Source organism: Parasphingorhabdus sp. (assembly GCF_036963805.1).
GTDB lineage: Bacteria > Pseudomonadota > Alphaproteobacteria > Sphingomonadales > Sphingomonadaceae > Parasphingorhabdus.
In genome coordinates this window covers 113,585-171,255 of the sequence record NZ_JBALUN010000005.1, presented here as the reverse complement: position 1 = coordinate 171,255, position 57,671 = coordinate 113,585, and the positions used below count along the sequence as shown (strand labels likewise).

56 protein-coding genes (2 of these 56 running past the window's edge) are annotated in these 57,671 nt (G+C 51.3%); 35 read left to right on the top strand and 21 right to left on the bottom strand.

What is annotated here, in order from left to right; genetic code table 11:
- Window positions 1-253, bottom strand: the beginning of a protein-coding gene (locus tag V7676_RS13680) for a polysaccharide biosynthesis protein (RefSeq protein WP_335660260.1). 1,655 nt of this gene lie to the left of the window's left edge; the window shows 253 of its 1,908 coding nt (coding positions 1-253); the start codon lies at window positions 251-253; its stop codon lies beyond the left edge, outside the window.
- 305 nt (window positions 254-558) lie between these two features.
- On the opposite strand from V7676_RS13680, the gene V7676_RS13675 reads away from it, so the two are divergent.
- Genes V7676_RS13675 through V7676_RS13665 form a run of 3 tightly spaced genes read left to right on the top strand, consistent with a single transcriptional unit; the run spans window position 559 to window position 3,762 of the window.
- Window positions 559-1,863, top strand: a complete 1,305-nt coding sequence (locus V7676_RS13675; RefSeq protein WP_335660259.1) for a UDP-glucose dehydrogenase family protein — start codon at window positions 559-561, stop codon at window positions 1,861-1,863.
- 17 nt (window positions 1,864-1,880) lie between these two features.
- Entirely contained in the window at window positions 1,881-2,684 is an 804-nt protein-coding gene (locus V7676_RS13670) for a class I mannose-6-phosphate isomerase (protein WP_335660258.1), read from the top strand.
- 10 nt (window positions 2,685-2,694) lie between these two features.
- Entirely contained in the window at window positions 2,695-3,762 is a 1,068-nt protein-coding gene (locus tag V7676_RS13665) for a mannose-1-phosphate guanylyltransferase/mannose-6-phosphate isomerase (protein WP_335660257.1), read from the top strand.
- On the opposite strand, the gene V7676_RS13660 is transcribed toward V7676_RS13665, so the two are convergent.
- The 4 genes from V7676_RS13660 to V7676_RS13645 form a co-directional block, all read right to left on the bottom strand.
- Window positions 3,759-4,151, bottom strand: a complete 393-nt coding sequence (locus tag V7676_RS13660; RefSeq protein WP_335660256.1) for a hypothetical protein — start codon at window positions 4,149-4,151, stop codon at window positions 3,759-3,761. The genes V7676_RS13665 and V7676_RS13660 overlap by 4 nt on opposite strands.
- A gap of 158 nt (window positions 4,152-4,309) precedes the next feature.
- Window positions 4,310-6,298 (bottom strand): GtrA family protein, encoded by a 1,989-nt coding sequence (locus V7676_RS13655; protein WP_335660255.1) that lies wholly within the window; start codon window positions 6,296-6,298, stop codon window positions 4,310-4,312.
- Entirely contained in the window at window positions 6,295-6,987 is a 693-nt protein-coding gene (locus V7676_RS13650) for a class I SAM-dependent methyltransferase (RefSeq protein WP_335660254.1), read from the bottom strand. The genes V7676_RS13655 and V7676_RS13650 overlap by 4 nt, the downstream gene beginning before the upstream one ends.
- Window positions 6,980-7,993 (bottom strand): glycosyltransferase family 2 protein, encoded by a 1,014-nt coding sequence (locus tag V7676_RS13645; RefSeq protein WP_335660253.1) that lies wholly within the window; start codon window positions 7,991-7,993, stop codon window positions 6,980-6,982. The genes V7676_RS13650 and V7676_RS13645 overlap by 8 nt, the downstream gene beginning before the upstream one ends.
- Before the next feature lie 123 nt (window positions 7,994-8,116).
- Here V7676_RS13645 and V7676_RS13640 point away from each other — a divergent pair, with 123 nt between their 5' ends.
- Both V7676_RS13640 and V7676_RS13635 read left to right on the top strand, forming a co-directional pair.
- Window positions 8,117-9,001: an HpcH/HpaI aldolase/citrate lyase family protein gene (locus V7676_RS13640; RefSeq protein WP_335660252.1), complete on the top strand. Its 885-nt coding sequence runs from the start codon at window positions 8,117-8,119 to the stop codon at window positions 8,999-9,001.
- A 95-nt stretch (window positions 9,002-9,096) separates the two neighbouring features.
- The gene (locus V7676_RS13635; protein ID WP_335660251.1) at window positions 9,097-10,551 is read left to right on the top strand and encodes a coniferyl aldehyde dehydrogenase; all 1,455 of its coding nucleotides are present in this window, start codon (window positions 9,097-9,099) and stop codon (window positions 10,549-10,551) included.
- A 136-nt stretch (window positions 10,552-10,687) separates the two neighbouring features.
- On the opposite strand, the gene V7676_RS13630 is transcribed toward V7676_RS13635, so the two are convergent.
- The 5 genes from V7676_RS13630 to V7676_RS13610 all read right to left on the bottom strand — a co-directional run bounded on the left by V7676_RS13630 (window position 10,688) and on the right by V7676_RS13610 (window position 15,762).
- Window positions 10,688-12,073, bottom strand: coding sequence for a DEAD/DEAH box helicase (locus V7676_RS13630; protein ID WP_335660250.1), 1,386 nt, complete (start codon window positions 12,071-12,073; stop codon window positions 10,688-10,690).
- Window positions 12,074-12,335: 262 nt separating this feature from the next.
- Window positions 12,336-12,950 carry a uridine kinase gene (gene udk / locus V7676_RS13625; protein ID WP_335660249.1) on the bottom strand — a complete coding sequence of 205 codons (615 nt, stop codon included), beginning with the start codon at window positions 12,948-12,950 and terminating at the stop codon, window positions 12,336-12,338.
- Entirely contained in the window at window positions 12,947-13,891 is a 945-nt protein-coding gene (locus V7676_RS13620; RefSeq protein WP_335660248.1) for an isopenicillin N synthase family dioxygenase, read from the bottom strand. Before V7676_RS13620 ends, udk begins: the two co-directional genes overlap by 4 nt.
- Window positions 13,892-13,934: 43 nt before the next feature.
- Window positions 13,935-15,170 carry a NupC/NupG family nucleoside CNT transporter gene (locus tag V7676_RS13615; RefSeq protein ID WP_335660247.1) on the bottom strand — a complete coding sequence of 412 codons (1,236 nt, stop codon included), beginning with the start codon at window positions 15,168-15,170 and terminating at the stop codon, window positions 13,935-13,937.
- A 22-nt stretch (window positions 15,171-15,192) separates the two neighbouring features.
- A complete protein-coding gene (locus V7676_RS13610) occupies window positions 15,193-15,762 on the bottom strand; it encodes a TIGR00730 family Rossman fold protein (protein WP_335660246.1) in 570 nt (189 codons plus the stop codon).
- A 163-nt stretch (window positions 15,763-15,925) separates the two neighbouring features.
- On the opposite strand from V7676_RS13610, the gene V7676_RS13605 reads away from it, so the two are divergent.
- Window positions 15,926-16,567 carry a queuosine precursor transporter gene (locus V7676_RS13605; protein ID WP_335660245.1) on the top strand — a complete coding sequence of 214 codons (642 nt, stop codon included), beginning with the start codon at window positions 15,926-15,928 and terminating at the stop codon, window positions 16,565-16,567.
- Entirely contained in the window at window positions 16,564-17,337 is a 774-nt protein-coding gene (locus V7676_RS13600) for a hypothetical protein (protein WP_335660244.1), read from the top strand. The genes V7676_RS13605 and V7676_RS13600 overlap by 4 nt, the downstream gene beginning before the upstream one ends.
- A 13-nt stretch (window positions 17,338-17,350) precedes the next feature.
- On the opposite strand, the gene V7676_RS13595 is transcribed toward V7676_RS13600, so the two are convergent.
- Together V7676_RS13595 and V7676_RS13590 are read right to left on the bottom strand one after the other, a co-directional pair.
- Entirely contained in the window at window positions 17,351-17,830 is a 480-nt protein-coding gene (locus V7676_RS13595) for a c-type cytochrome (protein ID WP_335660243.1), read from the bottom strand.
- A 34-nt stretch (window positions 17,831-17,864) separates the two neighbouring features.
- Window positions 17,865-18,605 (bottom strand): hypothetical protein, encoded by a 741-nt coding sequence (locus tag V7676_RS13590; protein WP_335660242.1) that lies wholly within the window; start codon window positions 18,603-18,605, stop codon window positions 17,865-17,867.
- A gap of 118 nt (window positions 18,606-18,723) precedes the next feature.
- On the opposite strand from V7676_RS13590, the gene V7676_RS13585 reads away from it, so the two are divergent.
- From V7676_RS13585 to V7676_RS13545, 9 genes are all read left to right on the top strand, one after another.
- Window positions 18,724-19,401, top strand: coding sequence for a hypothetical protein (locus V7676_RS13585; RefSeq protein ID WP_335660241.1), 678 nt, complete (start codon window positions 18,724-18,726; stop codon window positions 19,399-19,401).
- Entirely contained in the window at window positions 19,398-20,696 is a 1,299-nt protein-coding gene (locus V7676_RS13580) for a DUF4350 domain-containing protein (RefSeq protein WP_335660240.1), read from the top strand. Before V7676_RS13585 ends, V7676_RS13580 begins: the two co-directional genes overlap by 4 nt.
- Entirely contained in the window at window positions 20,693-21,649 is a 957-nt protein-coding gene (locus tag V7676_RS13575; RefSeq protein WP_335660239.1) for an AAA family ATPase, read from the top strand. The genes V7676_RS13580 and V7676_RS13575 overlap by 4 nt, the downstream gene beginning before the upstream one ends.
- Window positions 21,646-22,965 (top strand): DUF58 domain-containing protein, encoded by a 1,320-nt coding sequence (locus V7676_RS13570; protein WP_335660238.1) that lies wholly within the window; start codon window positions 21,646-21,648, stop codon window positions 22,963-22,965. Before V7676_RS13575 ends, V7676_RS13570 begins: the two co-directional genes overlap by 4 nt.
- Window positions 22,965-24,008 (top strand): stage II sporulation protein M, encoded by a 1,044-nt coding sequence (locus V7676_RS13565; protein ID WP_335660237.1) that lies wholly within the window; start codon window positions 22,965-22,967, stop codon window positions 24,006-24,008. Before V7676_RS13570 ends, V7676_RS13565 begins: the two co-directional genes overlap by 1 nt.
- Window positions 24,005-24,955: an RDD family protein gene (locus tag V7676_RS13560; RefSeq protein WP_335660236.1), complete on the top strand. Its 951-nt coding sequence runs from the start codon at window positions 24,005-24,007 to the stop codon at window positions 24,953-24,955. Before V7676_RS13565 ends, V7676_RS13560 begins: the two co-directional genes overlap by 4 nt.
- A gap of 152 nt (window positions 24,956-25,107) precedes the next feature.
- The gene (locus tag V7676_RS13555; RefSeq protein WP_335660235.1) at window positions 25,108-26,304 is read left to right on the top strand and encodes an acyl-CoA dehydrogenase family protein; all 1,197 of its coding nucleotides are present in this window, start codon (window positions 25,108-25,110) and stop codon (window positions 26,302-26,304) included.
- A 41-nt stretch (window positions 26,305-26,345) separates the two neighbouring features.
- On the top strand, window positions 26,346-27,485 hold the full coding sequence (locus V7676_RS13550) for an acyl-CoA dehydrogenase family protein (RefSeq protein ID WP_335660234.1): 1,140 nt from the start codon (window positions 26,346-26,348) through the stop codon (window positions 27,483-27,485).
- A 193-nt stretch (window positions 27,486-27,678) separates the two neighbouring features.
- Window positions 27,679-28,449, top strand: a complete 771-nt coding sequence (locus V7676_RS13545) for an SDR family NAD(P)-dependent oxidoreductase (RefSeq protein ID WP_335660233.1) — start codon at window positions 27,679-27,681, stop codon at window positions 28,447-28,449.
- A gap of 129 nt (window positions 28,450-28,578) precedes the next feature.
- Here the strand turns inward: V7676_RS13545 and V7676_RS13540 are convergent, their stop codons facing one another.
- Window positions 28,579-29,940 carry an alkaline phosphatase PhoX gene (locus V7676_RS13540; protein ID WP_335660232.1) on the bottom strand — a complete coding sequence of 454 codons (1,362 nt, stop codon included), beginning with the start codon at window positions 29,938-29,940 and terminating at the stop codon, window positions 28,579-28,581.
- Window positions 29,941-30,157: 217 nt separating this feature from the next.
- On the opposite strand from V7676_RS13540, the gene V7676_RS13535 reads away from it, so the two are divergent.
- Together V7676_RS13535 and V7676_RS13530 are read left to right on the top strand one after the other, a co-directional pair.
- Window positions 30,158-31,426 (top strand): NupC/NupG family nucleoside CNT transporter, encoded by a 1,269-nt coding sequence (locus V7676_RS13535; RefSeq protein ID WP_335660231.1) that lies wholly within the window; start codon window positions 30,158-30,160, stop codon window positions 31,424-31,426.
- 12 nt (window positions 31,427-31,438) lie between these two features.
- Window positions 31,439-32,044 carry a CDP-alcohol phosphatidyltransferase family protein gene (locus tag V7676_RS13530; protein ID WP_335660230.1) on the top strand — a complete coding sequence of 202 codons (606 nt, stop codon included), beginning with the start codon at window positions 31,439-31,441 and terminating at the stop codon, window positions 32,042-32,044.
- A gap of 197 nt (window positions 32,045-32,241) precedes the next feature.
- On the opposite strand, the gene V7676_RS13525 is transcribed toward V7676_RS13530, so the two are convergent.
- Complete coding sequence (locus tag V7676_RS13525; protein ID WP_335660229.1) at window positions 32,242-34,395, bottom strand: FAD-dependent oxidoreductase; 2,154 nt, start codon at window positions 34,393-34,395, stop codon at window positions 32,242-32,244.
- A gap of 241 nt (window positions 34,396-34,636) precedes the next feature.
- Here V7676_RS13525 and V7676_RS13520 point away from each other — a divergent pair, with 241 nt between their 5' ends.
- From V7676_RS13520 to V7676_RS13480, 9 genes are all read left to right on the top strand, one after another.
- Entirely contained in the window at window positions 34,637-35,665 is a 1,029-nt protein-coding gene (locus V7676_RS13520) for a LacI family DNA-binding transcriptional regulator (RefSeq protein ID WP_335660228.1), read from the top strand.
- A 140-nt stretch (window positions 35,666-35,805) separates the two neighbouring features.
- The gene (gene zwf / locus V7676_RS13515; RefSeq protein ID WP_335660227.1) at window positions 35,806-37,254 is read left to right on the top strand and encodes a glucose-6-phosphate dehydrogenase; all 1,449 of its coding nucleotides are present in this window, start codon (window positions 35,806-35,808) and stop codon (window positions 37,252-37,254) included.
- Window positions 37,247-37,888, top strand: coding sequence for a 6-phosphogluconolactonase (locus V7676_RS13510; protein ID WP_335660226.1), 642 nt, complete (start codon window positions 37,247-37,249; stop codon window positions 37,886-37,888). The genes zwf and V7676_RS13510 overlap by 8 nt, the downstream gene beginning before the upstream one ends.
- A complete protein-coding gene (gene edd, locus V7676_RS13505) occupies window positions 37,885-39,705 on the top strand; it encodes a phosphogluconate dehydratase (protein WP_335660225.1) in 1,821 nt (606 codons plus the stop codon). Before V7676_RS13510 ends, edd begins: the two co-directional genes overlap by 4 nt.
- Before the next feature lie 51 nt (window positions 39,706-39,756).
- Entirely contained in the window at window positions 39,757-40,374 is a 618-nt protein-coding gene (gene eda / locus V7676_RS13500) for a bifunctional 4-hydroxy-2-oxoglutarate aldolase/2-dehydro-3-deoxy-phosphogluconate aldolase (protein ID WP_335660224.1), read from the top strand.
- Window positions 40,375-40,593: 219 nt separating this feature from the next.
- Window positions 40,594-41,106: a hypothetical protein gene (locus tag V7676_RS13495; protein WP_335660223.1), complete on the top strand. Its 513-nt coding sequence runs from the start codon at window positions 40,594-40,596 to the stop codon at window positions 41,104-41,106.
- Between the two features lie 92 nt (window positions 41,107-41,198).
- Entirely contained in the window at window positions 41,199-41,570 is a 372-nt protein-coding gene (locus V7676_RS13490) for a hypothetical protein (RefSeq protein WP_335660222.1), read from the top strand.
- A 13-nt stretch (window positions 41,571-41,583) separates the two neighbouring features.
- The gene (locus V7676_RS13485; protein WP_335660221.1) at window positions 41,584-42,390 is read left to right on the top strand and encodes a C39 family peptidase; all 807 of its coding nucleotides are present in this window, start codon (window positions 41,584-41,586) and stop codon (window positions 42,388-42,390) included.
- Between the two features lie 10 nt (window positions 42,391-42,400).
- Window positions 42,401-42,994 (top strand): hypothetical protein, encoded by a 594-nt coding sequence (locus V7676_RS13480; RefSeq protein WP_335660220.1) that lies wholly within the window; start codon window positions 42,401-42,403, stop codon window positions 42,992-42,994.
- 99 nt (window positions 42,995-43,093) lie between these two features.
- Here the strand turns inward: V7676_RS13480 and V7676_RS13475 are convergent, their stop codons facing one another.
- The gene (locus tag V7676_RS13475; RefSeq protein ID WP_335660219.1) at window positions 43,094-44,260 is read right to left on the bottom strand and encodes a glycosyltransferase; all 1,167 of its coding nucleotides are present in this window, start codon (window positions 44,258-44,260) and stop codon (window positions 43,094-43,096) included.
- 9 nt (window positions 44,261-44,269) lie between these two features.
- A complete protein-coding gene (locus V7676_RS13470; RefSeq protein ID WP_335660218.1) occupies window positions 44,270-45,031 on the bottom strand; it encodes a COG4705 family protein in 762 nt (253 codons plus the stop codon).
- A 154-nt stretch (window positions 45,032-45,185) separates the two neighbouring features.
- Here V7676_RS13470 and V7676_RS13465 point away from each other — a divergent pair, with 154 nt between their 5' ends.
- On the top strand, window positions 45,186-45,659 hold the full coding sequence (locus tag V7676_RS13465; RefSeq protein WP_335660217.1) for a helix-turn-helix transcriptional regulator: 474 nt from the start codon (window positions 45,186-45,188) through the stop codon (window positions 45,657-45,659).
- A 227-nt stretch (window positions 45,660-45,886) separates the two neighbouring features.
- Here the strand turns inward: V7676_RS13465 and V7676_RS13460 are convergent, their stop codons facing one another.
- Both V7676_RS13460 and V7676_RS13455 read right to left on the bottom strand, forming a co-directional pair.
- Window positions 45,887-47,425 carry a transporter gene (locus V7676_RS13460; RefSeq protein ID WP_335660216.1) on the bottom strand — a complete coding sequence of 513 codons (1,539 nt, stop codon included), beginning with the start codon at window positions 47,423-47,425 and terminating at the stop codon, window positions 45,887-45,889.
- Window positions 47,426-47,461: 36 nt separating this feature from the next.
- Entirely contained in the window at window positions 47,462-48,217 is a 756-nt protein-coding gene (locus V7676_RS13455; protein ID WP_335660215.1) for a helix-turn-helix domain-containing protein, read from the bottom strand.
- 494 nt (window positions 48,218-48,711) lie between these two features.
- On the opposite strand from V7676_RS13455, the gene V7676_RS13450 reads away from it, so the two are divergent.
- Complete coding sequence (locus tag V7676_RS13450; RefSeq protein ID WP_335660214.1) at window positions 48,712-49,008, top strand: helix-turn-helix domain-containing protein; 297 nt, start codon at window positions 48,712-48,714, stop codon at window positions 49,006-49,008.
- A gap of 168 nt (window positions 49,009-49,176) precedes the next feature.
- Here V7676_RS13450 and V7676_RS13445 read toward each other — a convergent pair whose 3' ends face one another.
- From V7676_RS13445 to V7676_RS13435, 3 genes are all read right to left on the bottom strand, one after another.
- On the bottom strand, window positions 49,177-49,938 hold the full coding sequence (locus V7676_RS13445; RefSeq protein WP_335660213.1) for an NRDE family protein: 762 nt from the start codon (window positions 49,936-49,938) through the stop codon (window positions 49,177-49,179).
- Between the two features lie 164 nt (window positions 49,939-50,102).
- The gene (locus tag V7676_RS13440) at window positions 50,103-50,258 is read right to left on the bottom strand and encodes a hypothetical protein (protein WP_335660212.1); all 156 of its coding nucleotides are present in this window, start codon (window positions 50,256-50,258) and stop codon (window positions 50,103-50,105) included.
- Window positions 50,259-52,202 (bottom strand): S9 family peptidase, encoded by a 1,944-nt coding sequence (locus V7676_RS13435; RefSeq protein WP_335660211.1) that lies wholly within the window; start codon window positions 52,200-52,202, stop codon window positions 50,259-50,261.
- A 72-nt stretch (window positions 52,203-52,274) separates the two neighbouring features.
- Between V7676_RS13435 and pabB the strand changes: the two genes are divergently transcribed.
- The 6 genes from pabB to msrA form a co-directional block, all read left to right on the top strand.
- On the top strand, window positions 52,275-54,041 hold the full coding sequence (gene pabB, locus V7676_RS13430) for an aminodeoxychorismate synthase component I (RefSeq protein ID WP_335660210.1): 1,767 nt from the start codon (window positions 52,275-52,277) through the stop codon (window positions 54,039-54,041).
- A 30-nt stretch (window positions 54,042-54,071) separates the two neighbouring features.
- Complete coding sequence (locus V7676_RS13425) at window positions 54,072-55,346, top strand: O-acetylhomoserine aminocarboxypropyltransferase (RefSeq protein ID WP_335660209.1); 1,275 nt, start codon at window positions 54,072-54,074, stop codon at window positions 55,344-55,346.
- A 30-nt stretch (window positions 55,347-55,376) separates the two neighbouring features.
- On the top strand, window positions 55,377-55,679 hold the full coding sequence (locus V7676_RS13420; protein ID WP_335660208.1) for an alkylphosphonate utilization protein: 303 nt from the start codon (window positions 55,377-55,379) through the stop codon (window positions 55,677-55,679).
- Between the two features lie 76 nt (window positions 55,680-55,755).
- Complete coding sequence (locus tag V7676_RS13415; protein ID WP_335660207.1) at window positions 55,756-56,958, top strand: pyridoxal phosphate-dependent aminotransferase; 1,203 nt, start codon at window positions 55,756-55,758, stop codon at window positions 56,956-56,958.
- A 152-nt stretch (window positions 56,959-57,110) separates the two neighbouring features.
- Window positions 57,111-57,269 (top strand): hypothetical protein, encoded by a 159-nt coding sequence (locus V7676_RS13410; RefSeq protein WP_335660206.1) that lies wholly within the window; start codon window positions 57,111-57,113, stop codon window positions 57,267-57,269.
- 28 nt (window positions 57,270-57,297) lie between these two features.
- Window positions 57,298-57,671: the 5' portion of a peptide-methionine (S)-S-oxide reductase MsrA gene (msrA, locus tag V7676_RS13405; protein WP_335660205.1), read on the top strand. Its footprint extends 352 nt past the window's final position; the window shows 374 of its 726 coding nt (coding positions 1-374); the start codon lies at window positions 57,298-57,300; the stop codon falls past the right edge of the window.

Sequence of the window (57,671 nt, the reverse complement as noted above, 5' to 3'; positions counted from 1 at the left end):
CGGTGCCTGCGTAGCGAAAAATCGCATTGTAAACGCCGAGGAAGTAGAACATCGGTAACATTGTCAACAACGCAGCTAATACGACCTTCTGGATTGCCAAATCCCAATAGATCCAGACGCCGATGCGCAAGGAATAGGCAATCCAAATTGATTGGACACACAGGATAATATCCACGATCAATACGATCGCCTGCTTCATCCAGCGCGGAAAATTGGCAATTTTTTCTAGAATAGCAGTGACTAAAATGGTCATGGCTTTGATTGTGTAAGTCCTTGGTTGGTCAAACCACGCTTTGGTAGTTGATCAGGCGATCATAACCAATTTTATAGCATTTACCAAATAATTCAAATTCATTGGTCATTTTAATATGTAGAAAAATGGAAGTTGTATATTGGGCTAACACAATACATTTTCCCGTTTCCGTTAACAAAAGCTGGAACGGGCTGTATAGTAGCCGGATTAAGTGACTAAGCTTGACCGAGAATTTTGATCAGGCCACAGATACTCGGAATCTGGTGATGGTCACCGTATAGTTTATAGTGGGATAAAGGATATTTATGAAAATTGCGATGATTGGTTCCGGCTACGTGGGTTTGGTATCTGGCGCATGTTTTGCTGATTTTGGCCATGAAGTCATTTGTGTAGACAAAGACCCCGCTAAAATTGACAAGCTTGAACAGAATATCATGCCAATTTTCGAGCCTGGTCTGGCAAGTCTGGTCGAACGCAATGTGGATGGTGGCCGCCTATCTTTTTCCGGCAACCTGAAGGCATCGGTAAAAGACTGCGATGCGGTGTTTATCGCGGTTGGTACTCCATCACGGCGGGGCGATGGTCATGCTGATCTAAGCTATGTTTATGCGGCCAGTGAAGAAATTGCAGATGCAATCGTCAAGCCAACCGTAATCGTGACCAAATCTACGGTGCCCGTAGGGACAGGCGATGATGTCGAATTGATATTATCCAAAAAACTTGATGCCAATCAATTTGCAGTTGTATCCAATCCTGAATTTCTGCGGGAAGGCGCTGCTATTAACGATTTTAAACGACCAGATCGGATTGTTATCGGCGCTGAGGTCGAATGGGCAAAAGATATAATGAGTGAAATTTACCGCCCACTATTTCTCAATGAATCGCCGATCCTTTTCACGGGTCGGCGGACGGCTGAACTGATCAAATATGCCGCCAATGCATTTTTGGCGACCAAGATAACATTCATCAACGAAATTGCTGATTTGTGTGAGAAAGTCGGCGCTGATGTACAAGAAGTTTCGCGCGGAATTGGCTTGGACAACCGCATTGGATCCAAATTCCTCCATGCAGGCCCCGGTTATGGCGGTAGCTGTTTTCCAAAAGATACTTTGGCACTGCTAAAAACTGCTCAAGATTATGAAAGTCCTGTGCGGATCGTGGAAGCGGTCGTGCAGGTCAATGATCAGCGCAAACGGGCCATGGGACGCAAGGTCATCCAGGCTTTGGGTGGAGAGGCCCGGGGCAAAAAAGTGGCGCTGCTTGGCCTGACATTTAAACCGAACACAGATGATATGCGCGATGCGCCATCTATCGCTATCGCGCAGACTCTTATTGATGCGGGTGCCGAAGTGAGCGCCTATGACCCCGAGGGCATGGAAATAGCAGCCGAAATCATGCCCAACGTCACGATGACAGAAAGCAGCTATGATGCGGCGACAAATGCAGATGCTGTTGTGATCGTGACGGAATGGGACGCGTTCCGTGCGCTTGATTTCGATAAGCTATCTGCTGCTATGGCGGGGAAAGCGTTGGTGGACTTGAGAAATATATATCATCCAGCAGATGTTGCGAAAAGCGGACTGGAATATACGAGTATCGGCCGAGGCTAAGGGTCAATGGACGGAACATGAAACTGAAACAAAAAAAAGTTCCAAAACCATGGGGGCAATTGACCTTGCCGAAGATATTCGGCGGCAAGCAAAAGGAGAAAATCGGCGAAATCTGGTTTGCTCCGCCCAAAGCCATTGCGCCTGCGTTATTGGTCAAATATTTGTTCACCAGCGAAAAGCTGTCTATTCAGGTTCATCCCAATGATCGTCAGGCGCGCCGGCAAGGTTTGGCCAACGGTAAGGAGGAATGCTGGTATATATTGGATGCGGAACCGGACGCCGTTATCGGCATCGGACTGACCAAAGAGGTTAGTACGGCCAAATTACGCGCTGCCGTTGTCTGCGACCAAATCGAGCAACTTGTCGATTGGAAACCGGTTAAACAGGGCGATATTTTTTATATTCCGGCTGGTACAATACACGCCATAGGGTCTGGGATAAGCCTTATCGAAGTGCAGCAGAATGCGGACGTAACCTATAGGCTGTTCGACTATGGGCGGCCCCGCGAATTGCATTTGGATGATGCCCTGGCTGTCGCTACGCCTGCTCCTTATGACATGCAATATTATGTCGAGGCCGAGGCAGATCAATCCGCACGATTGATCGATGGCCCCCATTTCCGTTTGTTTCAGGTTATGGGCGACGATAATGCTATATTAAGGGGCGTTGTTGCAGGGGAATGGCAAATCATTCCCCTGGAAGGTCAAATCACCACGAGGGGGGAGGCTATTGGTCCCGGCGAATGCGGGCTTTGTACCAATGTTTCAGAACTTGATTTATCCGCTAATGTAAAATCCCTGATTGTGTGCAGTATGAAATGAGGCAAAAAATATGAGTGGCAATAACCTCATTACCCCTGTGATTCTGTCGGGTGGCTCTGGAACGCGTTTGTGGCCTGTATCAACCGATGAGCGGCCCAAGCAATTTCTGAACCTTACAGGCCCGCTCAGCATGTTCCAGATGACATTAGAAAGATGTCAGAGCAGTGATCTGTTTGAACTTCCGATCATCGTCGGCAGCGCTAGACATGCGGCTCTTACCGAGGAACAAATGGATGAGATAGGAACACGCGCTGCGGCCCATATATTGGAACCATGTGCGAGAAATACTGCGCCGGCAATAGCATTGGCTGCTTTGGCCTGTGCGGACCCGCAAGCGTTGATGCTGGTAATGCCCAGCGATCATGTCATTAAAAATGTACCAGAATTTCAAAATGCTGTCCGAGATTCGATCCCATTAGCAAGAGCGCGATGGTTGGTAACTTTTGGCATTGCGCCGAATGGACCGGAAACCGGATATGGTTACATACAGCAAGGCAGTCCGATTGTTGGCAGCGTGAACAGCTTTTCTGCAAAACGCTTTGTGGAAAAGCCCAATCGAGAAAATGCCGAGAAAATGCTGGATGATGGTGGATATCATTGGAATGCCGGTATTTTCTTGTTTAGGGCGGATAACTATTTGCAGGCTTTGGGCGAGCACGCGCCAGAAATGCTGGAAGCGGCAAAATCTGCCATGAATCACGGCCATAAAGAAGGACATCAAATCATTCCACAGGAAGCAGCATTTGCTTGCGCTCCGTCAGATTCGATCGACTATGCTGTGATGGAAAAGGCGGAAAAGGTCGCTGTAACACCGATTGATCCGGGTTGGTCAGATGTCGGTAGCTGGGACTCTCTGTTTGAAATTAGTACGGAGGATGATCAATCCAATGTCACTTCCGGAAAGGTATTAGCGATTAATGCCAAAGATAATCTGATTCATGCCGATGGATTTGAAATCGCGGCATTTGGTGTTCATGATCTAATTATCGTCGCTAGCGGAAATAAGGTCATGATAATGCCAAGGGGCCAATCGCAAAACGTCAAAAAAATCGTGACCGAATTACAAAAAGGCGACTAATTTACTGTTTTGGGATGCAGTTTGGCATCAGGCCCGGCACTTACATCCACCGTCTTTGCATTTAGGACCTTTCCGGTCATCCATCTCGGCCAGAACCGTGCTATGACCATAAGAACTGTCGGCATAATCATAGTATTCCACATATCATGATAAGACGCAGCTCGCCCGATGGCGATAGCCGCTTCACTGGAGCCACCATGTTGTAGATCAACATATTCATTGGCCAGTTCCGCGACAAGCACAGCAATCCATGGCCAAGGGCTTCCAAGTGCTCTGCGAAAAAACAAGGAAAATGAAAGCTGAATAGCCAATGCGCTATATATGTGGAGCGCATCGCGATCCAGCCCACTGGAGCTTTCCAGCCAAATTTTTATGTCGATCCATTGCATATTAGCCCTGTGCCGAAGCTAATCCTAACCGTCAATGAACAATGGTTGGTTTAGCTTGATTTTAAGATTTTTGGTATCGATAGTTAATGAGTGAGCTATTGTAGTATATAAAAAACGCGCCTGCCACAGACATGTTATGAAAACTTGTAGAAGGTTTCTTATATTATAGAATAGCAAGTTGTTGCAGGTTGTTGTTCAACCTTAGAAACTGCTTCATAAATTTCGAAATTTTGGTCTCTTAAAGATAGATGATAGTGGCTGGACAATATTTCCTCGAATTTAGCATTTCGCTTAAAAAAATCAGTCATTCGAAACATGTCTGGAGAAATTCCGTATTGAGTTTGTCGAACATTGATAAAAATATATTTTGGAGAATGGCAGGATATGTCTTCCACCAATTGCTGCCGGATTTCAAAGCCGACTTGATCGAGTTGCTTATTTGATGCTCCGGCATTTTCTGCCTTAGCTATCGCGGATAACATCCAATGTGCAAAATGCCGTGAAACCCATTTGACATGGTGCTGTTCTACATGCGGAAATACAAGGCGGGGATCGGCTGTCACGATCATTACCGAATCTCCAGCGGATAAACGCGAATAGTATTTTTCTATTCCGTTACGATCATTCTCATAAGGACCATAGATCAAGCCGACTAAAATATAGGAGATTGCAACAAAGGATGCAAATGGCTGATGAGCGAATTTCCGGAAGATCGTTCCCTCTGTTAAGCGGGGCTGATTCGCCAAACAAATAAACAGAGCGATTGAAAGGCCAACTGTTGCTGGGATGGTATGATATTGCCAGCCCTTCTGTTGTGCAAAATATGCAACTATAAAACCCAATGATGCTGTGATTAGAGCTCTCATTAGAGGTAGTTTTGGAAGCTTTGGTTGACGAAATTTTGTCCAAGCGATGAAGTATAAAATACAAACCCATATAATCACTTCTTCTCGAAGAACTTGTGCAAGAAATGGGTGTTCGTAACCTTCATACGCGGTGTTAACCAAGGGGACAATTTTCGTTAGAAAATCTGGAGTAAACACGAATATAGAAGTTATATAAGCTACAGCGCAAACAGCCATAGCGCTCGTTTCCCAACGAACAGGCCTCCAATTTTTCCGAAGCTCAAACAGTAGCCAAAGCTCTAAGCCAACAGGGACTAGAACAAAATAGTGTTTCATAGCAAAGCCGACGGCAGCAAAAAGCCCAACTGCTAAAGAAAACCACTGCGAAACGTCATTCTGACGTGACCTTTGTGCGATCAGCGCAATATAGGGCAACGAGAAAATCGCGGCCAATTGCTCGCGCTGCCCGAAGTTATAAATTGGGGCTAGCAACATTAGTATAAGTAGAAATATTGAACTAATTAATTCACTATTTCGATCTGGCAGATCGGCTAGCCTTATAAAGGCCGTGACCGAGAAAACTGCTGAAGCGATAATGAATATAACGTAAAGAGTATGTGGCTGAGCAGATATGGCCTCGCCGACCATATCCAATACCGCGCCCATCCAAAACCAAAGTGGTGGATTTATCTCCATAATATGACTGTATAATGGAGTTCCTCCATTAATCTGTCGAGCTATCCAAAACTGCCAGGAAACATCATGTGTTAATGGAATGTTGATGAGAAAAGGCAAAAGCATTAAAGCAAATATGATTGTAGCCAGCTCGTTTCGAAAGCGGGACGCAAGGCGCAGTAGCTCACTTTTTATATGGGGAAAGTCACTATTTTTTGGTTCGGCATCTGCGAAGGGAAAAATCACATATCGCGAAAGTAAGTAGAATGTTATCGAATAGGCCAGCATCGCGATCAAGTGGACGAATGGATTATTCACAAACCCCATTTTTTGGCTCATCATTAGAATAATTATATTGACCAGATAGCTAATCAAAAATGATGCAATGAATTTGAACAGTTCAGATGGGTTACTTCTTGTTTGTACACTGAATGACCAACGTCGATTGAGGATGTATGAAAAGCTTAACCCGGCAGCATATCCCACGGCGTTTGAGGTATAGTCCCCTACGCTCCACCATAGAAAAAATAGGATTATGGAATAGCCAAATATGGTATTAAACATACCCGTCAGGGCAAAGCGAACCACAGGTTGTTTTGAGAGTAATGTTAACGCAGCCGATTTCATGGCTGCGCATCAAGCAGATACTGCCCCCCTAGAGGTAGCCATCGCAAGAACGCTTCCAATGGACGAAAAATAGCCAATTGTTGCGGGAAGAAAATGTGGTATTGACCTTTAATATTTTTAAATCCAGCGGCCTTCAAACGACGCTTCATCTCCGGCTCGCTGATTAAAACGGCGTGTTCATCAAACGGACACCTTTTTACCGCCAGACGGGTCAATGGATTATAAGGATTATGCTCAAACAAAACGAACCGGCCACCGGGAGTTAAGCATCTGCGAATTTCGGACAGAAGCTGGATATGATTCTGCTCTGGAATATGATGAAATACACATGCGGTAAACGCAAGGTCCAGCGAGTTGTCGGAAAAGGGCAAATGTTGGCCATCATAAACATGGGTGCTCATGTTTGTGACGTTCTGATATTTACAAAGTTTCAGGGATTCTGCGGAAACATCCAAGCATTTTATTGCAGTATCTGGGAACGCTTTGCGAAGTGGTTTGAGAGAATTACCGATCCCGGCACCAAAATCCAAAATCGAAAGAGGGCTGAGTTTTCCGGTATGAGAAATTTTTGCTAATTCATCTATCTTGTAGCTCGCGAAATAATCCAGATCATCTCCCGCAAAACTAACCGATTGAGCATGCTGCCGGCGATAGTCGGCAACAACTGCATCAAATTCAGCTTCAGCCATTGACGGATTTCCTTATATTTTTTTGGTATTGATGGACGGTGTTTTCTGCCACATCTCGCCTATAGACTTGATCTATTATGTATAATGGCCGCTGCTTGGTCTCCATGTACATCCGGCCGAGATATTCTCCAAAAATACCAAGAACTAAAAGCTGCACTCCACCTATCAGTAGGACAATTGAAGCCAAGCTGGTCCAGCCCGCAATTGTATTGCCTATCAAATAGTTGATAGCGACCCATGCAAAGAGTCCCAGGGCCGCAAACGAACAAACAAACCCCAAATGCGAAGCCAGCCGCAAAGGAATTGTCGAAAAACTGGTAACTGCATCAAGGGCAAAACCAACCATTTTCCGAAGTGGATAATGGGTTTCTCCCGCGAACCTCTCGTCACGATTATAAGGGACTGCGATTTGACTAAAACCAATCCAACTGATCATCCCGCGAACAAAGCGGTATCGTTCTGGCATAGCAACCAGTTGATCAAGTACGCGGCGTGTGATGAGACGAAAGTCTCCTGTATCGCGAGGAATCTTAACATCAGATAATTTGTCTAGGACGCGATAAAAAATCGACGCGGTTCTCCGTTTAAACCATGTCTCTCCCGCACGTTGAACGCGTGTTCCATAGGCCACATCGTGACCTTCCGACAGCATTCTACGCATCTCGGTCAGTAGTTCTGGTGGATCCTGTAGATCTGCATCTAGAATAAAAATCTGTTCCCCACGGCATATTTCTAGGCCTGCGGAAAGTGCCAATTGATGGCCGCAGTTTCTTGATAGGTTAACACCCACCACTGACGAATTTTGTTGCGCCGCTTCAGTGATGGTTGACCAAGTCCGGTCACTTGATCCGTCATTGATAAGTACAATCTCAAAGTCCTGCGAGACTTCATGTTCACAAACTTGGTAGAGGCGTTCGAGCAGCGTATCGATGCTGCCTTCTTCGTTATAGCAAGGCACGACAACAGATAGAGCTGGACGATTCCGATCCGCAGGACTGTCGTTCAAAGTTATTCTCCTTTGCAAAGTCAAAACCTTAAGAATGCCTTACTGCTTTGATGGTTAACAAAGCGTATAGAAATGGCGAATTTCATGCTTTCCTAACCAATATCGAGGTGATACTTGCCCATTATGACCAACACAAACTCCCGTCCTCGCCGGTCCTCTCTCTATATGCCGGCGTCTAACGCGCGGGCTTTGGAAAAGGCTAAAACGCTGGCCGCAGATACGATCATCCTTGATCTCGAAGATGCAGTTGCTCCTGAATTTAAGGATAGCGCCAGAGATCAGGCGTGTGAGGCACTGGCGCTGGGTGATTATGGAGCCCGTGAGATGGTCATTCGGGTGAATGCTGTGGATACGCCCTGGTTCGCGCAGGATATGAAGAGCGTTTGTGCTAGTAAGGCCGATGCCATATTGGTCCCGAAAGTCTGCAGTGCTGCTGATATTATCGAGATTAACGCCATTATGGATCGCGAAAATAGCGGCGGCCCCATGAAACTATGGGCCATGATTGAAATGCCCCTCGCAATACTGAATATCGCAGAAATCGCGGGAATGGCGCATTCGACACGTCTGTCGGGCTTCATATTGGGGTTTAATGATCTGGCCAAAGAGATGCGGGCCGAACCGGACGCTTCTCGCGCGATTTTTCTGCCAGCAATGGCCCAAACGATTATGGCTGCACGGGCGCATGGCCTGATTGCGCTCGACAGCGTTTATAATGACTTTAACGATCCGGCAGGACTGGCGCAGGAATGCCAGCAAGCCAAAGCTTTTGGATTTGACGGAAAGTCTCTTATCCATCCGGCGCAGATTGATATTGCAAACCGCGAATTTGCGCCTGATGACAATAAAATCGCAGAGGCAAAGGCCATTATCGCGGCGTTCAGCGATCCGGAAAACGCGGGCAAAGGCGCTATTAGTATCAATGGTAAGTTGACCGAGTTATTGCATCTCGAACAGGCCAAAGAGACCTTGGCGCTGGCAGGCGCTATTGAAGGTGCTTCCGAATAAGCCGTTCCACCTCGACAAACTGCAAAAATATGGTTTAAGTAGTCAATTGAAACTAAAACCATAAGCGCAATAAAGCGCTTTGCAGGAGACGAACCATGGAAGCATTGGAAGCAGTTGCTGGCGAAGTAAGCAAAGACGAAATCATGGCTGCGTTTCAGGCGCAACGCGATGCTTTTCATGCGGAACTGCCCGTCAGTTATGAATCCCGAATGGACCGGATTAACCGGACGGCGCAGATGATTATCGATAATAAGGATGCGCTTTGCGAGGCGGTATCGAATGATTTCGGCCATCGCAGCAGCGTGCAAACCGTTATGACCGATTTAATGTCGGTCGTTGGTCATGCCAAGGATCACAAAAAGAATTTGAGAAAATGGATGCGTCCCGAAAAGCGCAAAATGGATTTTCCATTGGGTCTGTTGGGGGCCAGTGGAGCCGTGGAATATCAACCCAAAGGGGTTGTTGGCGTTATTGCGCCTTGGAACTTCCCGATAAACCTTGCCTTTGACCCGGCCATCGGCGCTTTTGGGGCTGGTAACCGGGTGATTATCAAATTTTCTGAATACTGTCCGGAAACCGGCGAATTAGTGAAGCAACTGGTTGCCAAATATTTTGCTCCAGAAGAGATGACGGTCATCACCGGCGGTCCGGAAACCGGTAAGGCTTTCTCTGAAATCCCTTGGGATCATCTGCTGTTTACCGGCGGCGGCGGGATTGCCAAGCATGTCATGGCAGCGGCAGCCAAAAATTTGACACCTGTGACCCTCGAACTAGGGGGCAAGTCGCCAACGATCATCGGACCGGACGCTGATATTCAAAAGGCGACACAGCGTATCGCCATGGGTAAAATGATGAATGCCGGCCAAATCTGCCTTGCGCCGGATTATCTTTTGGTTCCGGCGGATAAAGAAGATGCCGTTGTCGAAGGTATTGCTGCCAGCGTTGCGGAACAATATCCGACGATGATCTCGAATGATGATTATACCTCTGTGATTAATGGACGGCATAAAGAGCGCCTGCAGGGCTTGATCGACGATGCAGTTGCCAAGGGCGCAAAACAGACGGTGGTGAATCCGGGCGACGAAGATTTCTCGAACACTAACAGCAATAAAATGCCGCTGACGGTTTTACAGAACGTCAATGACGATATGCGGGTGATGCAGGAGGAAATTTTCGGCCCTGTTCTGCCGGTTAAAAGCTATCGCAATCTTGATGAAGTGGTCGATTACGTAAATGATCATGATCGCCCGCTTGGATTGTATTATTTTGGGGAAACCGAAGCCGACAAGCGCAAGATTCTCGATCGCACTATTTCAGGCGGGGTTACGGTTAACGATGTGATTTTCCACATTGCTCAACATGATCTGCCGTTCGGCGGCGTTGGTCCTTCGGGCATGGGCGCCTATACCGGCCCGGATGGCTTCAAAGAGTTCAGCCATGCAAAGGCAGTTTATCGCCAACCTAAAGTCAATATTGCGAAAATTGCTGGCTTTCTTCCACCCTATGGCGCGACGACTGAGAAGACTATGAAGCAGCAGATGAAGCTCTGATACCAGGCAAAGACGAGCGTTCTCCCGAAAAACCGCGCGTAAACTTAAGTGCCTAAAACGACAAAACGCGGCGAATATGATGTCGCCGCGTTTTGCGTTTTAGTGAAGTGGGCCGATGCCCGATCAGGCTGACCGATTAAGCGTCGGCTTTGCGTGTTTGACGGCGCTTGAATGATTTCGCGCCGTTGTTCCAGTGCTTGGGACCATCGGAGCTGGCACCGGCATTGGAACCCGGTCCACCGCGACCGCTTCCGCCACCACCGCCGCTAGGACGGCCTTTGCGGGAGCTATGCTTATTTTTCGATGGGCCGCTACGTGTTGGTGTTGCACCGAATTTCTTAGGCTTCTGGCCATAGATACGGGAAGGTACTTCTTCGCGCATAGGCTCGTCATAGCCTTCCGGTAGCGCAATCACATCCGGTTTTACACCGGTTAGCTTGACAACATCGCGGAGGAACTGGCGTTCATCCGGTGCAACGAGTGAGTAGGAAATGCCCGAAGCGCCGGCACGCGCCGTCCGGCCGATACGGTGAACATATTGTTCAGACACATTGGGCATATCGAAATTGATGACATGGGTGATGCCATCAACATCAATCCCGCGTGCCGCAATATCAGTGGCGACGAGAATGTTGATCTTGCCCTTTTTAAAGTCACCCAAAGCGCGTTCGCGCTGTGGTTGGCTCTTATTACCATGAATGGCTGCACTATGAATGCCAACTGCCATCAGGTTTTTGACGACCTTGTCCGCACCATGTTTGGTCTGGGTAAAGACCAGCATGTGATCCGGATTTTCCTTGTTCACAAAATCTTTTAACAGGCGCTGTTTGTCATCCTGATTGATAAAGGTAACGCGTTGGTCAACCCGTTCGGCAGTGGTCGATTGCGGGGCAACCGACACCTGAACCGGATTGGTCAGGAACTGATCGGCGAGTTGGGAAATCGTCTTGGGCATCGTGGCCGAGAAGAACAGGCTCTGGCGCTGTTTTGGCAGCAAGGGCACGATCTTCTTCAGCGGAACGATAAAGCCAAGGTCCAGCATCTGGTCGGCTTCGTCGAGAACCAATATCTCGACCTTGCTCAGATTGAGGCAGCGTTGGTCCACCAGATCAAGCAGACGGCCCGGTGTTGCCACCAGCACATCGACACCGCGCTCCAATATGCGTTTTTGCCGGTTAATCGGAACGCCGCCAAAAGCAGAGGTAATGAACATGCCAAGGCCTTTAGAATAGCCGGTCATGCTGTCGGCAATTTGTCGTGCGAGTTCGCGTGTTGGTGCAAGCACCAGCATCCGGCATTCATAACGGCCGGCCTTGCGCTTGTCGGTCAGCAGGTGATGGAGAGATGGCAGCGAGAAAGCAGCGGTCTTGCCGGTGCCGGTTTGGGCAATACCCAAAATGTCTTTGCCTTCGAGCGCTGGCGGAATCGCCTGCTGCTGAATGGGAGAGGGGGTGGTGTAGCCGCCTTCGGCCACGCGTTTTTGGATAGGTTCCGCAAGAGCGAAATCAGAAAAATTAGTCAAAAATAATACCTTAATATAAGCAGCCAGTGGGCGCAGCACGAGAATAACTCATGTGCGCGTTCGCCGTCGGTTAAGACGACCCGCGTGATCAGGCTGCCGGAAAAATGAGAAGCAATGAAGGCGATAGGTTCGAGATGGGTTTGCATCTCTCACGCAGAACTTTCGCCAGACAGTGTCTGCCTTTGCTGCGATGCAACATAGAGGCAATCGATATGAAGTCAAGCTATTTGATTATTGCGCTGCCATGATCATAACTTGCGGCCTATATCTCACGCAGCGCGGCGAGTATCGGTTCGATATTATATAAGTGCGCTGCGTCAGAGCTACCATTTTCTATGATTATATCTGCATATATCTTCGATGGCTCGACAAATTTATTGTGCATCGGGTTAACTTGATCTGCGAATATCCTTCGAACGGATTCGGCCGTTCTGCCACGTTCACGAACATCACGTTCCAATCGCCGCTCAAATCGTTTCTGGCTCTCACATTTCACGAAGATCGACAAATCAAAAAGGTGGCGCAGGGGTTCATGATGCAGAATTAAAATGCCGTCTACCAATATGATCGGGCGCGGTTCGGTCAGCTCCGTTTCCGCTTTGGGCATATGGGTGGCGAAATTATAGAGTGGCCGTTCGATAGACTGGCCCTTTTTCAAAAGCTCCAACTGCGTACACATTGTATCAAAATCAACCGCATCGGGATGATCGAAATTGGGACCGCCTTTGCCTTGCGGCGCATCGCCAAGGCCAAAGAAATAATCATCCTGCGGCAGTACAACACATATACCCGGGCCCAATGCTTTATAGATGTGATGGGTTAGCGTTGTTTTACCGGAACAGCTTCCACCGCAAATGCCAACGATTTTGGGGCTCATGCCAACCCAATTTCGCGCAAGCGTTCCATCAGATAGTCATCGGCGGTGATCGGGTTCGGATAGAGATTGGGATGATCCGCATCGATACATTGCGGCAATGTTTCAATTAGATAATCGGGCCGGAAATGCAGGAAAAACGGCATGGAATAGCGGGAATGCACCCGCCGTTCCGGTGCAGGATTGACAACGCGGTGAGTCGTCGATGGCAGACGACCATTGGTCAGCCGTTGCAACATGTCCCCAATATTGACGGCAAGCTCACCCGGTTTTGGCGTGACGGGCCGCCAATTGCCCTTTTTGTCGAGCAGTTCGAGTCCGGCCTCTTCGGCACCGATGAGCAAGGTAATCGCATTTATATCTTCATGCGCGGCGGCGCGCACAGCGGGCGAATTTTCTGGCACGGGTGGATAATGGATCAGGCGCAAGATGCTGTTCCCATCGCGCACGGTGTCGTCAAAAAATCCTGATTCTAATTCCAGAAAGCGCGCAATTGCTTCCAATATGCGCTGACCCGCTGTGTCAAAGGCGGCGAAGAGTTTCAGATAGCAATCGCGAAAGCCGTCCACTTCCTCGGGCCAGATATTCGCGCTCATAATCCGTTCAAAATCATGGCCGCTCGGCAACTCCCGGCCGATATGCCAAAATTCCTTCAGATCGGAAATGTTGGAATCCTTCGCAGCTTCCGTCCCGAAAGGCGTATAGCCCCGCGCTCCGCCGCCGCCGGGAATATGATATTTGCGCTTCACATCTTCGGGCAATGCGAAAAAGGCGCGGGACATTTGTTCCGCTTTTTCGATTAGGCTATCCGATATGCCGTGGTCCGAGATAACCGCAAAACCCCAGTCGGAAAACGACTGACCGACCCGAGCAGCAAACGCATCTTTGTCCTTATCGGCTAGAGCGAGCGAGATGGATGATAATGTGTCATAGGGGATAGACATGACGCTATGATGCTCCGCTAAACGGGTTTGTCAATCTATCGGTTCAACCGATGGATAATAATAAGCCAGCCAATGCCGCGCTCATCAGATTGGCGAGCGAACCTGCCGCCAATGCTCTGAGGCCAAGACGTGCAATGACGGGCCGCTGGTTGGGGGCCAGTCCGCCAGTGACGGCCAGTTGAATGGCGATGGACAGGAAATTGGCAAAACCGCACAGAGCAAAGGTCACGATCGCAATGGTAATCGGGGACAATGCATCTCCCATGTCGCCTAGATCGTTAAAGGCGACAAATTCATTCAAAACCACTTTGGTGCCGAACAGGCCGCCAGCGGCAAATGCTTCGTCCCACGGCACACCCAATAGAAACATGATCGGGGCGAATACATAGCCGATAAGTTGCTGGAAGCTCAGGTCGGGTTGACCAAACCATCCGCCAACACCGCCCAATATTCCGTTAGCTAAAGCCACCAAGGCTACAAATGCCAAAACCATCGCGCCAACAGCCACTGCAATTTTTACGCCCGTCTGCGCGCCCATGGATGCGGCCATGATGATATTGGCTGGCTTTTCTTCCTCAAAATCAACCGCAACGACCAATTCTTCGGGCGCTGTGGCATCGGGATCATCCGGCATGATGATTTTTGCCATTAATATGCCGCCGGGAGCCGACATGAAAGCGGCTGCCAGCAGATAGTCGATACGGATACCCATGGAAGCATAAGCGGCCAATATTGTTCCGGCTACACCGGCCATGCCAACGCTCATTACTGTAAATAGTTGCGATTCCGTGAGGTTCGCTAAATAGGGCCGGATAACCAATGGCGATTCCGATTGGCCGACGAAGATATTCGCAGCGGCGCATAAGGATTCCACTTTGGATATGCCGGTTACTTTCTGGATTCCGCCGCCAACCCATTTGATGATGAATTGCATGACACCCAGGTAATAGAGGATTGAGATGAGCGCAGAGAAAAAGATAATTACGGGCAGCGCAGCAATAGCAAAGCTGGTTCCGCCCATTTCCGGGCTGGCCAGCGGTCCGAATATGAAATTGGTTCCATCAGCCGCATAGCCCAAAAGATTGGAAACACCCGTGGACATGGCCTGTATGATATTTTTTCCGGCGGGGACATATAATACCAGCACGGCAATGCTGGCCTGTAGCGCGAAAGCGGCACCGACCACGCGAAGTCGGATATTACGCCGACCAGTCGATAGCGCGAATGCAAGAAGAAGGATGACGGCCATGCCAGCCAAGCTGGTAAGGATGGACGTCATACGCGCTGCCCTTCTATCATAGCTACCACGTCACTTCGCCGTCGAATCCGGTATAAGCAGCGGTCAATTGGTCGAGTATATCATTGATATCGTCGCTTAAAATCAACTGTTCGCGCCGCGCTGCGGACATAAAACCTTGTCCCGCAACATTATCGAGAAATGTGGTGAGGGAATCCCAATAGCCGTTTACATTTAGCAGCCCGATCGGCTTGCCGTGATAGCCCAGCGCTTTCCAGGTCCATGCTTCAAATAGCTCGTCCAAAGTGCCAATGCCGCCCGGTATAGCGATAAAACCATCGGTGAGTTCGGTCATTTTTGCTTTGCGCTCGTGCATAGAGGTCACGATATGGAGCTCGGTCAAGCCGGTATGTGCGACCTCATGGTCTCTCAGCATTTCGGGAATGACACCATAGACTTTACCGCCGCCCGCCAGCACGGAATCGGCAATAATCCCCATCAAGCCCAATCGTCCACCGCCAAAGACGAGATCAATGCCGCGTTCGACCATGATCTGGCCCAAAATTTTTGCTGTCTCGGCAAAAGCAGGGTCACCCCCGGCACTTGAACCGCAATAAACCGCTAGTCTTTGCACAAATTCCCCTTTGTACCGACATTTGCTTCAATGAGTTTAGCAGAATCAAGCCAAAAACCCTCTTATTTCCTCCCTAGAGCAAAATGGTAGAGAGTCACGTTTCCTTTTTTCCTACCGGGTTTTGCTACTATTTTTTCCATAAAGACCACGCTAGGCCATCAACATGACAGAAACTCCGAATAATAGTCTCATACCGCGCTCCCTTTTTGTTTTTGCTGTCCTTTATGGCGGCATGACCTGTATCGCCGGAATATTGGGTTCGAAACAGGTAGCGTTGGGACCATTGGCTGTAGAAGCTGGAATTTTCCCGTTTCTTTTGCTGGTCGTATTGTCCAGCTCGGTGGCTGAATTACATGGCCGGGAAGTTGCCAACCGGCTCGTACGTTTCGGTTTTATCCCGCTTATTACCGCGATTATCCTAATTCGCATTGTGCTGGAATTGCCGACTGATCCGGGCATGTATGAACCCGCCAAAGAGGCCTTCCCGATTATTTTGTCACAGGGGTCACGGCTGATGTTTGCGGGTATTATCGCTTATGGCGTCTCGCAATTTCTGAATGTCTATATATTTTCTCGACTGACGGCGATGAAGGGCGGCTTGATCGCGCTACGAGCATCCATTGCCAGCGCGCTGTCGCAGGTAGTGGATACGCTTATTTTTATCACCATCGCCTTTTACGGCGAGCGCCCCATTGGCGAATTGCTGGTCGGGCAGGGGACTGCCAAAGTGGTGTTATCCTTTGTGCTGGTGCCGTTTCTGATCGTGTTTTTCGTCAAGCTAGGCAAACGGCTCGATACGAAATGAATCTGGCACGCCTTTTATCGCTAATCCTATTGGTGTTCCTATGTGCTTGCACCGCGCCCGCGACCGAGGAAAAGCCTGCGCCGGGCATTAATATTGTCACGGTCATCGGTGCAATTCATGGACAGCATCGCCGCAGTGATGGCTATTCTCTGTCGATTTTGAAGGCCGCAATCGTTAGATTTAATCCTGATATTATCATGATCGAACTGCCGCCCGAACGTTTCGCCACGGCATCCGCAAATTATGAGCAATTTAGAGAAGTACGGGAAACTAGGGCCGATGATTTTCCAGAGCTCACCGATGTCGTATTTCCGCTGCGACAGGAATTGGGTTTTGCAATAGTTCCGGTTGCGGCGTGGACGCAGAAAATTGCGGATGACCGGCGCGCAGCCTTGGCGCAGCTAGAAAAAGATTCCGCACGAACGAAAGACTTGGCGGCGTATCAGGCCGCAATCGCGGCCTATAATAAGGCGGTCGGCGGCCGTTCTGCAGATCCTGTGTTCATCCATAGCGCGGCCTATGATAGTATTGTGAAAGCGCGGCAGGAGGCTTATGACAAGCTGTTCGGTAATGATCTTGGTCCGGGTAGCTGGCAGAATATCAACATGGCCCATTTTCAGAAAATCGGCACTGCATTGGATGAGGTAAAGGGTCAGGAAAAACGGGTGCTCATCCTCTTCGGCGCGTTGCATAAATATTGGTTTCAAGAGCAATTAGCCGCACGGAATGATATCCAACTGCGTGGTGCAGCGGAGCTATTCGCGGATTGAATCAGAGGTTTGCTTAATTGGCTGATGCATTCTCAATATACGCAATAATGGCTTCACGTTTTGCCGCGTCAGCAATGGGGCCAATCATCATGGTTGTTCCGGAAACCTTGGCGGCGGGATTTGTCAGGAAGCTGCTAATCTCTGCTTTGGTCCAAGTGATGCCGGAGGATTTCATAGCGCCGGAATAAGAGAAGCCCGTAACGCTGCCAGCGGTGCGGCCGATCACACGATTGAGGTTGGGGCCAATACGGTTGCCGGCCCCTTTCTCTACCGTATGGCAGACGGCGCAGGTGTTAAAGGCCGTTTTTCCGGACGCAATCAAATCCGCTGATGCATTGCTTGGTGCGGCATCCTGGACTTCCCCGACCTTTTCATCGGTCGCATTAGGCTCGCGGACGACGATCTGTTCGACGGGCTCTGGCGTCGGATCAGACCCGCAAGCACTTAATGTAATAACGGTAGCCAGCGCGGATGCGCGAAAATATGCTCTCATCAATCGTCCCTTTAAAATAACAACTCAAATAGTTTTAGGCGAAAACATCGGCCAATAAGCTGCTATCCGTGCCTTCTTTCGCCGTCCGCAGGTCGACATAAATGGCTGCGATACCCGCCCCTTGAAGCGCACCGGTGATGGTATTCACGATTGTGGCGACGAGGACGGATGCCGTAACGCTGAATAAGCTGAGTGCGCCCCCGATCCCGCCGATGATGGAGGCGATAATAACAAAGATGATCATCAATAAAAAGATCATGCCTTTAGAGCCGCGGGTCAATTCTGCGCTGCGTTTCAAGGACTCCATGATCCCTTTATCCTCGGCCATCATAACGGGCGCAGCAATAATCCACATGAGATAGAGAATGACGCCGGGAATGAAGAAAAACATAAACCCCAGTACGATGCCCAAACCAAAGACGATGCCAAGCCCGATTAGAGGCAGAAATTTGCGGACCGCCTGCTTGACGCAATCTCCCAGATTAATCTCGTCGTTGCCCAAATCAGTCAAAGTCGCGACGATCAACGTCGCTTGCAGGACAACGGACAGGAACATGAAAACGAAAAAACTGATCAATCCGGTAATGATAAGGGCCGGTGAGGCAAAGGCGCCTGCCAATGTTGTGGCACTGCCCTGGATATATTGCATGGCTGCATTGGGCAGGCCGACGATTAGCAAGGACAGGCCAAGGAACACCACTGGATTGCGGCTTATCACCCCGAATGTATTGGTTAGTACCCGGCCAATATCGAGCTTGCCTGGTGCCTCTGCCATATTTCTACCCCCAAATTATATGAGGTTCAGATTGTCATAACGGGAAGGGGGAGTAAAGTCTGCAAATCCATCCATCTTCCTACTTGCCCCAGCCTGTGGTTTCTGCAACATCTTGGCCGTGGCAAAAGGCGCAATAGTTCAGGATGATAAGGGGAACGCTTCTTTTGACGCCGCGTGGAAAGATGTGCGTGCGGATGACGATATCCAGTTTACCAATATCATTCCCGAACCAAAGGAAGCTCCACCGGAATGGTGGACGGATTTTTTGAAATGGTTGAGCGATGCACTCGCTCCTGTGGCAGAGGTGATCGTAACTGCATGGCCGGTACTCCGGATCATATTGTTAGTGCTTTTGGCGGCAGGCGTCTTGACGCTGTTATGGGTGATATTATCCCCCTATTGGCAGCAATGGCGCAGCCGCAAGCCTAAGCAGGAAGAAGATATTTGGCGGCCCGACCAAGCCGAAGCACGCCAATTGCTGGAGGAGGCGGACGCGCTGGCAGGTCAAGGGCAGTTTGAGGAAGCAGCGCATCTACTGTTATTTCGCAGCATTGAAGATATCGAAAAACGCCGCCCCGACCTTTTACGGCCGTCCAATACTGCGCGCGAGATTGAACGGTTTGATAGCTTGCCCGAGCCTGCGCGCGCGATGTTTACCGTGATTGCCGGGCATGTAGAGCGTGGAATTTTTGCTACCACGCCTATTGGGGAAGAAGGCTGGACGGCATCACGCGAAGCTTATGGCGCATTCGCACTCCCAGAGACATGGCGTAAACCGAAAGCCGGTCGGAAATGAGCGTTCAGGCCAATCCCTTCAAGCGCACGACGATCATTATCATGTTCGCGGTCGGTTTCGCCGCCTTTGTTGCTCTACTTTATGGCTTAGGGGTAGGGGACCGGTTTGCATCTGGCAAAAATGGACAGGCGCACGGTGCCTCCAATAGCCTCGTCGGTTACAAGGCACTGGCCGATCTCATGCGTAAAACCGGCATTGACGTTCAATACTCACGGACAGCGGGCGGTATTGATAATCGGGGATTGTTGATCCTGACGCCCGGCCCCTATGCCGATGCCGAAGATGTGGCGCAGGTTATGCAGGATCGTGCCTATGTCGGGCCAACCATGATCATCTTGCCCAAATGGCAAGTCATGGATGCTGCCGATCCTCGGATAAAAAAAGGATGGGTCCAGCGTTTAGAGACATTGGGCGGCGATTCCGGCCAGTCGATGTTGAAGAACATTGCGGACGTAGAAATTGCCGGGGACAAAACCACCCAAGCGCAACCGAAATCGCGGCCGCTAACGAGGTCCGCCGTTGGTGGGCCGGTTAAAATACCGGAAAGCCCGGTCTCTATTACGGGCGATTATATCCGTACGGTCGTTCCTAATCAAAAAGGTGACGGCGCTTTGGTGGCCTATCTGGATGACGGCGGGGTTTATGCGCAGCTTGATAGCTTGGATGAATCGCGGATTACCGATGAAGAGGATGTTGACGCGTCCCGTTATCCGCTCGTGCTGGTTGCTGATGCGGATTTGATGAATAACACGGGCATGGCGGATAAGCAGACCGCCAAACATGCACTGGCCCTGATCGCAGCGACGGGGATAGGCGCGGGCGAGGTGGTGACTTTTGATCTGACGTTTAATGGTCTCGGAAGCTCAGAAAATCTTCTGACCCTTGCATTTCAGCCACCGTTTTTATCGGCCACCATTTGCCTGATTATTGCTGCGATGGCGGCGGCATGGATGGCATTTAACCGATTTGGGCCGCCTGCGCGCGAACGGCGCAGCATTGATTTCGGCAAGACTGCGCTGGTCAATAACAGCGCCGGTTTTATCCACCGGATGCAACGCGAACATCTTGTCGCCGCTCCCTATGGAGAGATGATCCGAGCCGAGGCTATCCATGCCATAGGCCTGTCACCGGGTGCAGACCGGATGACGGTCAACGCAAAGCTGGATGCGCTGGGCGAAGTGGACGGCAGCCGGTTCTCCGTCTTGCTCGCAAATCTTAATCAGGCCCAAAATTCTCGCGAAACCGCTCAATATGCAGCGGCGCTCTATCATTGGAAAAAGGAAATTATAGGATGAATATCGGGGAACTGAAAACGCTGGCGGATAATATTCGCGGGGAAGTCGCAAAGGCAATTATCGGGCAGGAAGAAATTATCGACCATTTGCTGATCGCGCTATTTTCCTCTGGCCATGTGTTGCTCGAAGGGCCGCCGGGAACCGCGAAGACATTTCTCGCGCAATGTTTTGCGGCGACGCTCAGCCTTGATTTCGGGCGCATCCAATTTACCCCTGATCTGATGCCCGGCGATATTGTGGGTTCCAATCTTTTCAATTTTCAGACCAGCACATTCACTCTGACCCGTGGCCCGATTTTCTGTGATCTGTTGCTTGCCGATGAAATCAACCGTACGCCGCCGAAAACGCAGGCCGCGATGTTGGAGGCAATGCAGGAACGCGCCGTGACTATTGATGGTGAGACCCATGCGCTCTCTTCACAATTTATGGTGGTTGCGACGCAAAACCCGATTGAACAACAAGGGGTCTACCCATTGCCGGAAGCGCAGTTGGACCGGTTTCTGTTCAAACTGTTGATCGAATATCCCAGTGTCGAGGAAGAAAAGAAAATCGTCATGCAATATGGCGAGCGAATTGGTGCACCGGGACCGGGCGATTTTGGCATTGCTCCACAGGTGGACGAAAAGACTCTTGTTGCCGCCGCAACGGCGGTCCAGTCGGTGAAGCTGGTGGATGATGTGATAGATTATATCGTTCGGCTGATCCGCGCGACCCGCGAGACTGCTGACCTTGAAAATGGCGCGAGTCCCCGTGCCGCGATTATGCTGGCGACTGCGGCGCGTGCGCGGGCGGCGATATCGGGGCGGGACTATGTGTTGCCGGATGATGTCAAAGCACTCGCCCCATCCGTGCTGCGCCACCGCACCATCTTGTCCCCTGCGGCAGAGATAGAAGGTCGCCGCGTCGATACGATCATCGAAGCATTGGTGGAACGGACGGAAGCGCCGCGTTGATCTATCCGACTGCCCGTGCTGTTCTGTTAATCGCTATTGGCGCGCCGGTTGCGGCTGTGCTGGCGGCGCTGATGCCGAACCTGTGGGCATTGGGGATTGCGTGGGCCGGGATGTTGATGCTGTTGTTGACCATTGATGGCTTGATCGCTGCCAAAGCAGGAAATGTGCAATTGGCTGCGCCCAAGTCGGCTGAAATCGGGGCGCCGCTGAAACTCGGTGTGCAGGCGGAATTTTTCGGGCTGATGGCACCGCGCATGGTCAGCGGAAATTTGGGCGTCGATGACCGGCTTTCCGACAATGGCCGCGTGGAATTTACGCTTATGCGCCCGGCATCCAAAGAACGCATGTATAGCGGCACTGCAACGACAACCCCGAACCGGCGAGGAGAAGGGGATATTGGAAAGCTCTGGCTGCGCTGGAAGGGCCCGTTGGGTCTCGCGTGGCGCCAAACCTCCACAAAAAGTGACCAGTCTGTTGCTATCATACCGAATATCTCGGCGGTGCGCAGCCCGACTGTACAAATGTTCATGCGTGATTCCGTTTTCGGCCTGCTGGCACGCAAATTCCGCGGCGAGGGCAGCGAGTTTGAAGCGCTGGCAGAATATCAACCCGGCATGGACCGGCGGAGTATCGATTGGAAAGGGTCTGCGCGGCACAGCAAATTGCTCGCCAAGGAATATGACACCGAGCGGAATAACCAGATTGTGTTCGCTCTGGATTGCGGGTCGGCGATGTGTGAGCCGATTGACGGACTGCCGCGCATTGACCGCGCTGTTTCGGCGGCATTGTTGACAGCCTATATCACCCTTAAATCTGGCGATAAGACGAGCCTGTTCAGTTTCGCCGCCAAACCGGAATTATCGACGCCCTTCCTGTCGGGTAGCCGTAATTTTTTCCGGTTGCAGCAAGATGCCGCGACGATTGATTACCGGCATCAGGAAAGCAATTATACATTGGCATTATCGGCCTTGTCACAGCGGTTGAAGCGCCGGTCGCTGATCATCATTTTTACCGACTTTACTGATCCGACCAGCGCAGATTTGATGCTGGAGGCAGCAGGGCGGTTGATTGATAAGCATCTGGTGTTATTTGTAGTGCTGAAGGATGAAGAGCTGTCCGAATTTATCGACAAGCAACCCGAAAGTGCTGAAGATGTGGCACGCAGCGTGACCGCGCAAAGTCTGCTCGACCAGAAACGATTGGTCGTTTCCCGCCTGCAGCATATGGGTATTGATGTGATCGAAGGCGCGCATAAAGATATCGGCACGAAGCTGATTAACAGCTATCTCAAAATCAAACGGCGGGGAGCGATCTGATGGCTGATACTATCATCGAACCCGGCGCGGAGCAGACTATCGAAACGGCCGCGCTTAAAAGTGACCGTTTTCGCTTGGAGCGGGAAGCTGATTGGATCCGTCTCGAAGATATTGTGACCAAGATGGAAAAGGGCAAAGCCAAGCGGTTAAGCGATGAGGATGTTCTCGCGCTCCCCACTTTGTACCGGACCCTATTGTCGAGCCTGTCCATTGCGCGCGAAAGCTCGCTGGATGCGGGATTAATTGACTATCTTGAAGGCTTGGCGCTGCGGTCCTATTTTCTGGTTTACGGCACCCAAACCAGCCTTGGCCGCTGGCTCAAGGAGTTTTTCGGAGGTGGTTGGAGCCGTGCGATCCGCGACATAAAAATGGATATCTGGATAGCGCTATCCGTCATGATTGCCGGAACCTTGATCGGCTATCTGCTGGTTGCGGGTGACAGTGATTGGTTTTATGCGCTGGTTCCCGGGAATTTCTCTGACGTACGCGTGCCGGGCGCGAGTGAAGCGGCGCTGCGCGGGACGTTGTTCGGGGCGGATAAACAAAACGGGCTTGGTGTATTCGCAGCCTTTTTGTTCAGCAATAACGCGCAGGTTGCCATATTGGCTTTTGCGCTAGGCTTTGCCTTTGCGATACCCAGCATATTGCTGCTCATTCACAATATGGCGCTCATGGGCGCGATGCTCTGGGTATTTGCCCAGCGCGGATTGACGGTTGAATTTGTCGGCTGGCTTTCGATCCATGGTACGACCGAATTATTCGCAATATTATTGGCCGGGGCAGCCGGCATTCATGTCGGGCGCTCCATCGCCTTTCCCGGTGACAAATCCCATCTCACCGCAGCCAGCGATGCGGGCAAGCGCGCAGCCCTTGTGATGGCAGGTGTGGTGATCATGCTCATCTGTGCAGGCCTATTAGAAGGCTTCGCGCGTCAGCTTATCAACGATACCGGCATACGGTATCTGGTGGGCGCTTCCATGCTAATATTCTGGCTGGTTTATTTCTTCGTCTTTGGCCGCAAACGGATGGAGATCGGGTCATGAATAGCAGGGCAGCCGACCCGTGGATCAGGCGGTCCTCCAATCCTAAGCTCGATCGCATTATGGTATCGCCAGAAGGTATCCCGCTCAACGTGACAGTGGCAACGGCCGGTGCGCGCGCCGGAGCCTTGACGCTGGATATTATCATCATCTTGGGTCTGATCTTCATCGTAACTTTGCTTGGGCTTATGGCAATATGGGGCTTAGAGTCTGCATTTGGTGACGGAATGACTTTGGAAGCAGGCGGTCCACTGGGCTTTGTCGCGGTGCTTTGGATTATTGCGGTTTTCCTCTTTCGTAACGCCTATTTTCTTTATTTCGAGCTGGGGGACCGCGCGGCCACTTGGGGAAAACGCGCGGTTGGTATCAGGGTCGCGGCCCGTGATGGCGGGCGTCTAACCGCCGAAGCGGTGATTGCGCGCAATATCATTCGTGATATCGAACTATTCCTGCCCTTAGTCTTCATCACGTCCGGCGAGGCAAATGGATCGATGAGCGATTTTACCGCTTGGGCAGGCTTTTTATGGGTGCTGATGTTTTTGCTATTCCCGCTATTTAACAAAGACCGGCTGCGTTGCGGGGATTTAATCGCGGGAACTTGGGTCATCCAGAATGTGAAAAAGAATCTGGGCGGTGTTGTCGCGCCTTCTGCTGAAGCAGCCGGCAATCTTGTCACCGGACCAGCAGCGCCTCGCTACGAATTTTCCGATGCCGACCTGTCGGTCTATGGGGAATATGAATTGCAGACGCTGGAGAGCGTGTTGCGAACCGGAACCGACGAAGCGCTTGAAACCGTCACCCGCTCGATCTGCAACAAAATCGGATGGGAGCCGGGTAGCGGCGATGAGCGGATATTTCTCGAAGCTTATTATACCGCCCTGAGGGCGAAGCTTGAGCGCGGCATGCGTTTCGGGAAACGGCGTAAGGACAAATTTTCAGACGGCATTTAAGGAGTCGATTAAATCCATTGCGGAATCTCACCGATTTATTTTCGATGGGGGCCTTGCATGCCGTAGCGTCACTCGTTCCGATCTTTAGACACGCTTGTTTTCTGCGGTTCTTTGCCTATGCTGGCGCCAAATTCATCATTGGAGTCTCGCTCATGAACCTGGAATTCACTGCAGAGGAAAATGCGTTTCGCGACGAAATACGCAATTTTATCGAGAATAATTATCCCAAGCATATCGAAGGCAAAGGGATTCAGGATGAGCTTAGCCCTGAAGACATGGTCGCTTGGCACAAGGTGCTGGGCGAAAAAGGCTGGTCGGTTCCCGCATGGCCGGAACAATATGGCGGCACCGGCTGGACCGCGACGCAGCGCTATATCTGGGGGGAGGAAAATGCCCGTGTGAATGCGGTCATGCCGCTGCCCTTTGGCGTCTCGATGGTTGGCCCGGTTATCTACACTTTCGGCAATGAGGAACAGAAAGCCAAACATCTGCCCGGTATCAAGAGCGCAGAAGTTTGGTGGTGTCAGGGCTATTCAGAACCAGGCGCCGGTTCCGATCTCGCATCGTTGAAAACAACGGCAGTGCGGGACGGTGATGATTATATCATCAATGGCCAGAAGACATGGACAACATTGGCACAGCATGCCGATTGGGGCTTCTTCCTGTGTCGCACCGATCCCGATGCACCCAAGCCGCAACAGGGTATCAGCTTCATTCTGATCGACATGAAAACACCAGGCATTGAGGTGCGTCCGATCAAGCTGATCGATGGCGGTTACGAGGTCAATGAAGTATGGCTGACGGATGTCCGGGTGCCAGCGGAAAATCTGATTGGCGAAGAGAATAAAGGCTGGACCTACGCGAAATTCCTGTTGGCGCATGAACGGTCCGGCATTGCCGGTGTGGCGCGGTCGAAACGCGGTGTCGAGAAGCTTAAGGACATTGCCAAGCATGAATTGCTGGACGGTAAGCCGCTGATTCAGGACATGGGTTTCGCAACCAAGGTCAGCCAGCTGGAAATTGATCTTGCAGCGCTTGAAATTACCGAGCTACGGACATTGGCTGGCGAACAGGCCGGTAAAGGCCCGGGACCGGAAAGTTCATTGCTGAAGGTCAAGGGTACAGAGATTCAACAGCGTTTGACTGAGCTAACTCTTGAGGCAGTTGGTATATACGGCACGCCTGATGCCGACAGCTTCCCCGACGACGGGTCTAACGATTTCCCGATTGGTCCGGATTATGCGCATCACGCCGCAGCGACCTATTTCAACATGCGCAAGACGTCAATTTACGGCGGATCTAATGAGATCCAACGCAACATCATCACCAAAATGATTTTGGGCTTATAATTTCAGCGGGCTTTAAAGACCTGACTCAGGAGTGATAGAAAATGGATTTCAATTTTACTGACGAACAGAACATGGTTCGTGACGGCATTTCGCGCCTTATTCGGGAACAATATGAATGGGACACGCGGCGCGAAGTAATCTCTAGCGAAGCAGGCTGGCGACCAGAGCTTTGGGCACAGCTGGCTGAGCTTGGTATGCTCGCGGCTCCGTTTAGTGAAGAAGATGGCGGCTTTGGCGGCGGCGCGACCGAAACCATGCTGATCATGGAAGAATTTGGTAAAGGCCTTGCGATTGAACCGTTTATTCCCAGCATTGTCTGTGCGGGCGGATTTTTGAAACACGCGGGCAATGCTGCGCAAAAAGAAGAATATCTTGGCGGGATCATTACCGGCGAGATGGTTTTCGCATTTGCTTATGCGGAACCGCGCGGCCGCTATGATCTGGCGGATTTGCAGACCACGGCCAAAAAAGATGGCGGCGATTATATTCTCAACGGTCATAAAGCGGTTGTCATCGGTGCGCCTTGGGCGACCCATTTGGTTGTCACTGCGCGAACCTCTGGTGATCAGCGGGATCAGGGCGGTATTTCTATATTCATCGTTGCCAAGGACACGGATGGCCTGAGCCTGCGTGACTATGGCACGGTGGATGGTCGCCGCGCTTCGGAAGTCTATTTTGAAAATGTGAAAATTTCTGGCGATGCTTTGATTGGTGAGGCCGATAACGCCCTTCCGCTGATTGAAAAAGTGGTTGATGAAGCCACCGCTGCCGTGTGCGCGGAAGCGACCGGCGTGATGAAGGTCGCCAATGAGATGACATTGGATTATTCACGCCAGCGCAAGCAATTTGGCGTGGCAATCGGAAGCTTTCAGGTTCTTCAGCACCGGATGGCTGATATGCTGATGGAATATGAGCAATCGGTTTCCATGTCCTATTTGGCGACGATCAAACTGGACGAAGATGATGCGACCCGGAAACACACGATATCAGCGGCAAAAGTACGCATCGGTCAATCGGCGCGCTTCATTGGCCAATCGGCGATCCAGACTCATGGCGGCATGGGTATGACCGATGAGCTGGCCGTCGGCAGCTATTTCAAGCGGCTGTCGATCATCGAAGGTGAATTTGGCAGTGTCGACCATCATATGCGGCGGCACATTAAACTGACTGCGGCTGCGTAAATCTCTCTGATAACCCTATCATAAAAGGGCGTGCGGTCAGATTGGCTGCGCGCCCTTTTTAGTTCAGGGACATGGTACCGCAGCTATCCTCTTTCTGTTTTTTGTTTGGCCAATTATATAAAGCGAGGTTGGCTGAGCGCATCTTGATGGTATAGAGTCGATTATAATAATCGTATAATTCAGAGGATAAAATATGGCCATTCCATTCTCACTAGCGGGCCGGACCGCACTGATCGCTGGCGCATCATCAGGTCTTGGCGCTCATTTTGCAGAATTATTTGCTGAGGCTGGGGCCAATGTCGTGCTGGGCGCGCGGCGAACGGATCGCACAGCGGAATTAGCAGGCAAGATCATCGACGCTGGCGGCCGCGCATTGGCCGTGCCGCTTGACGTTACGGATGAAGCATCGGTCATAGCGGCCTATGATATGGCGGAAGAAAAATTCGGTGTGGTTGATACAATCATAGCCAATGCCGGTGTCAGCGTGACTGGCCGCGCCACTGATGTTACGCATGAAGCTATCCGAAATGTGATCGGCACGAATTTAGTCGGTGTTTATCTGGTTGCCCGTGAAGGGGCCAAACGCTTGATTGCCAACGATAGCAGGGCAAAGGAAAATGGCCGGATAACTATTATCGGATCTATTACATCCCGTCTGACCGGGGAGAGCGATAGCGCCTATGCGGCCAGTAAGGCCGGTGTAACTCATCTCGGTCGAAATCTGGCGCGCGAATGGGTGCGACAGGGGGTGAATGTCAACACCGTCCATCCCGGCTATATTGATACGGAAATCCAAGGTGATTGGTATCAGACCGAAGGTGGAAAAAGCAAGATTGCGAGTTTCCATCGGCGGCGGTTGCAGGATATGTCGTCGCTTGATTCGATGATGCTTTACTTCTCTTCCGATGCGGCAAAGTCAGTGACAGGATCGGACATTGTCGTCGATGATGGCCAATCCTTGTAACTATCACCGCTATCGCACGGTGACCGAATAATACCAAAAGACTCTTTTTATCCGCCTAATGGCTTCGGCGGCGTAATATCCGGACTCGCTGCGACAGGTGCAACGAACCTAGGCAAGCGCTTCGGGAATTTACCGTAATTTGTTCCACGGACCAAGGATAGCGAGAGTCTTTGTCGGACTATATAGGTTTAAAAACATCGTTCGCCCGTCGGGGGAGAAACAGGCGCCTGCCGGTTCCGTCTGTATCCGGATGCGTCCTAGTGCATAGGCTTTGCCATGCGGGGTGACGCCGCGCAGGTGATTGTCCACCGTTGCGCTATATTGATCTTCGCAGACGATCAGATGGCCATTGGGCGCGATGGTCAGATTATCACCAAAGCTATATTGGCGGCGGTCGGTGGATTCCATGAATAATTGTAAAAGGCCGGGTGCTTTGGCTTCGGCCTCTAGTCCTTCATAGCGGGACGGCCGGTAGCGCATGATCTGCCCTTCCTTGGCTGCTCCGCCGGATGTGCAGCAAAAATATAGCTCGCCATCGCCATAAACAATGCCTTCGCCGCGCGCGAATTTGACCGCGCCGTCCTTAGCACCCCGTTCGCGTAGGTCGTCATTGGGGCTTTCGACCTCGTTCAAATCTACCCAGCTGGCAAATTGCCAAGCGCCCGGCTTGAATGTCGGTGTCGACCAGTTGCGGCTGTCATTATCCAGCGTGTCTTTGGCAAAGGCCAATGCTTGCAGCTTGCCGCCCTCGGCCAATTTTCCGGGTACATCGGGGATGAAACGATAGAATAGGCTGTCGTCGCGATCTTCGGTCAGATAGACAATGCCGGTCGCCGGATCGACGGCGGCGGCTTCATGGTTGAAACGCCCCATGGCTTTGAGGGGGACCGGGTCAACCAAGCCTTTTTCGGCGGCGGGTACTTCAAATACCCAGCCATGGTCGCGCGTTACGCCGTCTCCGGCGCGGGTCACATCTTCTTCACAGCTCAGCCAGCTGCCCCATGGCGTGGTGCCGCCGGCACAGTTGCGGATCGTGCCCACAAGGCTCAGATGTTGGCGTTCCATAACCAATGTTTGATTATCGAGTATCATTGTGGTCGTACCGCCAACCAGCGGTTTTCCGTTTTGGTTATAATCATAGGCCGCGAGCGTTGAGGGCATGGCAGTAAAAGGACCATCATCAAAATGATTGGCCTTAAGTTCATGGTTTCGAACCAGCGCGAGCTTGCCATTGGGCATCGCGAAACAGCCCATGCCATCGGCCCGATCGGGCACGCGATTGCCATCGGACATCGCGCCGCGAAATTCGGACAGGATATGATAGGAAAACCCCCGGGGCAGATCGAGCAAACCATTGGGATCAACCTGTAACGGCCCATAGCCTTTATGCGACCTCGTCGCGCCCGTCCGGGCCAGACTGCTATGCTGGGCCAGACCGGAAAAGGCGAGGGCGGTTAGTCCACCGGTGAAATTGCGACGGTTCAACTGCATGTTGGGCTTTCCTTCAATGGGCCTGCAAATGGACTAGCATTGGCTGGCCTTAATATATCAGCTTAGCCGCCTAACATGACATATTTTTGAAGGCAGGCAATAGAGCCACATATTGGAATCCCTTTTACGTGCTTGCCATCTTTTAAAAGGCGGTTGGTGCTTTCCTGATTTTCCGCCATGGTGCAGCATTGCAACATGACCATGGGGACGATAGCATTTGCTTGAAATATTAAGCCAATTTCAGGGGCTGATCGGCATTGCCTTCATATTGACAATGGCCTGGGCATTGTCGGAAGACCGCAAAGACAGGCCAAGCTGGCGGTGGATCGCAGGCGCGATTACGGTGCAGTTCATTCTTGCGCTTTCGATAGTCCGTATCCCGTTCATTTGGGATATTATCGGCCTCGCCAATCAGGGCGTGCAGGCGATTGAACAGGCGACGCTGGCGGGCTCCAGCTATATGTTTGGCTATGTCGGTGGGGCGGATCTGCCCTTTGCGCTGAAGGACGGGGCCAAACCGCCCCTGATCATTGCATTCCAGATATTGCCATTGGTCATCGTTTTCTCCGCATTGGCGGCCTTGCTATGGCATTGGCGGGTGTTGCAGATCATCGTCAAAGGCCTGTCCTGGGCCTTGCAAAAAACAATGGGCGTTAGCGGCGTGGTAGGTCTGAGCGGAGGGGCGAATATCTTCCTGGGTATGGTGGAATCGCCGCTGGTCGTTAGAGCCTATTTTGAAAAGATGAGCCGGGCAGAATTATTCGCGATCATGGTGCTGGCCATGTCCACCATATCCGGTGCGATATTGGTGCTTTATGCGACAACGCTGGAGAAGACCGTTTCCAACGCTGTCGGGCATATGATTTCGGCTTCGCTTATATCCTTGCCAGCGGCCATATTGCTCGCGCGCCTCATGGTGCCGGGGCTGTCGGATACCAAGGTGAACCGCGAAGAGCCGGGCCTGAAATATGATAATAGCTTCGACGCGATTATTCGCGGGACCATGGACGGGGTGCAGCTATTTCTTGCCGTGATTGCGGTCATCATTGTGATCTTCGCCTTTGTCGCATTGATCGACCAGATATTGACCGTGCTGCCCTTGATCGGGGGAGAGGCGGTGACGCTGAGACGCCTATTCGGTTGGTTATTTGCGCCGCTTATGTGGATGATCGGTGTGCCGTGGGAGGAATCGGCTGCGGCGGGTTCGCTTATGGGCACCAAGGCGATATTGAATGAATATGTCGCTTATCTGGAACTGGCGGCACTGCCCGCCGATACGTTCAGCGCCAAGGGGCAGCTTATTGTCACCTATGCGCTTTGCGGGGTGGCCAATCTCGCCAGTGTCGGCCTGATCATTTCGACCATCGGTACTTTATGTCCAGAACGCCGGTCTGAGGTGGCTGCGTTGGGGATGAAAAGCTGGTTTGCGGGCAATTGCGCTACCGCGATGACCGGCGCTGTGATCGGGATCATCACATGGGTATAGGATTTTATTGCGATGTTTGACGCCAAGATTCGTCCCCTGATTGACCCGCCGCTGAATGCGATGGGCAGGGCTTTGGCCCAAACCGGTTTGACGGCCAATAGCATCACGCTGCTCGGACTAGGGTTTGGCTTAGGCGCAGCCTATGCGATCACGCTCCAGCAATATGGTTGGGCGGTGGCGCTGGTGATTGTCAGCAGGCTATTGGACGGCCTTGACGGCGCGGTGGCAAGAGCCACGCAAAAGACCGCTTTTGGCGGTTATCTCGATATAGTTTGTGATTTCATATTCTATGTGTCGGTGCCGTTGGCGTTCGGGATTGCCGATCCAGCGAACCTGCTTCCGGCATTATCGCTGGTCGCTGCTTTCACCATAACGGGTATCAGTTTTCTGGCCTTTGCTGTGACTGCGGCAGAACAAGGCGCGCAGACCAGCGCCCATGGCGAGAAAAGCTTCTTCTACAGCACAGGCATCGCAGAAGGCGGGGAGACGATCGCCTTATTCCTGCTCATGTGCGTGTTCCCGATATATTTTGAGACGCTGGCCTATATTTTCGCCGGGCTTTGCGTGGTGACGGTGTTCCAGCGGACGGTTCTGGCTTGGCTCAGTTTCCGTAGCTAGTCGGACCCTAATCCCCTTTCCTACAGAGCGGGCATTGTGATAATTTGGCTGCGGCTCTTTCTCATTTGTTGAATAATCATAATCGGCAGTTTTCTGGGAGTGAGTATCTGTGATTTGTGTGAACTTTGGAGTTACATTGCGCGGCGAAACAATCCCAAAAGAGTATGTTCACTTTGTAAACTTCGTTGTGCTTGGGCCTAGCTTCGCGCCCAATTAAAATAGCGCTCAAGCCATTTCAGCGCCCATTCCGGCTTATGTTTTTTGCGCCATTCGCCCGCCGCAAATTTATTTGCTTCCGCCATGGTCGGATAAGTATGGATGGTCTCCAAAATCTTGCCGAGGCCAAGGCCATGTTTCATCGCCAGCACATATTCGGTGAGCAATTCCCCTGCATTTTGGCCGACGATGGTAACACCCAATATCCTGTCCTTGCCCGGCGGGGTCAACACTTTGACAAATCCTTCGGTGGCGCTTTCGGCAATGGCGCGGTCAAGATCGTCGAGCATATATTTGGTGACTTCATAGGTCACGCCGTCCTCTTTGGCCTGCTGTTCATTGAGGCCAACATGGGCAATTTCGGGGTCTAAAAAAGTGGTCCATGGCAAAAATTCATAGCTGGGTTTGAATTTCTTGAACCGCCCGAACAATGCATTGACCGTTGCGAACCATGCCTGATGCGATGCATTATGTGTGAGTTGATAGGGGCCAGCAACATCACCTGCTGCATAGATATGCGGGAAACTGGTTTGCAGATGATCGTTGGTAACCAATGTGCGTTCCGGCTCGATGCCCAGATTTTCAAGGCCATAGCCATCAAGGCGGGCGGCCCGTCCAACAGCGATCAATATATCGTCAAAAGGCACGGATGTTTCGCCGCTATCGCTTTCGATGATGATCATTTTGCGGCTAGCGTCCATTTCGGTGCGCAGCGCTTTGTGACCGCAGAGCAGGGTCACACCTGAATCTGTGAGGGCCTTGGCCGCGATTTCGGATACGTCCTTATCCTCAATGCCCATGACGCGGTCTGCCATTTCGATCAGGGTGACATTGCTACCAAGTCGGGCAAAGGATTGCGATAGCTCGCAGCCGATGGGGCCACCGCCTAGCACTACGAGCTGTTCGGGGACAGCATCGCGTTTCGCCATTTCTTCCCATAATGTGTCGCTGGTCAGATAGCCGGTCTCTTCAAGGCCGGGGAGCGGAGGGACAAAGGGCCGCGCGCCCGTGGCTAAAACAATCGCCTTGGTGGTTAGTGTCTGGGTGCCGCCATCATTGCGGGCAATCTCGACCGTCCAAGGGTCGGTTAGTCGCGCATAGCCTTGCACCACGTCTACGCCCAATCCTTCAAACCGTTCTACACTGTCATGAGGTTCTATGGTTTTTATAACATTCTCAATGCGTGCCATGACGTTTTTAAAGCTAAAATCCGGTTTGCTGGCGGTCAGGCCATAGCGGTCGGCATAACGCATCTGTTCGGCGACCTTGGCGCTCTTGATCAGCGCCTTAGACGGGACGCAGCCATAGTTCAGGCAGTCACCGCCCATTTTTCCGGCCTCGATCAAGGTCACTTTTGCATTGATGGTCGCGGCAATCAGGGAGGATACGAGGCCGCCAGAACCCGCGCCAATCACGATCAGGTTGCGGTCAAATCTCTTGGGCTTGGTCCAGCCCTTATAGATTTTCCTGTTTTTCAATAGGCTGATAATCCCTTTTGCAATCCAAGGGAAAATCGCGAGCAAAGCAAAGGAACCGATAACCGGCAGCGAAAAGACCTCCCCGACGGAATCCACCCGTGAAAGCTGTGTGCCCGCGTTGACGAAGACAATCGTTCCGGCGAGCATACCAATCTGGCTGGCAATGAAATAAGTCCAGATCCGCATCTTGGTGAGGCCCATGACCAGATTGACGACGAAAAACGGAAAGGCGGGAACCAGCCGGATCGAGATGAGATAAAAGGCCCCGTCGCGCTTGATACCCTCGTTGATATTTTTGAGCCGCTGCCCAAATTTGCTCTCTACCCAGTCACCCAGCAAATAGCGCGATGTCAAAAACGCAATGGTCGCGCCAATGGTGGAGGCAAAGGACACCACGATGGTCCCGACCAACACGCCAAATAACGCGCCAGCGGCAAGGGTCATCACTGCAGCACCGGGAATGGACAGGGCCGTAACCGCGACATAGATGAGGAAAAATGCACCGATAATGGCCAGGGGATTGGCTTGATATTGCGCATCTATGGCGTCTTGCTGTGCCTTTAGATTTTCAAGCGTCAGTTGGGAACCGAGGTCATAGTGAAAAAATGCAAATATCGCCGCCACAATGACGGCCAAAACCAAGAGCTTTTTAAACATGCCGATTTCCCCTGTTTCCATGAATATACTGTTTTTCGACAGTTCGCATCAGAGGCATAACCGGTTACAGGAGCGCCGTCGATGGCGCGCAATGGGTTTGTCGGGCCATATCCGTGACGATTTACGTGGAAAGAATCTCTGACAACCTTGTCACCGACAACTTGCTGTGCCAGTTGGCTCCAAGGCAAATATAAAGAATATATGGCTTCGCCAAAAGGGACGGGCTTTGAAGAATAATGGGATGAATAGTCCGCGGCAACGCGCGACGATGATTGACGTGGCCAAGGATGCGGGTGTTTCCTTCAAGACTGTGTCGCGTGTCCTCAACGGCGAAAGCAACGTGCGTGAAGAAACCCGCCAGTTGGTGATGAGCGCGGCAGCGAGATTAAACTATACACTCAATGCCGCCGCTCGCAATTTGCGTGTTGGCGGACCGCAAATCATTTCTCTTCTGGTTCAGAATCCCAGCCGCAGCTATATTGAAAGCGCTCATCTGGGCGCGCTACAACGATGTCACAAGATCGGTATGCGTTTGATCATGGAAGAATGTGAAGGTGGTCTGGCCGAGATTGAAGCAATGATCATCAATAGTTCGCCGGTCGGCATTGTTGTAACCCCGCCGCTATGCGACGATCCCGAACTGATAAAAATGCTGGATGATAAGAAGCGTCGGTATGTTTTAATCGCACCGTGCAATCCGGATTCAGCGCGTGCTTCCATTAATATCAATGATGAAATTGCGGCACAAGAAATGACGCAGCATCTTTTGTCGCTCGGCCATAAGCGGATCGGTTTTATAAAAGGGCATCCCGATCACAGTGTATCGGCCAAACGCTATAAGGGTTATTCCAATGCCATGAAGGCTGCGGGTATAGATATCGATCCTCAGCTGATTGAGCAGGGACAGTTTTCTTGGGCCTCCGGTCTGGCCTGCGCGGAAAAGCTGCTGGACCTTCCGAGCCGGCCCAGCGCGGTTTTTGCGAGTAATGACGATATGGCTGCAGCGGTCATCGCGGCCGCCTATCGCCGGAACATCCATGTGCCCAATGACCTCTCGGTTGTCGGTTTTGATAATATGCAAGTTGCAGCTGTGATCAGCCCGCAATTGACGACGGTAAATCAGCCCATAGCCAATATGGTTTCCGAAGCGGTAGGTCTTTTGACTGATCAGACATTTCAGTCAGGCGTTCGGTCAAAACCAATATTTCTCGACCATCATCTTGTAATTCGCGAGTCTGCGGCGCCCGCGAACGCAAAAGTCGCAACCTGAATATAGCATTGGAATAGACATATAAGGCCACGCTTAACGAAAAGGACAACGTTGACATATTGCCGTCGTGGATTAAGAATATCGATGATCTGCGCTATGTTTTGCCAATGCGGTTTCGTCAACAGGAGCAATAAATAAAGATGAACTCTAATCCATCCAACACACTGCTTTTGTTTGGGGCAACCGGTGATCTGGCACGGCGCATGCTGTTGCCGTCCTTATATGCGCTGCATGTTGATGGTTTGATTGCCAAAGACTTGCGGATTTTTGGAACGGCGCGCAGCAGCCTGAGTGATACTGAATATCGGACGTTGATCAAGGATGCCTTGAACGAATTCCTGCCTGAAGAACGCAAAGATGCAGCAGCTATTGAACAGTTTCTCGAACGGATTTTTTACCAACCGCTCGACGCCTCGCAGACCGAAGGCTTTGCTGACCTCGCCAAGAAGCTTGGCGATATATCTGCTGGCATGTCGATTTTCCTGTCGACAGCGCCATTTCTGTTCGAACCGACGATCAAGGGGCTGCAGTCAGCAGGGCTGGCTGGCGATAATGTGCGGATCGGGTTGGAAAAGCCGCTGGGCAATGATTTGGCGTCCTCGACAGAGATAAATAATGCTGTGGCTGCTGCGTTTCCGGAGGACCGTATTTTCCGGATTGACCATTATCTCGGCAAGGAAACGGTACAGAATATTCTAGCGCTGCGTTTTGCCAATATGATGTTTGAACCGCTTTGGAATGCTGGCGGTGTTGATCATGTTCAAATCACGGTGTCGGAGGTCGTGGGTTTGGAAGGCCGCCATGGCTTTTACGATGATACCGGTGCGTTGCGGGATATGGTGCAGAACCATATGCTGCAGCTATTAGCGATTACCGCGATGGAACCCCCCGCCCAATATGACGCGACCGCCATTCGCGATGAAAAAGTGAAAGTGCTGCGATCTTTGCGTAAGCTTGATCGATCGGAAGTCGTCACCGGCCAATATGATGCCGGTGCGGTCAACGGAGAAGCGGTCACCGGTTATGAAAGTGATTTTGACGGGGCATCAAAGACCGAGACTTTTGTCGCGCTCAAGGCCCATGTCGATAATTGGCGTTGGCAGGGGGTCCCCTTTTATCTGCGCACGGGCAAGCGTCTTGCCGAACGCCGCAGCGAGTTGGTGATTCAGTTTAAGGAAGTGCCGCACAGCATTTTCGGGGAGCGCTCCGGAAAACCGATAGCCAACCGGCTGGTTATCCGCTTGCAGCCAGAAGAATATGTCCGCCTGCAAGTCATGGCCAAGGAACCGGGGCTCGACCGCGACGGTATTGTCCTGCGCGAAGTGCCGCTTGACCTGTCCCTGACGCAGGCCTTTGCCAGTGCGCGGCAGCGCATTGCCTATGAACGGCTGCTCCTTGATCTTATCGAAGGGGATCAGACCTTGTTCGTCCGCCGCGATGAAGTTGAAGCACAATGGTCATGGGTCGATGCCATCCGGCAGATATGGAGCGATCACGCGGTGGTTCCTAAAAGCTATGGTGCCGGTAGCTGGGGACCGTCTGCCGCTATTGCTTTGACGGAACGCGACGGAGTGAGCTGGCATGAGTGACGCGGCCCCATCAGGACGGCTGACTTGGGCCTATCAGGCTGATGCTAAGGCGGTTGCGGCGCATATCGCGGCGGCGATTGAGCAACGAGGGGCCCGGCTCTTGGCTGTTCCGGGCGGCAATACGCCGCTGGCGATATTCGACATATTATCGACCATGGACCTGCCATGGGACGAACTGTCCCTGATGCTGACGGATGACCGGATTGTTGCCAAAGATCATGACGCCAGCAATTTTGGCAAGCTAACCAAGGCTTTCGCAGGTACCAAAGCAAAGCTGATCGATCTGGTAGAAGGCTCGGTACCGCCACGGGCTGATCTTGTCTGGATCGGTATGGGCACAGACGGTCATATTGCTTCGCTCTTTCCGACCATGAAAGTGCCCGTACAGGTGGATGAAAATAGCCCACTGATCGTGCGCACCGTGCCTGATCCCTTGCCGCCGGAAGCACCTTTTGAGCGGCTGAGCCTTAACAAGTCTGCACTTATAGATACGAACGAACTGATCATTGTCGCGCGCGGAGCGGACAAGAAAGTCATATTGGAGCATGCAATAAGGGAAGAGCATGATTTGCCCATTGCACAGCTAATCAAGGCCGCTTCCTGCCCGATAACGATTTTCTGGAGCGAGACATGAGCCTGCATCAGACTTTGGTCGCAGTGACAAACCGTATCATAGAGCGCAGCAAAGCGCCGCGCGCCGCCTATCTCGATTTAATCGACAGGGAAGGGGATAAAGGCGTCGACCGGCCCAATTTATCCTGCGGCAATCTGGCGCATGGTTTCGCAGCAAGCGGTGATGATAAACCGGCCATTCGTTCTGGCGCGGCGATGAATATCGCTATTGTGACTGCCTATAACGACATGTTGTCGGCGCATCAGCCCTATGGCCGCTATCCAGAACAGATTAAAATTTTTGCGCGGGAAGCAGGCGCAACGGCGCAGGTCGCTGGTGGTGTTCCGGCCATGTGCGATGGTGTGACCCAAGGGCAATTGGGTATGGAACTTAGCCTGTTCAGCCGCGATAATATAGCGATGGGGACTGCAATTGGTCTCAGTCACGGTATGTTTGAAGGCACGTTGTTGCTCGGTATCTGCGACAAGATCGTGCCGGGCTTGTTAATTGGTGCGCTGCGCTTCGGGCATTTGCCGACCATATTGGTTCCCGCTGGACCGATGCCATCGGGGCTTGCCAATAAAGAAAAACAACGCGTCCGCCAGCTCTATGCAGAAGGCAAGGCGAGTAAGGACGAGCTTTTGGAGGCTGAAGCCGCGAGCTATCATGGCGCTGGCACTTGTACGTTTTACGGTACGGCAAATTCCAATCAAATGATGATGGAAATGATGGGGCTTCATGTTCCCGGCGCAGCCTTTGTCAATCCGGGTACCAAGTTGCGGCAAGAGTTGACCCGTGCGGCGGTGCATCGGCTTTCTGGTATCGGTAAAGCGAGTGAAGATTATCGTCCGCTCGGCCGCTGTATTGATGAAAAGGCTATTGTAAACGCCGCTGTCGGCCTTTTGGCGACGGGCGGTTCTACCAATCACCTGATCCATCTTCCCGCCATTGCGCGCGCGGCCGGGATCATCATCGACTGGGAAGATTTTGACGCTTTGTCAGCCGTGGTTCCGTTGGTCACACGCATCTATCCCAATGGCTCTGCTGATGTGAACCATTTCCATGCGGCGGGCGGTATGGCCTTTGTCATCCGCCAATTGCTGGACGCCGGGCTTATGCACGGTGACATTATGACCGTCGCAGGGAACGGCATAGACGATTATGCGAAAGAGGCAGTGTTGGAGGGCGACAAACTGAGTTGGAGGGCCGCCCCACTGACAAGCCGTGACCCTGATATAGTGCGTCCGGTATCCGATCCCTTTTCTCCCGATGGCGGGATGCGATTGCTGACAGGTAATCTTGGCCGCGCAGCCATTAAGACAAGTGCTGTTGATTCCAGCCGGTTGACGATTGAAGCACCCGTCCGGGTTTTTGCGGATCAGAATGATATTAAGGCGGCCTTTGATGCTGGAGAATTGAACCAAGACGTCATCATCGTTGTTCGTTTCCAGGGGCCACGCGCCAATGGCATGCCAGAGCTTCATAAGCTGACACCGCCCATGGGTGTGTTGCAGGATCGCGGTTATAAGGTCGCTTTGCTCACCGACGGCCGCATGTCGGGAGCCAGCGGTAAAGTTCCAGCCGCTATCCATTGTTGGCCGGAAGCGAAAGACGGTGGTCCGCTGGCGAAATTGCAAGACGGCGATGTTGTCCGCATCTGCGCAAGGACAGGGGAGCTAACCGCGTTGGTCGACGAAGCCGAATGGCAGCAGCGTGACTTGGCACCGACACCGTTGGAAACCGCCGGTACAGGACGCGAGCTGTTCGCCATCATGCGCCATCTGTCCGATAATGCAGAGGCAGGTGCATCAGCCATGCTACAGCAGGCGGGGCTTTAGACATGATAACAGAAGCAGGACGCAAAAAGATTTTCGCACAGGAGTCTGAAAATGAAACCGATTGAGAAATTAATGCGCACGGCGCCGGTTATTCCTGTGCTCGTCATAGAAGATATCGCTAGTGCCCGGCCGATTGCAGAGGCCTTGGTGGCAGGAGGACTTTCGATATTGGAAGTGACATTGCGGACTGATTGCGCGTTGGACGCCATCGCTGAAATGAAAAAGGTGAAAGGCGCTATTGTTGGTGCCGGCACGGTATTGAATGATGCGCATCTGACAGCGGCATTGGATGCGGGTTCTGAATTCATCGTGTCGCCGGGGCTGACCGAAGCCGTGGTCGAATCAGCTTTTAAACATGATGTCCCAATATTGCCCGGCATTTCCAACGCTAGCGATATCATGCGCGGTATGGATATGGGGCTGCGCCATTTTAAATTTTTCCCGGCCGAAGCCTCTGGCGGTATCGCAGCCTTAAAGGCCATTTCTGCGCCATTTAAAGACTGCCTGTTTTGCCCCACCGGCGGCATAAATATTCAAACGGCGGGCAAATGGTTGGCTTTAGAATCCGTGCTTTGTGTGGGGGGAAGCTGGATTGTACCCAAAGGCACAAGCGATTTTGCTGAGGTCGAACAATTGGCACGAATAGCTGCTGCTATTCACCATAACTAATGTTTCCTGCTGTAAGGCATTGGTTTTTTATGACCAAAATAGCCTGATTTAAGCCAAAAATAGAAAATTATCTGACCAATTGCCATATCGCAACAAGCGAAACGGCGAATCGTTCTAACAATGGGACACCGCATCACGCGGTACAAAACAGGGCCTCTTTACCCCCTTCCTTGTTCGTCAGGGAAAGATGAGATGCCTTAGACCCTAAGGAGAAAGACGATGAAAATGACAAAACTAATGGCAGCATCAGCTGCAGTAGTTGCTTTGGCCGTTGGCGCCCCCGCCATGGCTCAGCAAGCACAAGACAATGATGTGACCGACACCAACAACGGTGCCGTCGTGGTGAATGATCTGCTTGATGTATATCTGCAGGCAAATGCCAGCACGACGAACTCGTTTACGGCTAATGACATCAACAGCAACAACAACAACGGCAATAACTTTGTTGTTGCTGCGCAAACGCTTACCGCAACGAACACCAATCAATATTTGGACGAAGTCGTCGATATGGATGGTGCGGACGATACAGATACACCAGTAGGTTATAACAGCGGTGGCAACTCTGTTAACGGCAGTGCGTTTGCAGCTTTTGCAGGTATCCTGAACCAAGCATGGAACACCGGCATCGACTCTAATGCTCAGGCTGGAACCAACATTGCGGCTCAAGGCACCATCAACTTTGGTGATGGCGCAGCAGCAGCTCCAGCTGGCGGCGGCGGCGGCGGCGATTAATCGTCACGATATGAAGGGCGGGCTGGTTTCAGTAGATGGAACCGGCCCTTCCATCCCCCAAACATCCGTTCCCAGAATCGGGAGTACAGACGATGAAAAAATATTATTGGCTTCTTGCAATAGCCCCATTGGCTATGACTGCTTCAAATGCGAGCGCGCAGGTGGCGGACCAGGATGCTAACTTAAAAGCACCCGCGACCGTTGAGCAGCAATCCGGATCCCCGCTATTATCAATGACAGAACTTGATGAAATGCGCGGCGGAACGCAGATTGCGATCAACAATCAAACCTTGAACGCAGAAAATTCCGGCAATTCTATCGGTGGTGACTTTACCGCTGGCGATGTCAGTCTATCGGACAATGCTCTGTCCGGTTTTAATGGGCTGGGCAATTTCGTGTTCAATACCGGCGCACAGTCGACGCTTCAGGCGGGCCTGAGCGTAACTATCAATATCAGCGATTAGGTAGTTATAGGCCATGAACCCCCGCTCCCTCACAAGCCGTGGCCTGTTGCCAGCCGTTCCGTCCTTTAAGAAAGGCTTGAAGGACGGAATGCTGGCGCTGACCGGCGCTGCGCTATCCCTAGCCTTATTCTGGAGCCCCGCTGCTAATGCAGAAGTCCGGCTTGGCCGGGAAGCTCTTGGCGGTGATTATGCAGTTGGTGTGATGACCTATTGGGATATTCCGTTTCGCTCCGTTGTTCGGCAACGTTATGATTTTAGCTGTGGGTCTGCGGCGGTCGCAACCTTGCTCACCTATCACTATGATCTACCTACAGCCGAACGCACGCCGTTCAAAGCGATGTGGGATTTGGGCGACAAGGAAGCCATAAAAAAAGTCGGTTTTTCGATGCTCGACATGCGCAGTTATCTGCAATCTATTGGTTATCGCGCCGAAGGATTTAAACTGGAGCCAGGGCAGCTTGCACAAGTGAAACGCCCGGTTATCGTGCTACTCGACCTCAATGGTTTCAAACATTTTGTTGTCGTCAAGGGGCAGACGAAAGATCAAGTGCTGGTCGGCGATTCCGTGCTCGGCATCAAAAAATATTCTACTAAGGATTTTTATAAATATTGGAATGGTATCGTTTTGGCCATTGTCGATGGACCTATACAGAAACTGCCAACCTATAATCTTGCCGGCGACTGGAGCCCTTGGGCCCCCGCACCTACCGATCAAGTGTCCGCGACCGCCTCTATTGGCGATCTAACGACCCACCTTCCCCCTCTGTACCAGCTCACGCCGGAATTTTTACTCGACGTGCGGGTTGGCACAGTCAGATGAGAGACGAGCCATGAGCTATAGACAAAAATTTTTCACTTCGGTCGCATGTGTCGCATCTTTTACCGCGATACTTTTACCCCAAACTGCCAAAGCTGACCCTGCGGTGGCGGTTGACCTGCCCGCACTTGTATCAGACAAAGATCTGGACAAGTTGCGTGGCGGGTTTCTTGTATCGGGATTGGATATAAATTTCGGTGCGGATATTCGGACGTATGTTAACGGCGCTTTGTTACTGCATACCGTGCTCAATTGGAGTGACGAAGGTGTCGAGACTGTTCAGATTGCGGCTGAAGGATTAAGCCCCGTGGATGCCGCTGCTCTACAAAATGGTGTTTTCTCTAATGGCAATATCCGTATGAAAGTCGGCGATACCCCAGTCTATCTGATCAATGGCGGACAAACTGCGATCGTTCATGAGACCGGCAATGGTGTCCAGAATATGCTGATCAACACCGCTAGCGGTTTTAATAGCGTTCAAGAAGTAGACGCGACCCTAAACCTGTCCGGCTATGAAAATTTCAATGCCAATATGATGATGGACAGGATCAGCAGTGCGATCGACAACGTAGCAGGACAAGCTGCGATCGGCGCGCTCGGGAACTGACCAGCCGCCAATCCGGCTGGTCTCATACGAGAAGCACCGCGAACCTGTAAGGAGGTTAGCGGTGCTTTTTTGTTCTGACGAACAAGTGACCACGCAGGATCACGCTGGCAATTTTGGTGTTTCTTCTACAACATAAAGAGTTTGGCTCCGACTGTGTTCGGAGCTTGCAAGCAAGCAATCAATGTGGCTGCTAATGCCATTTTCTAAGCTATATTTATTAGCAGCATGCGAGAGATTTTTAGACTGCTGCATATTAAGTGCGATGTTGATACTATCTGCTATATTTGCTGCGGAGGGCGGATCTATAATTCCGCAATGTGCCAGCGGTTCGAGAATTTCACGAGCAGCCGGGAAGCAATTTGTGGACAGGACCGGGCAATTTCCTGCCAAGGCCTCCAACACCACCGCCGGAAGCCCTTCATAGTTGGACGACAGCACGAAAACATCTGCAGTTTGATACCAAGCCGCGACATTGGTCACAAAACCGGGCAGCAGGACGCGGTCCGTAAGCTCCAGTTCCTCGATTAATTTTTTGCATGCCTGTCTTTCGGGCCCGTCACCCAATATCACAAGTTTTGCTGTGGGATCTTTTATGAGAGCGAATGATCTGATCAGTAAGTCGAACCTTTTTTGTGCCTGAAAACGCCCAACGCCCAGAACGATTTTTCTACCGGGGTAGGGTGAGCATTTCTCTGACTGCTCAAGCATAGTAGGCGTAACATATGGATTTATCACCGTCCGGAATTTCGCTTTTGCCTTCGGAAAACAGGTTATGAGTTGCTTTCGCTCCGCGTCACACAGCGGCAAGATCAGATAGGCTTGTTTAAAAGCAAGATTATATCCTAACTTTCTTATAGCTCGCTTGATCCGCTTGTCTTTTGTGCGAATTAGCGGGTTTGTTATTTTGAGTATCAGCTTGCCATTAATTCCGGAAAGCCGAACAGCCGCAGCTGTGATCCAATTGATATTATTACCAGTAGATACGATAAAATCTGGCTTAAATTTCGCTATATAGGCGGCGCATTTAGGCAAAAGGCGGATCAGATCGATAGGCCGCGAAATGGAATAATGACTTAAAAACACCAATTTTACGTCGGTGTCGATTAGGGTGCTTAGGGCTTCTTGGGCCTCACCATTATTGCAAAATACGAGCATTGTGGTGTCGTAACCGGCCCTGACAAAACCGCTCGCTAGGATACACGCGACGCGGTCCGTCCCTCCCTGAGCCAACATGTGCAGGGTAAGTAAGATTTTTTGGGATTTCATATCCGGCGCCTAAATTTCGGCACTGCTAATTGCCGGCCTTTGGGGAAGAAACCGGATTAAAGTGATAATCGCGACGCCGAGAACAATAGAAGCAGCTGCGCGGCTCAGTTCAAGCCCGCCTTGCCCGATTGGTTTATCAAGAAAGTCACCAATTACGGCACCCAAAGGACGGGTAAGGATGAAAGCGGCCCAAAAGAGACCAATGTGGCATATATTGGTCCGGTAATAGGAGATCGCGATGAGCGCGAGTGCAGCACCGAAAACTACAGCAGCACCCAAATAACCTAAAGGTCCATCCGCCACCCAATCTCCGAGCGCAGTGCCCAAGGTTTGAGAAAATGTGATGGTCAGCCAATAGTAGATTTCAGCTCTAGGCTCATGTACCGATGCCACGGAAATCGACCCTAAGGTGCGATACCAGATGAACAGCGAAGCAAGTACAAGTGCCAATAATAGTAGTGACCCGCCGGGATAACCAATTCCCATCGAACGCGTTGCGAAATCGGCCATTGTCGTTCCTGCGGTCGTCGATGCAATGATAGTCGCCCAATAAAGTGCTGGATGGAAATTTTTTGCACGTATCTGAAGAGCCACCAGAATGCACAGCAACACTGCGAAAATAGCTGTACCAACCAGATAACCAAGATTTAGTGACATGCTTACGGTGTCACCGGCGGTTTCGCCAAAGGTCGTTGCCAATATCTTGATGACCCAGAAACCGAGCGTGACGGCTGGAACTTTACTCAGGCTCAAGGTTTGGCTTTTCGTCAATGGCTAACTCCTGCTATCACGTGAATTCGTGAGGTTGCAGATCAGCTATCGAAGGGGGTGGCTTTCCTCCATAAGCAGGCGCTCAAACACACGCCTTTAAGCGGAAGTACTATGAAACCCGATGACATCAAAAATAGAAATAACAAAGACTGCAATGCGTAACCGAGCAGTCTTGTTCGCGGTCGGGATCGTTGTAGTTCAGACGGTCGCTGCGATTTTTTTCGTTTTGGATAGTATCGAAGATATCATTGCCAAAACCCAGCCAGGCATAACATTTGAAATTTTCACGGAAGGCCTCATCGCGTTTGCGCTGATGATTGGTGTCGTGATGGGGGCACGACAAACGCGCAAGTTGATGATGGACGCTCGCCGCCGTGAGGATGCACTGGCAGTTGCCCGCGGGGCATTGTCCGATATTATCAAATTGCGATTTGATGAATGGCAATTATCTCCTGGTGAATCCGAAGTTGCACTATTTGCGATAAAAGGATGCAGTATTTCGGAAATCGCCCAAATGCGAAATGCGGCTACCGGCACAGTCCGCTCACAGCTTAGCCAAGTCTATCTCAAAGCCCGTGTAACCAGCCAATCAATGCTGATTTCACTTTTCATTGAAGAGTTGCTTTGACGACCAAGAGGAGTCTTCCAAAATCCTTTCCTACAGTTTGGCCGCTATGATAAAGTGCTAAAGATTCTTTCTCAGTTTTGAATGTTACCCGCAGCCTTCAAAAAAGAGGTGTGGTTTGTGTGAACTTTGCCCTGAATACGGGCGATGAAACAGTCAAAGGGGGCGGCGCATTTTATAGGTTCGGCCACCCCCCCCCCCCCCCTTTTTTTTGTCAGTTATCCGGCTAACTAGAAACGGAAAGGAATCCGCGCGACAATGCTGACATCTGGTGCATCTTCAGTGACACCAAATTGAAAGCCGAGGTTTAGGGATTGCCGTTCGCTCAGGCGATAGGACATGCCAAAGTTGAATGATCCCACCTGGATGTCATTACTGTCCTGAAACGTGTCGCCCAACTGGGTCCTAGTCGAGAAAATATAATTGTGGCGATAGCCCAGTGAAAAGGAAAAGCGCGGATTAAGCGCAAAGCCAAAGCCGACGCTGGCGTTTACAGCATCACCCGGATCGACCTTTCCGACCAATACATCGCCAACAATTTTGTCGATATTACGCTCGATATTCCACAGATATCCTAGCCCGCCATAGATGACGACCGGATCAGACGGCATTAGAAAACTGATGCTGGGCTGGACGCCCCAAAAGCCCGAACCGGTGGCTAGGCCGGTCGCAACGCCAAATTCGTCAAAGGGAATTTCATAAGGACTTTTGCCCGTATCGCCTTTGACCCGCAAGCCGGCGACCCAGATCGGACCTTGTCCTTTGGGCCGATTCAGCTGGTAACGCAGTGATAATTCTGCGTCACCAATACCGGTTTCTTCCAAGCCCACTTCCCTTGTGATTTGTTCATCACGCTGTTGGACCACCTGTATCCGGTCCTTCCTGTAAAGTAGCGGAACACGGCCTTCTATTTCCAGCCGGTTGGTGAGGCCATAGCGCATGGCAAATGTCGCGACAACGGTATCACGATCTGCATCGCTGGCCTCAATCGCGCCGATTTGAATGCCGGGAATAAGTTCGATACCGCGGAATACGAGGCGGTTAGTCGACGACCGTGTATATTCAATCGAGGGGTCGAGCACGAATTGACCGCGTGGTGTCAGCACACCTTGCCCTTCGGGCACAGCCTCGACTTTTCGTTCGATATTCTGGGTTTCGGGCGGCGCTTCGCCAACGGGTCCCTCCGGCAAGGTCAGACTGTCATCAGGCGAGGTTCCGATTTGGACCGCCGCCGTCTCCACCTGATCTCTATTGATGCCGGCGCCGCGCATTTGCGACAAGGCAAAGGGTGTCGCAACTGGCGTCGCGGCGCGAACCAACTGATTGTGTAATTCCAGTTGTTGGATCTTATTACTTTGTGACTGGATGAGCGCGTTCTGACTCGCAATCAACGTTTTCTGTTCTGCCAGTTCGGATTGGATGGCTTGTAGCGCAGCGGTAATATTGCCTGTTTCCTGCTCGGAAAATGTAACCGGTGAACGGTCTTCTCCGGCAAAGGTCAACTCGATTGGTAATTTGTCCGGTTTGGAGACTGGCAATACTTCTGAAGGTGCCTCCGCAGACTGGGCTGGAGATTGAGCGGCGCTTAGCCGCTCCATAATTCTGGCTGATTCCGCTTCCGCTTCTGCAGCGGTCAGCTGAGGTGCCGGACTTATATGGTCCACCGTTGAGGCTTCATTCGTGGTCGCCGCTGAGGCGGTTCCGCCGCAGAAAGCTACGGCGGGAAGGGCGGCGATAAAGGTAAGTGAACTTAGATGATTTGTGGTCATTATATTTCTCCCGGCATGTTTACGCATGCAAATTTTCTAGGCGGCAGACAGCTCACTGAGGCAAAGGCCTGCGGCAGGGTGAATGCGGCGGTCCGATGAGTCATTTGTTAGGCTGTCCTGATATTCTCCAGCGAGACTGCACAATCCGGCATTGTCAGCGATGACGACAGAATGGCGCCCGTCAATTTTGATTAGTCCACGGCGAACCAAATCAGAAAAAGTCCGGCTGACTGTATGAACCGTTAGGCCAAGAAAATCGGCGATGTCGCATCTGGACATGGGAATGGTGATATGTGGTTTGCCATCAGCTTGCTGTTTGAGACACAGCAGAAATGCGGCTAGCCGTTCCGTGGCGGTTCGGTGGCCCATGATGAATAAATAGCGCTGGGCGGCGGACATAGCGCGGAATAAAATCGACACGGCCTCGTCGAGCTGCGGCTTTGGTGTTGAATCCTGAGTGATATCTCCGACCCGGTAACACCGCACAACAACATCTGTCACCGCTTCGGCAGCTGTTCCGTAGGTATCAGAATCAGCCCCAAAAACGTCGCTGCTAAAGAAAAAACCGGTCAGATGCCGGTGGCCATCCATGTGAAAGCGGCACGTGCGAACAGTGCCCTGAACCACCTCATACCAGCGACTTGCCTTTTGTCCTTCGTCGAATATTAATTGTCCTGCCCGAAACCGCAAAGTGGTTGAGCGCAAGTGTGAATGTACGTCCTGCATCTTTGCAGGCGCGGTAAGTAGCGATTGCATCCGTGCCGTCTCCTCTAGACCCTCAGCACGACCCATTTTTACTTTCCTCGCCAATATTGCCATAATATCAGCGAGGCCTCAGATGCGACCTTATGTTGTTTTGTGGGGGTTATGTACGATAGGATCGCAGAAATGGTCTATCCAGTGATTCGCGTGTGTTGAATCCTAGGCGATTCTGCGTGCTGGTTTTTACTAGGTGAATTCACCTATAGAATTCCGAGTTCATGTAAATTACTGTAAATTCAATGGGTTGGCAGGGACGTTTTTATCCTATCGGAATCCTGTGCTATAGGAGTAAAAGATTGACCATCGTAGCAGTAATTTTGCAGCGAAACAAAATTTGCGACGTCTTGTTGGGGGAGGGAACCACCGACAATTAGATTAGTTGGTCTGTAAGGCCGGTCTATGTTGTGAGAAGTGCTGGTGCGCAGCGATGCGTTCGTTTGTGCGCCAGTGATCGAGACAAATGGGGGCATTTGTTGATTGGTAAGCTGTATAGTTTGCAAGTCTTATAGAAGGTAACCCTCGTGATGTTACAGCAAAAGAGTTTGACCAATGGTCCCGTGCTCACGCTGAGAGAGCATGAGATATTGGAATATGTTGCGCAAGGACTGTCGACCAAAGAAGTCGCGCAACATGTAGATATTGCACCGCGGACGGTGGATCGACACGTTGAAAACGTGCGTTTGAAGCTCCGGGCCAAAAATCGCACCCATATGGTGGCATGTGCGGTGATGGAAGGCTTGCTGCAGGTCAAAGTTTCTAGGACGGGAGATTCGGATCCCAGCGCATTTACGCAGTTAGATGCCCCTGAATTTGACGATTAACGCAATTCAAAGCTCCCAGGCGTTTAATTGATCCGACCCAGTATAATCCAAAATTCTGAGTTGTTGTTTCGGTCTGTCATGCCGTATTCCCGCTATCATGGGGAATGCGGCCTTTGGTCATGTCGGTGCAGGCGGATCCATTGGTTGTTTATCGTTGGCATTTAAGTTCTAGCCCGGCCAGGTAAACGATAGACGAGTATCTCCTGTTGATTTTCCAGAGGGTGCATAGCGTCGTTCTGTGATCATCCCTGCACCCTGATGATCAATTGCAACGACCGTACTGCAACGGGTCCCATAAACCGGATTGCGAATAAAAACGGCCGAATTTTGGGGCTCCAACGATGATACAGAATTTGGTTCGGCATCCGGTGCGAGCGGGAATGTCGTCTGATCGCGCAAATTCTCCAGCAAAATGCCGGGATTACTCGATTCATTTTCTATCCAAGCAGCTAACGTTGAGTTGAGATATCCTGACTTCCGCCAAGGTTTGTCTATTGGGCCATTGGAAAGTCCATGAATTCCGGGGGCAAGAATATGGCTGCGTGCATGTGGACGATTGGAATGAATAAGTGCTTTGTTCCCTGCAACAGTGATTAAATTGAAGGGATTGAAATCAGAAAAATCAGTTGCATTAAGGCTGGAATAGCGCCCATCGTCGGATAAAAAATCTTTGAGAAGATCGCCGCGAGAGGCCGGCTCGGCATCTGGTGTACCGTGGCCGCTGAGGTTGGTTACGACGGCTAACCGCCCTTGCTCGGAAACACCTAACCAGGTTCCACCGGCCTTTATGTCTCGTCCCGCCAATAAATGGGAAGGATCGCCCCAACGGGAAAGGGCATCGGCGGGGCGGGAGTGAATTTCATCCCGATTGCCGATAGCGATAAGTTTCCAGCGCGGGTGCGCTTTCCAGGCAAATGCTACGATACACATCCATCTTATATTGACGAATTACGCATGCTTAGCGACTAGTTTCTATTTTCTAAATCGTTCCACGGCTAATAGTCATGATAATAAGACCGGCGTGAAATAGCGTTAAAATGCAGGATATGAAATATCCTCTATTGTTTGCGCAGAGCAGCCCCGATCCATAAGGATCAATGTTCAGTATCCCTATTACCGTGGCTATTCGCGCTTATTCGCTCATTATTTTCGAGAAGCTCAATCCGATCGCGTAGCGTAGCGATTGTATTACGGGAATCAAATATCAACACCATCAGGATAATGATTCCTGCAATTATCAATATTTCCATTCACTCTTCCTTGTGTAGCAGATATTTCTGCCAGAATAGCAGCGAAGCCCAGAACTGATAGTCCGCATTTTCTTTCTTTCGAAAGCCGTGGCCTTCATTATTTGCCTGTAAATGCCAAACTGGCCGACCATTTGCCCGCATTGCCGTGACAATTTGATCCGTCTCGCTTGCCGGTACGCGGGGGTCATTGGCTCCGGCGACAACCATCAGGGGAAGATTGATTTCATTGGCGCGTCGCAGCGGACTTATCTCCTCTAGCTTTGCACGATGTTCCGGGTTCTGCTCATCGCCATATTCACGCCGACGAAGATCACGGCGATAGGGTTGGGTGCTTTCTAGAAATGTCACGAAATTCGATATGCCGACCACTGCCAGCCCTGCTTTCAAACGACGGCCATAGCTTAGCATGGACGCAAGTGTCATATATCCCCCGTAACTGCCACCGGTCACGGCAACGCGGCGCTTGTCGATGCGTTTGTCTCTGCGGAGATGTGACAGGAATGCGCCAATATCCCGGACGCTATCTTCGCGGCGGAACGGTCCGTCGTCCAGCGCAGAAAATCGTTTTCCGAACCCGGTTGAACCGCGCACATTGGGATAGAAAATTGCGATGCCCAGCTTATTGACCAGATAATTATTAGGGCCTAAAAAACGCGGTGTTGCCTGAGATTCTGGTCCGCCATGAATGTCGATGATCAAGGGGCGTTTACCTTCATGCTTTGCCGGGTTCGGTCGATATAAAAATCCGGACATTTTCTCGCCATCAAAGCTAGTAATTTCGACCAATTCGGGTGCAACATTATCGGCTGGATTGAGGCTGCTATTTTCACTTCGGGTCCAGCGGGTGGTTTCCAATGTTTCCGGGTTTAAGCTGAAACTGTCGCTGCCAGTCTGATTAGCATTGAGGGTGAAACCCAATTCTCCCCACGGGGCAAATTTCATGTTGCCAATTACGCCGATGGGTAAGTTGGGAGGCACGCGGATGGCGCTGCTTTGCGTGTCATAAATTTTCAGAACGGATCGGCCTGCCTGATTGACTTCAAAGGCGATCCACCGGCCGTCCTTACTGATGTCAAAGTCAGAAATATCCCAGAGTTTTTCTTCTATAACCGGCTCGAAGGCCGCTGTTTCAAGATTAACGGTGCCAAGGCGCTGGACGTCACTGCCATTATCGGAAGCGGCCCATAAACGGCCATCTGGTGCAAACTTCAGACCATTATAAGTAATCGGATTCTCGCTATCGGTTAGCTGACGCGACGTATTGTTGATTATGTCGATCAGATAAAGTTGATTGTCAGTGTCTGAAACATAATTGAAAACGAGAAGATATTGGTCATCAGGCGAGAAGTCGATTGGCAGCCAGCCCCCGCCACTTGATGTGACTACCATAGTTGCATTATCAGGATCAGCCGGATTCATTAGATAAATGTCATTGTAAAGACCGGTCCGCTTGTTGGAGCCGAAAGCCATTAAATTGCGGCTTTTGGACCAAGGGCCCATCTGATTCCTGCTCTTGCCGTCGGTCAGCATTTTTGGTCGTCCATCTACCAGCGCGAAGATCTGGTTTACTTCGTTACCTCCCGTATCTTTCTGAAATAACAGGGTTGATCCGTCGGGTGAAAAACCGGCGGAATTTATGGGTTCATCGAAAAAGGTAATTTGTTCCCGAACGCCCAATGGTGCCGCGATCCTGTGGAGTTGTCTCGTTTCCGCGAACCGCGTTTGGATCAGCATGGCTCTGCTTTTGGGATCCCAATCGACAAAGCTTGCAGTGCTAAATTCCATATAGGGTTTGGTCGCGTTCACTATTGCGTTAGGAATGGCAGGAACTTGGTCAGCCACTAGTGCGGTCGGCGTCGATGCAACTTCCTCCGCTGCATTAGTAGCGGTGCCGGATAGCTGCAATAACGCGGCGATTAAAACGCCGACATATTTGATGCGCATTTCGCGCCTCTCCCTGACCCAGTTTCGTTCATGCTTATGGACGAACCATATGAAAAGCAATTAGGGGAGGGCATGCTTTTTGATAACACCCCTTTTATATTGCTTGATGATGCCCGTGCTGAAGGTGAGGCGGAACCCGCCCGCCTTTACAGGAATCCGGTTGAGATAGTGGAGGCCCGAACACTCGGCAGTTTGGAATCAGCGTTGGAGCGGATTTCCAAAGCGCGGGAAAGAGGGCTGCATGCCGCTGGATATATGTCATATGAAGCGGGGCTGGCGTTGGAAAGCCGACTTGCGGGGCATCTGCCCGATGATCGCCCTTGCCCGCTTCTATGGTTCGGGTTGTTTTCGGATTATAGTTTGCTGGAGCCGGATGCACTGGCGCAGATTTTTCCTGATCCCAACGGCGCATGGCTAGGAAAATTGAAGCCCTCCGTAACGCGCGCGGATTACGATCATGCATTTGCAAAGGTGAAGGAATATATCGTTGATGGGGATATATATCAGGCTAATCTGACCTTTCGGGCCCATGCAGCGCATGCAGGGCATCCCTTGGCGCTCTACGCCGCAATCAGGGACCGTGCAAAAGCCGGTTATGGCGGGGTAGTGTTTGATGGCAAAAATTGGTTGCTGTCATTTTCCCCTGAATTATTCTTTGCCATGAAAGACGAGAGAATAACTGCCAAACCAATGAAGGGAACGGCGGCACGGGTTCAAAATGCCATAGAAGATGCCGCTATAAAGGCGGAATTACAGCGCGATCCGAAACAGCGTGCTGAAAACCTGATGATCGTTGACTTGTTGCGCAATGATCTGTCGCGGGTGGCGGTGCCCGGGAGTGTAAAAGTGCCCGAGCTATTCCAAATCGAAACCTATCCGACAATTCACCAGATGACATCGACCGTAACAGCCCAAATGGCGGCCGGACGGGATGCCGTCGATTTGCTGCGCTTGATCTATCCTTGCGGTTCGATCACCGGTGCTCCGAAGATCAGGGCGATGGAAGTTATCGACGAGTTGGAAGCTGATCAGCGCGGCATTTATTGTGGCTCAATCGGCCGGATAGATGCCAGCGGAGATGCGGCATTTAATGTAGCAATTCGGACATTCTTCTTGGGACAGAACCAAGAAAGGCTTTCCATCGGCCTCGGCTCTGGCATAGTGGCCGACTCTGTAAGGGACGATGAATGGCGGGAATGCCTAGCTAAGGGGAGGTTTGCTGCCGTGGAAGAGGCCAGCACAGTGGATTTGATCGAAACCATGGCGTTTGATCCCGAACGCGGTATCATCCGCCTTGAATTGCATCTGGAGCGGATGAAAGCGAGCGCTGCCGCGCTGGAATTTGAATTTGACCGCCATGCAGCACGTAACACGATACAAGCCATAACTTTTCATCAGGAAACTGCAGCCAGAGTAAGGCTCATGCTTGCTAAATCAGGGGCAATTGCAATTGAATTGCAACCCATGCCAGCACCGCTCGCCGAACCGGTGACAGTGAATGTTGTGCCCATGATGGCCGACCCCAAAGATTATCGCCTGCACCATAAAACGAGCGATCGCAGCATTTATGATGCACCGGATTTACACGGCGATATCTATCCGGTATTTCACGATGCCGACGGCTATTTGACCGAAGGTGCGATCTGGAATATTTTTGTCGAACGGGGTGACAAGCTACTAACCCCGCCATTGTCGCGCGGCGTCCTACCGGGTATATTGCGTAGTGAACTACTGGCAAGTGGCAAAGCCGTCGAAGCCGATTTGCAGGTTGGAGATTTAGACGGGGGACTATACGTTGGAAATAGTCTACGCGGTCTGTTGAAAGCACAGCTCGGCTAAACAATTTAATTTTACCAAATGGAGATTTTCATGACAGATCATCTGGAAACCATGGCGGTGCACGCTGGGACGGAGCCCGATCCGACAACCAATGCGCGGATAACACCGATTTATCAGACCGCATCTTATGTTTTTGATGATGTTGATCATGCCGCGGACCTGTTCAATCTCGATGTGGTCGGCAATATCTATTCCCGCATCGGAAATCCGACCAATAGCGCATTGGAAGGTAAAATCGCGGCCATGGAAGGCGGCGTCGGGGCGCTTGCTGTGGCTTCAGGCCATGCGGCGCAGTTGCTGGTATTCCATGTGTTGATGGACCCCGGCGCTCATATCGTTGCGGCGAAAAAACTTTACGGCGGTTCGCTCAACCAGCTTGCCCATGCATTTAAAAAAATGGCATGGAATGTTACTTTTGTGGACGCTGACAATCTCGATGAGGTCAAAGACGCGATTACCGATGAGACGCGTTGTGTCTTTATCGAAAGCCTCGCTAATCCCGGCGGCGTTGTGCAGGATATTGCAGGTATTGCGGATATTGCCCATGCTGCTGGTATCCCGCTGATCGTCGATAATACTATGGCGTCCCCCATGCTCTGCCGTCCGTTTGAACATGGTGCGGATATTATCGTCCATAGTGCCACGAAGTTTCTCGGTGGTCACGGCAACAGCATCGCTGGTTTGATCGTCGATAGCGGTAAATTTGATTGGACCAAGAGCGAAAAATACGCACATCTGAACCAGCCCAACCCCTCTTATCATGGCAAGGTTTTTACTGAAGCCTTTGGCGAAATCGCTTTCATATTGGCGGTACGCGCATTGGCGCTGCGGGACTTGGGGCCTGCGCTGTCGCCGTTTAACGCCTTCCAAATCCTCACTGGAATGGAAACACTAGCGCTGCGGATGGAACGGCATTGCTCCAATAGCCTTGCTTTGGCGCAATGGCTAAAAGGCCGGGAAGAAGTCAGCTGGGTTTCCTATGCAGGTTTGCCGGAAAGTCCTTATTATAAACTGGCGCAAAAATATCTTGGCGGCCAAGGCGGTGCGGTGTTTACCTTCGGTCTGAAAGACGGCTATGATGCGGGAATTAAATTGGTTTCTGCCGTCAATTTGTTCAGCCATCTTGCGAATATTGGTGACACACGCTCGCTGATAATTCACCCTGCTTCGACCACGCATAGCCAGCTAGATGCGGATGAAAAGGTTGCGGCTGGTGCTGGACCGGATGTTGTTCGTGTCTCGGTGGGCATTGAACATATTGATGATATCATCGCAGACATGGACCAAGCACTATCTTCCTTATAAATAGCGGACTTCCAAAGTAGAAAGAGAAACATGACCTCAAGTGACGGTGAATATGTATATGATGAGGAAACCGGTGAGTGGCTGAGTCCTGAAGATGCAGCTGAGAACGCCAAAGGTCCGGAAGTTCTTGATGCGGTTGGCAATCCCTTGGCAGATGGCGATGCGGTAACGCTGATAAAGGACTTGAAGGTCAAAGGTGCAGGGCAAACACTCAAGCGCGGTACATTGATTAAATCGATCCGGCTAACCGGCGATGCGCAGGAGATTGACTGCAGGCATGAGGGAATTAAAGGCCTCGTTTTGCGTGCGGAATTCGTGAAAAAGCGCTCCTGACTAAATCAGCCTGTTGCGCTGTAACCGTAACACTATATATGCGCTGGCTGTAATTTCCTTGAAACAGGATTCTAAAATGTCCCAACTTTCTAAATCAATAGGTCGTATTAAACCCTCTGCTACCATGGCCATGTCCGGTCGGGTGACTGAACTCAAGGCGCAGGGCATTGATATTATTGGTTTGTCGGCTGGTGAGCCAGATTTTGACACGCCGGATTTCGTCAAGGACGCTGCGATCGAAGCGATACGTGACGGGGAAACCAACTATACCCCGGTTGATGGCACAGCTGCTTTGAAAGCAGCGGTCGCTGCAAAGTTTCTGCGCGACAATGACCTGACTTATGCACCGTCCCAGATTTCGGTGAACAGCGGCGGGAAACAAACGTTGTTCAATGCTTTGGTGGCGACGCTTGATGCAGGGGACGAAGTTATCATTCCGGCTCCATATTGGGTAAGCTATCCCGATATGGTGAATTTCGCCGGTGGTACACCGGTAATTGTTGAGGCTGGCGCGGATCAAAATTACAAGATTACGCCTGAGCAGCTCACGGCCGCCATCACGCCAAAGACCAAATGGCTCATCCTCAATTCGCCGTCCAATCCGACGGGCGCTGCCTATAGCGGTGAAGAGTTGAAGGCACTTGGGGAGGCCTTGTTGCCGCATGAGCACGTCATGGTAATGACCGACGATATGTATGAACATATCTGGTATGCCGACTTTCCGTTCACCACCATCGCGCAAGTTTGTCCCGATCTTTATGACCGCACATTGACGGTCAATGGCTGTTCTAAAGCTTATGCAATGACCGGCTGGCGGATTGGCTACGCCGGTGGTCCCGAATGGCTCATTAGTGCCATGCGCAAGTTGCAGTCGCAATCGACATCGAACCCCTGTTCAATTTCTCAGGCCGCTGCGGTTGCCGCGCTCAATGGTCCTCAGGATTTTCTGGCAGACCGTAATGCCGCGTTCTTAAAACGCCGCGATCTGGTGGTTTCGATGTTAAATGACACACCGGGCCTGAATTGTCCGACGCCGGAAGGTGCTTTTTATGTCTATCCTGATGCGAGCGAGTTGATGGGCAAAAAAACGCCAAAGGGTAAAATAATCGAGAATGATCAGGATCTGATTGGTTATTTCCTTGATGAAGCACAAGTTGCGGCGGTCCATGGCGGGGCCTTTGGCCTCTCTCCCGCTTTCCGGATAAGCTACGCAACATCGGAAACGATATTGCGAGAAGCTTGCACGCGAATTCAGCGGGCTTGTGCGGCTCTAACTTAGTCCGATTCGCAGCAGCACAAGAAATACTTCTCGCGCTAAAACTGAATATCGCCCTGTGACTTCGTTCACAACGGTGAAAGCCAACCTATATTATTGCTGTAACCAATTCGGGGATTGCTCCGAACACAGGGTAACCACAGCAGGAAGATATCATGCCCAATTTTTTGAAATCAGATTTGACCTATAGTTTAAGCGGCGGCTTTATCTTGGGCGCGTTGATGTTATTTTTCATGCAACCACCCGAAGATCAGCAGGGTCTGAATCAGACTCTTTCATCTACGGTCACTGCTGCTGCTAAGGTGAGAAGTTAAATCAATCAAGAAAAGTGGAGCTTTGGATATGAGTATTAGCTTTCCCAAAATTACCACTGCTGTTGTTAGCTGCGCTGCCGCAGCTGTCTTATGGTCAGTTACAAGTACTTCCTTACCGCCAACAGAATTGATTATTGGTGAGGCGCATGCTGCCGAGCAAGCCACCATTATTCCGGCACCGCGAATCGATGCGGCGGAAACTGGGAAACGCGCCGTCGCGATCTTTGCTGGTGGGTGTTTTTGGGGCGTGGAAGCCGTATTTGAACACACCAAGGGCGTGATCAGCGCAACTTCGGGCTATCATGGCGGCACTAAGCGTAGCGCATCTTATAATGTGGTTAGCGCCGGTTTAACCGATCATGCCGAAGCTGTGCGGGTGGTCTATAACCCTAATTTGGTCAG

Excerpts from the sequence above, each read along its gene's own strand:
- V7676_RS13420 (WP_335660208.1), top strand. The coding sequence starts at position 55,377 with ATGACCTCAAGTGACGGTGAATATGTATATGATGAGGAAACCGGTGAG.
- V7676_RS13440 (WP_335660212.1), bottom strand. The coding sequence starts at position 50,258 with ATGGAAATATTGATAATTGCAGGAATCATTATCCTGATGGTGTTGATA.
- V7676_RS13600 (WP_335660244.1), top strand. The coding sequence starts at position 16,564 with ATGAATCTGGCACGCCTTTTATCGCTAATCCTATTGGTGTTCCTATGT.
- V7676_RS13525 (WP_335660229.1), bottom strand. The coding sequence starts at position 34,395 with ATGTTTAAAAAGCTCTTGGTTTTGGCCGTCATTGTGGCGGCGATATTT.
- V7676_RS13485 (WP_335660221.1), top strand. The coding sequence starts at position 41,584 with ATGAACCCCCGCTCCCTCACAAGCCGTGGCCTGTTGCCAGCCGTTCCG.
- V7676_RS13650 (WP_335660254.1), bottom strand. The coding sequence starts at position 6,987 with ATGGCTGAAGCTGAATTTGATGCAGTTGTTGCCGACTATCGCCGGCAG.
- V7676_RS13615 (WP_335660247.1), bottom strand. The coding sequence starts at position 15,170 with ATGACGTCCATCCTTACCAGCTTGGCTGGCATGGCCGTCATCCTTCTT.
- V7676_RS13445 (WP_335660213.1), bottom strand. The coding sequence starts at position 49,938 with ATGTGTATCGTAGCATTTGCCTGGAAAGCGCACCCGCGCTGGAAACTT.
- V7676_RS13425 (WP_335660209.1), top strand. The coding sequence starts at position 54,072 with ATGACAGATCATCTGGAAACCATGGCGGTGCACGCTGGGACGGAGCCC.
- V7676_RS13660 (WP_335660256.1), bottom strand. The coding sequence starts at position 4,151 with ATGCAATGGATCGACATAAAAATTTGGCTGGAAAGCTCCAGTGGGCTG.
- V7676_RS13565 (WP_335660237.1), top strand. The coding sequence starts at position 22,965 with ATGGCTGATACTATCATCGAACCCGGCGCGGAGCAGACTATCGAAACG.
- V7676_RS13595 (WP_335660243.1), bottom strand. The coding sequence starts at position 17,830 with ATGAGAGCATATTTTCGCGCATCCGCGCTGGCTACCGTTATTACATTA.
- V7676_RS13670 (WP_335660258.1), top strand. The coding sequence starts at position 1,881 with ATGAAACTGAAACAAAAAAAAGTTCCAAAACCATGGGGGCAATTGACC.
- V7676_RS13665 (WP_335660257.1), top strand. The coding sequence starts at position 2,695 with ATGAGTGGCAATAACCTCATTACCCCTGTGATTCTGTCGGGTGGCTCT.
- V7676_RS13460 (WP_335660216.1), bottom strand. The coding sequence starts at position 47,425 with ATGACCACAAATCATCTAAGTTCACTTACCTTTATCGCCGCCCTTCCC.
- V7676_RS13435 (WP_335660211.1), bottom strand. The coding sequence starts at position 52,202 with ATGCGCATCAAATATGTCGGCGTTTTAATCGCCGCGTTATTGCAGCTA.
- V7676_RS13545 (WP_335660233.1), top strand. The coding sequence starts at position 27,679 with ATGGCCATTCCATTCTCACTAGCGGGCCGGACCGCACTGATCGCTGGC.
- V7676_RS13555 (WP_335660235.1), top strand. The coding sequence starts at position 25,108 with ATGAACCTGGAATTCACTGCAGAGGAAAATGCGTTTCGCGACGAAATA.
- V7676_RS13580 (WP_335660240.1), top strand. The coding sequence starts at position 19,398 with ATGAGCGTTCAGGCCAATCCCTTCAAGCGCACGACGATCATTATCATG.
- V7676_RS13530 (WP_335660230.1), top strand. The coding sequence starts at position 31,439 with ATGTTTGACGCCAAGATTCGTCCCCTGATTGACCCGCCGCTGAATGCG.
- V7676_RS13635 (WP_335660251.1), top strand. The coding sequence starts at position 9,097 with ATGGAAGCATTGGAAGCAGTTGCTGGCGAAGTAAGCAAAGACGAAATC.
- V7676_RS13550 (WP_335660234.1), top strand. The coding sequence starts at position 26,346 with ATGGATTTCAATTTTACTGACGAACAGAACATGGTTCGTGACGGCATT.
- V7676_RS13540 (WP_335660232.1), bottom strand. The coding sequence starts at position 29,940 with ATGCAGTTGAACCGTCGCAATTTCACCGGTGGACTAACCGCCCTCGCC.
- V7676_RS13520 (WP_335660228.1), top strand. The coding sequence starts at position 34,637 with ATGAATAGTCCGCGGCAACGCGCGACGATGATTGACGTGGCCAAGGAT.
- V7676_RS13560 (WP_335660236.1), top strand. The coding sequence starts at position 24,005 with ATGAATAGCAGGGCAGCCGACCCGTGGATCAGGCGGTCCTCCAATCCT.
- V7676_RS13620 (WP_335660248.1), bottom strand. The coding sequence starts at position 13,891 with ATGTCTATCCCCTATGACACATTATCATCCATCTCGCTCGCTCTAGCC.
- edd (WP_335660225.1), top strand. The coding sequence starts at position 37,885 with ATGAGCCTGCATCAGACTTTGGTCGCAGTGACAAACCGTATCATAGAG.
- V7676_RS13455 (WP_335660215.1), bottom strand. The coding sequence starts at position 48,217 with ATGGGTCGTGCTGAGGGTCTAGAGGAGACGGCACGGATGCAATCGCTA.
- V7676_RS13590 (WP_335660242.1), bottom strand. The coding sequence starts at position 18,605 with ATGGCAGAGGCACCAGGCAAGCTCGATATTGGCCGGGTACTAACCAAT.
- V7676_RS13495 (WP_335660223.1), top strand. The coding sequence starts at position 40,594 with ATGAAAATGACAAAACTAATGGCAGCATCAGCTGCAGTAGTTGCTTTG.
- V7676_RS13410 (WP_335660206.1), top strand. The coding sequence starts at position 57,111 with ATGCCCAATTTTTTGAAATCAGATTTGACCTATAGTTTAAGCGGCGGC.
- V7676_RS13450 (WP_335660214.1), top strand. The coding sequence starts at position 48,712 with ATGTTACAGCAAAAGAGTTTGACCAATGGTCCCGTGCTCACGCTGAGA.
- V7676_RS13640 (WP_335660252.1), top strand. The coding sequence starts at position 8,117 with ATGACCAACACAAACTCCCGTCCTCGCCGGTCCTCTCTCTATATGCCG.
- zwf (WP_335660227.1), top strand. The coding sequence starts at position 35,806 with ATGAACTCTAATCCATCCAACACACTGCTTTTGTTTGGGGCAACCGGT.
- V7676_RS13415 (WP_335660207.1), top strand. The coding sequence starts at position 55,756 with ATGTCCCAACTTTCTAAATCAATAGGTCGTATTAAACCCTCTGCTACC.
- V7676_RS13490 (WP_335660222.1), top strand. The coding sequence starts at position 41,199 with ATGAAAAAATATTATTGGCTTCTTGCAATAGCCCCATTGGCTATGACT.
- V7676_RS13480 (WP_335660220.1), top strand. The coding sequence starts at position 42,401 with ATGAGCTATAGACAAAAATTTTTCACTTCGGTCGCATGTGTCGCATCT.
- V7676_RS13605 (WP_335660245.1), top strand. The coding sequence starts at position 15,926 with ATGACAGAAACTCCGAATAATAGTCTCATACCGCGCTCCCTTTTTGTT.
- udk (WP_335660249.1), bottom strand. The coding sequence starts at position 12,950 with ATGAGCCCCAAAATCGTTGGCATTTGCGGTGGAAGCTGTTCCGGTAAA.
- V7676_RS13475 (WP_335660219.1), bottom strand. The coding sequence starts at position 44,260 with ATGAAATCCCAAAAAATCTTACTTACCCTGCACATGTTGGCTCAGGGA.
- eda (WP_335660224.1), top strand. The coding sequence starts at position 39,757 with ATGAAACCGATTGAGAAATTAATGCGCACGGCGCCGGTTATTCCTGTG.
- V7676_RS13655 (WP_335660255.1), bottom strand. The coding sequence starts at position 6,298 with ATGAAATCGGCTGCGTTAACATTACTCTCAAAACAACCTGTGGTTCGC.
- pabB (WP_335660210.1), top strand. The coding sequence starts at position 52,275 with ATGCTTTTTGATAACACCCCTTTTATATTGCTTGATGATGCCCGTGCT.
- V7676_RS13510 (WP_335660226.1), top strand. The coding sequence starts at position 37,247 with ATGAGTGACGCGGCCCCATCAGGACGGCTGACTTGGGCCTATCAGGCT.
- V7676_RS13575 (WP_335660239.1), top strand. The coding sequence starts at position 20,693 with ATGAATATCGGGGAACTGAAAACGCTGGCGGATAATATTCGCGGGGAA.
- V7676_RS13675 (WP_335660259.1), top strand. The coding sequence starts at position 559 with ATGAAAATTGCGATGATTGGTTCCGGCTACGTGGGTTTGGTATCTGGC.
- V7676_RS13465 (WP_335660217.1), top strand. The coding sequence starts at position 45,186 with ATGCGTAACCGAGCAGTCTTGTTCGCGGTCGGGATCGTTGTAGTTCAG.